The sequence below is a fragment of the Micromonospora sp. NPDC048909 genome, assembly GCF_040649635.1.
In the GTDB taxonomy this organism is placed as follows: domain Bacteria; phylum Actinomycetota; class Actinomycetes; order Mycobacteriales; family Micromonosporaceae; genus Micromonospora.
In genome coordinates this window covers 1-57,671 of the sequence record NZ_JBEZFU010000017.1, presented here as the reverse complement: position 1 = coordinate 57,671, position 57,671 = coordinate 1, and the positions used below count along the sequence as shown (strand labels likewise).

The 57,671-nt window shown below is 72.8% G+C and carries 47 protein-coding genes and 1 pseudogene (1 of these 48 running past the window's edge); 21 read left to right on the top strand and 27 right to left on the bottom strand.

Features of this window, described 5'->3' with window-relative positions; translation table 11 throughout:
* The 10 genes from AB0C04_RS30040 to AB0C04_RS29995 form a co-directional block, all read right to left on the bottom strand.
* On the bottom strand, window positions 1–754 hold the 5' end (the start) of the coding sequence (locus tag AB0C04_RS30040) for an amino acid adenylation domain-containing protein (protein ID WP_357061202.1). Its footprint begins 2,372 nt before the window's first position; 754 of the gene's 3,126 nt are visible here — the first part of the coding sequence; the start codon lies at window positions 752–754; its stop codon lies off the left edge, out of view.
* Window positions 751–939: an MbtH family protein gene (locus AB0C04_RS30035; protein WP_357061199.1), complete on the bottom strand. Its 189-nt coding sequence runs from the start codon at window positions 937–939 to the stop codon at window positions 751–753. Before AB0C04_RS30035 ends, AB0C04_RS30040 begins: the two co-directional genes overlap by 4 nt.
* Entirely contained in the window at window positions 939–1,892 is a 954-nt protein-coding gene (locus AB0C04_RS30030; protein WP_357061197.1) for a TauD/TfdA family dioxygenase, read from the bottom strand. Before AB0C04_RS30030 ends, AB0C04_RS30035 begins: the two co-directional genes overlap by 1 nt.
* 26 nt (window positions 1,893–1,918) lie before the next feature.
* Window positions 1,919–7,396 (bottom strand): SDR family NAD(P)-dependent oxidoreductase, encoded by a 5,478-nt coding sequence (locus tag AB0C04_RS30025; RefSeq protein ID WP_357061194.1) that lies wholly within the window; start codon window positions 7,394–7,396, stop codon window positions 1,919–1,921.
* Between the two features lie 11 nt (window positions 7,397–7,407).
* A complete protein-coding gene (locus AB0C04_RS30020) occupies window positions 7,408–10,923 on the bottom strand; it encodes an amino acid adenylation domain-containing protein (RefSeq protein ID WP_357061191.1) in 3,516 nt (1,171 codons plus the stop codon).
* The gene (locus AB0C04_RS30015) at window positions 10,920–13,229 is read right to left on the bottom strand and encodes a lantibiotic dehydratase (RefSeq protein ID WP_357061189.1); all 2,310 of its coding nucleotides are present in this window, start codon (window positions 13,227–13,229) and stop codon (window positions 10,920–10,922) included. Before AB0C04_RS30015 ends, AB0C04_RS30020 begins: the two co-directional genes overlap by 4 nt.
* Window positions 13,226–16,360: a thioesterase domain-containing protein gene (locus AB0C04_RS30010; RefSeq protein WP_357061186.1), complete on the bottom strand. Its 3,135-nt coding sequence runs from the start codon at window positions 16,358–16,360 to the stop codon at window positions 13,226–13,228. Before AB0C04_RS30010 ends, AB0C04_RS30015 begins: the two co-directional genes overlap by 4 nt.
* Complete coding sequence (locus AB0C04_RS30005; protein ID WP_357061184.1) at window positions 16,357–19,833, bottom strand: AMP-binding protein; 3,477 nt, start codon at window positions 19,831–19,833, stop codon at window positions 16,357–16,359. Before AB0C04_RS30005 ends, AB0C04_RS30010 begins: the two co-directional genes overlap by 4 nt.
* A gap of 327 nt (window positions 19,834–20,160) precedes the next feature.
* The gene (locus AB0C04_RS30000; RefSeq protein ID WP_357061181.1) at window positions 20,161–20,559 is read right to left on the bottom strand and encodes a DUF2267 domain-containing protein; all 399 of its coding nucleotides are present in this window, start codon (window positions 20,557–20,559) and stop codon (window positions 20,161–20,163) included.
* A 158-nt stretch (window positions 20,560–20,717) separates the two neighbouring features.
* Entirely contained in the window at window positions 20,718–21,116 is a 399-nt protein-coding gene (locus AB0C04_RS29995; RefSeq protein ID WP_357061179.1) for an NUDIX domain-containing protein, read from the bottom strand.
* A 111-nt stretch (window positions 21,117–21,227) separates the two neighbouring features.
* Between AB0C04_RS29995 and AB0C04_RS29990 the strand changes: the two genes are divergently transcribed.
* Window positions 21,228–21,620, top strand: a complete 393-nt coding sequence (locus AB0C04_RS29990) for a hypothetical protein (RefSeq protein ID WP_357061177.1) — start codon at window positions 21,228–21,230, stop codon at window positions 21,618–21,620.
* Window positions 21,621–21,855: 235 nt separating this feature from the next.
* On the opposite strand, the gene AB0C04_RS29985 is transcribed toward AB0C04_RS29990, so the two are convergent.
* Genes AB0C04_RS29985 through AB0C04_RS29975 form a run of 3 tightly spaced genes read right to left on the bottom strand, consistent with a single transcriptional unit; the run spans window position 21,856 to window position 25,120 of the window.
* Window positions 21,856–23,268 carry a hypothetical protein gene (locus tag AB0C04_RS29985; RefSeq protein WP_357061174.1) on the bottom strand — a complete coding sequence of 471 codons (1,413 nt, stop codon included), beginning with the start codon at window positions 23,266–23,268 and terminating at the stop codon, window positions 21,856–21,858.
* Complete coding sequence (locus AB0C04_RS29980) at window positions 23,265–24,083, bottom strand: sugar phosphate isomerase/epimerase family protein (RefSeq protein WP_357061171.1); 819 nt, start codon at window positions 24,081–24,083, stop codon at window positions 23,265–23,267. The genes AB0C04_RS29985 and AB0C04_RS29980 overlap by 4 nt, the downstream gene beginning before the upstream one ends.
* Window positions 24,080–25,120, bottom strand: a complete 1,041-nt coding sequence (locus AB0C04_RS29975; protein WP_357061168.1) for a zinc-binding alcohol dehydrogenase — start codon at window positions 25,118–25,120, stop codon at window positions 24,080–24,082. Before AB0C04_RS29975 ends, AB0C04_RS29980 begins: the two co-directional genes overlap by 4 nt.
* 117 nt (window positions 25,121–25,237) lie before the next feature.
* Here AB0C04_RS29975 and AB0C04_RS29970 point away from each other — a divergent pair, with 117 nt between their 5' ends.
* From AB0C04_RS29970 to AB0C04_RS29950, 5 genes are all read left to right on the top strand, one after another.
* Complete coding sequence (locus AB0C04_RS29970; protein ID WP_357061166.1) at window positions 25,238–26,632, top strand: extracellular solute-binding protein; 1,395 nt, start codon at window positions 25,238–25,240, stop codon at window positions 26,630–26,632.
* Window positions 26,629–27,588: a sugar ABC transporter permease gene (locus tag AB0C04_RS29965; RefSeq protein ID WP_357061163.1), complete on the top strand. Its 960-nt coding sequence runs from the start codon at window positions 26,629–26,631 to the stop codon at window positions 27,586–27,588. Before AB0C04_RS29970 ends, AB0C04_RS29965 begins: the two co-directional genes overlap by 4 nt.
* Complete coding sequence (locus tag AB0C04_RS29960; RefSeq protein ID WP_350874662.1) at window positions 27,588–28,454, top strand: carbohydrate ABC transporter permease; 867 nt, start codon at window positions 27,588–27,590, stop codon at window positions 28,452–28,454. Before AB0C04_RS29965 ends, AB0C04_RS29960 begins: the two co-directional genes overlap by 1 nt.
* A 259-nt stretch (window positions 28,455–28,713) precedes the next feature.
* Entirely contained in the window at window positions 28,714–29,328 is a 615-nt protein-coding gene (locus tag AB0C04_RS29955; RefSeq protein ID WP_357061160.1) for a methyltransferase domain-containing protein, read from the top strand.
* 30 nt (window positions 29,329–29,358) lie between these two features.
* The gene (locus AB0C04_RS29950) at window positions 29,359–29,961 is read left to right on the top strand and encodes a class I SAM-dependent methyltransferase (RefSeq protein WP_357061157.1); all 603 of its coding nucleotides are present in this window, start codon (window positions 29,359–29,361) and stop codon (window positions 29,959–29,961) included.
* A 17-nt stretch (window positions 29,962–29,978) separates the two neighbouring features.
* On the opposite strand, the gene eccB is transcribed toward AB0C04_RS29950, so the two are convergent.
* Window positions 29,979–31,367: a type VII secretion protein EccB gene (gene eccB, locus AB0C04_RS29945; protein ID WP_357061155.1), complete on the bottom strand. Its 1,389-nt coding sequence runs from the start codon at window positions 31,365–31,367 to the stop codon at window positions 29,979–29,981.
* A 157-nt stretch (window positions 31,368–31,524) separates the two neighbouring features.
* Between eccB and AB0C04_RS29940 the strand changes: the two genes are divergently transcribed.
* Window positions 31,525–31,887: a hypothetical protein gene (locus AB0C04_RS29940; RefSeq protein ID WP_357061153.1), complete on the top strand. Its 363-nt coding sequence runs from the start codon at window positions 31,525–31,527 to the stop codon at window positions 31,885–31,887.
* An 84-nt stretch (window positions 31,888–31,971) separates the two neighbouring features.
* On the opposite strand, the gene AB0C04_RS29935 is transcribed toward AB0C04_RS29940, so the two are convergent.
* A complete protein-coding gene (locus AB0C04_RS29935) occupies window positions 31,972–32,196 on the bottom strand; it encodes a GntR family transcriptional regulator (RefSeq protein WP_357061150.1) in 225 nt (74 codons plus the stop codon).
* A gap of 238 nt (window positions 32,197–32,434) precedes the next feature.
* On the opposite strand from AB0C04_RS29935, the gene AB0C04_RS29930 reads away from it, so the two are divergent.
* From AB0C04_RS29930 to AB0C04_RS29915, 4 genes are all read left to right on the top strand, one after another.
* Window positions 32,435–32,638 (top strand): hypothetical protein, encoded by a 204-nt coding sequence (locus AB0C04_RS29930; protein WP_357061147.1) that lies wholly within the window; start codon window positions 32,435–32,437, stop codon window positions 32,636–32,638.
* 137 nt (window positions 32,639–32,775) lie between these two features.
* Window positions 32,776–33,492: a spermidine synthase gene (locus tag AB0C04_RS29925; RefSeq protein WP_357061144.1), complete on the top strand. Its 717-nt coding sequence runs from the start codon at window positions 32,776–32,778 to the stop codon at window positions 33,490–33,492.
* A 115-nt stretch (window positions 33,493–33,607) separates the two neighbouring features.
* Window positions 33,608–33,775, top strand: a complete 168-nt coding sequence (locus tag AB0C04_RS29920; protein WP_357061261.1) for a hypothetical protein — start codon at window positions 33,608–33,610, stop codon at window positions 33,773–33,775.
* A gap of 135 nt (window positions 33,776–33,910) precedes the next feature.
* On the top strand, window positions 33,911–34,915 hold the full coding sequence (locus tag AB0C04_RS29915) for a hypothetical protein (protein ID WP_357061142.1): 1,005 nt from the start codon (window positions 33,911–33,913) through the stop codon (window positions 34,913–34,915).
* A gap of 98 nt (window positions 34,916–35,013) precedes the next feature.
* Here AB0C04_RS29915 and AB0C04_RS29910 read toward each other — a convergent pair whose 3' ends face one another.
* The 4 genes from AB0C04_RS29910 to AB0C04_RS29895 all read right to left on the bottom strand — a co-directional run bounded on the left by AB0C04_RS29910 (window position 35,014) and on the right by AB0C04_RS29895 (window position 40,299).
* On the bottom strand, window positions 35,014–36,840 hold the full coding sequence (locus tag AB0C04_RS29910; RefSeq protein WP_357061139.1) for an acyl-CoA dehydrogenase: 1,827 nt from the start codon (window positions 36,838–36,840) through the stop codon (window positions 35,014–35,016).
* Window positions 36,841–36,896: 56 nt separating this feature from the next.
* Entirely contained in the window at window positions 36,897–38,426 is a 1,530-nt protein-coding gene (locus AB0C04_RS29905) for an ATP-binding protein (protein ID WP_357061137.1), read from the bottom strand.
* Window positions 38,427–38,720: 294 nt separating this feature from the next.
* Window positions 38,721–39,473, bottom strand: coding sequence for a dienelactone hydrolase family protein (locus AB0C04_RS29900; RefSeq protein ID WP_357061134.1), 753 nt, complete (start codon window positions 39,471–39,473; stop codon window positions 38,721–38,723).
* A gap of 127 nt (window positions 39,474–39,600) precedes the next feature.
* A complete protein-coding gene (locus AB0C04_RS29895) occupies window positions 39,601–40,299 on the bottom strand; it encodes a helix-turn-helix domain-containing protein (protein ID WP_357061132.1) in 699 nt (232 codons plus the stop codon).
* 58 nt (window positions 40,300–40,357) lie between these two features.
* Between AB0C04_RS29895 and AB0C04_RS29890 the strand changes: the two genes are divergently transcribed.
* Window positions 40,358–41,194 carry an alpha/beta fold hydrolase gene (locus AB0C04_RS29890; RefSeq protein WP_357061128.1) on the top strand — a complete coding sequence of 279 codons (837 nt, stop codon included), beginning with the start codon at window positions 40,358–40,360 and terminating at the stop codon, window positions 41,192–41,194.
* A gap of 18 nt (window positions 41,195–41,212) precedes the next feature.
* On the opposite strand, the gene AB0C04_RS29885 is transcribed toward AB0C04_RS29890, so the two are convergent.
* Window positions 41,213–41,689, bottom strand: coding sequence for an SRPBCC family protein (locus AB0C04_RS29885; RefSeq protein ID WP_357061125.1), 477 nt, complete (start codon window positions 41,687–41,689; stop codon window positions 41,213–41,215).
* A 178-nt stretch (window positions 41,690–41,867) separates the two neighbouring features.
* On the opposite strand from AB0C04_RS29885, the gene AB0C04_RS29880 reads away from it, so the two are divergent.
* The gene (locus AB0C04_RS29880) at window positions 41,868–42,812 is read left to right on the top strand and encodes an ion transporter (protein WP_357061123.1); all 945 of its coding nucleotides are present in this window, start codon (window positions 41,868–41,870) and stop codon (window positions 42,810–42,812) included.
* Window positions 42,813–42,945: 133 nt separating this feature from the next.
* Window positions 42,946–43,308 carry a hypothetical protein gene (locus AB0C04_RS29875; protein ID WP_357061120.1) on the top strand — a complete coding sequence of 121 codons (363 nt, stop codon included), beginning with the start codon at window positions 42,946–42,948 and terminating at the stop codon, window positions 43,306–43,308.
* 64 nt (window positions 43,309–43,372) lie between these two features.
* Here AB0C04_RS29875 and AB0C04_RS29870 read toward each other — a convergent pair whose 3' ends face one another.
* Window positions 43,373–43,900, bottom strand: a complete 528-nt coding sequence (locus tag AB0C04_RS29870; protein ID WP_357061117.1) for a GNAT family N-acetyltransferase — start codon at window positions 43,898–43,900, stop codon at window positions 43,373–43,375.
* A gap of 108 nt (window positions 43,901–44,008) precedes the next feature.
* Between AB0C04_RS29870 and AB0C04_RS29865 the strand changes: the two genes are divergently transcribed.
* Entirely contained in the window at window positions 44,009–44,653 is a 645-nt protein-coding gene (locus AB0C04_RS29865) for a class I SAM-dependent methyltransferase (RefSeq protein ID WP_357061115.1), read from the top strand.
* 82 nt (window positions 44,654–44,735) lie between these two features.
* Here AB0C04_RS29865 and AB0C04_RS29860 read toward each other — a convergent pair whose 3' ends face one another.
* From AB0C04_RS29860 to AB0C04_RS29850, 3 genes are all read right to left on the bottom strand, one after another.
* Complete coding sequence (locus AB0C04_RS29860) at window positions 44,736–45,137, bottom strand: carboxymuconolactone decarboxylase family protein (RefSeq protein ID WP_357061112.1); 402 nt, start codon at window positions 45,135–45,137, stop codon at window positions 44,736–44,738.
* A 186-nt stretch (window positions 45,138–45,323) separates the two neighbouring features.
* On the bottom strand, window positions 45,324–45,581 hold the full coding sequence (locus AB0C04_RS29855) for a hypothetical protein (protein ID WP_357061109.1): 258 nt from the start codon (window positions 45,579–45,581) through the stop codon (window positions 45,324–45,326).
* Between the two features lie 264 nt (window positions 45,582–45,845).
* The gene (locus AB0C04_RS29850) at window positions 45,846–46,544 is read right to left on the bottom strand and encodes an alpha/beta hydrolase (RefSeq protein WP_357061107.1); all 699 of its coding nucleotides are present in this window, start codon (window positions 46,542–46,544) and stop codon (window positions 45,846–45,848) included.
* A gap of 49 nt (window positions 46,545–46,593) precedes the next feature.
* On the opposite strand from AB0C04_RS29850, the gene AB0C04_RS29845 reads away from it, so the two are divergent.
* Window positions 46,594–47,289, top strand: coding sequence for a YafY family protein (locus AB0C04_RS29845; RefSeq protein ID WP_357061105.1), 696 nt, complete (start codon window positions 46,594–46,596; stop codon window positions 47,287–47,289).
* A 60-nt stretch (window positions 47,290–47,349) separates the two neighbouring features.
* On the opposite strand, the gene AB0C04_RS29840 is transcribed toward AB0C04_RS29845, so the two are convergent.
* Window positions 47,350–48,243 (bottom strand): SGNH/GDSL hydrolase family protein, encoded by an 894-nt coding sequence (locus tag AB0C04_RS29840; protein WP_357061102.1) that lies wholly within the window; start codon window positions 48,241–48,243, stop codon window positions 47,350–47,352.
* A gap of 651 nt (window positions 48,244–48,894) precedes the next feature.
* Between AB0C04_RS29840 and AB0C04_RS29835 the strand changes: the two genes are divergently transcribed.
* Entirely contained in the window at window positions 48,895–49,314 is a 420-nt protein-coding gene (locus AB0C04_RS29835; protein WP_357061099.1) for a hypothetical protein, read from the top strand.
* Between the two features lie 95 nt (window positions 49,315–49,409).
* Here AB0C04_RS29835 and AB0C04_RS29830 read toward each other — a convergent pair whose 3' ends face one another.
* Both AB0C04_RS29830 and AB0C04_RS29825 read right to left on the bottom strand, forming a co-directional pair.
* Complete coding sequence (locus AB0C04_RS29830; protein ID WP_357061096.1) at window positions 49,410–49,805, bottom strand: VOC family protein; 396 nt, start codon at window positions 49,803–49,805, stop codon at window positions 49,410–49,412.
* 197 nt (window positions 49,806–50,002) lie between these two features.
* The gene (locus AB0C04_RS29825) at window positions 50,003–50,620 is read right to left on the bottom strand and encodes a TetR/AcrR family transcriptional regulator (RefSeq protein ID WP_357061093.1); all 618 of its coding nucleotides are present in this window, start codon (window positions 50,618–50,620) and stop codon (window positions 50,003–50,005) included.
* A gap of 197 nt (window positions 50,621–50,817) precedes the next feature.
* Here AB0C04_RS29825 and AB0C04_RS29820 point away from each other — a divergent pair, with 197 nt between their 5' ends.
* The 4 genes and pseudogenes from AB0C04_RS29820 to AB0C04_RS29805 form a co-directional block, all read left to right on the top strand.
* Complete coding sequence (locus tag AB0C04_RS29820) at window positions 50,818–51,678, top strand: SDR family NAD(P)-dependent oxidoreductase (protein WP_357061091.1); 861 nt, start codon at window positions 50,818–50,820, stop codon at window positions 51,676–51,678.
* A gap of 40 nt (window positions 51,679–51,718) precedes the next feature.
* Window positions 51,719–53,145: pseudogene (gene rox / locus AB0C04_RS29815) on the top strand (rifampin monooxygenase).
* Window positions 53,146–53,564: 419 nt separating this feature from the next.
* Entirely contained in the window at window positions 53,565–54,329 is a 765-nt protein-coding gene (locus AB0C04_RS29810; RefSeq protein ID WP_357061088.1) for a phosphotransferase, read from the top strand.
* Between the two features lie 580 nt (window positions 54,330–54,909).
* Window positions 54,910–57,671 (top strand): tetratricopeptide repeat protein (locus AB0C04_RS29805; RefSeq protein ID WP_357061085.1); only part of this gene is annotated, 2,762 nt, incomplete at its 3' end.

Here is a 57,671-nt window from a genome sequence, read left to right as displayed (position 1 = left end):
CCGCGTCGGTGGCGAGCTGGCCGACCCGGTCGAGCAGGCCCTCGGGCAGCTCGAAGTGCACCTCGTCGCCGGCGAAGCCGAGCTGGGCCGGGCGGGGCCGGTCCAGCGGCAGGCCGGTCACCGCGGGCGCACCGGCCAGGTGGCCGCGCCAGAAGTCGAGCTGCCGGTCCAGCTCCGCGCCGGCGAGCTGCCCGCGCTGCCAGACCGCGAAGTCGGCGTACTGGATGGGCAGCTCGGGCAGCTCGGCGGGCGCACCGGTCAGCGCCGCCCGGCTGAACGCGGCCAGGTCGGCGGCGAAGAGCACCGCCGAGTGGCTGTCGAACACCGCGTGGTGCACCACGAACATCAACGTGAACCGGTCGTCGGCGAGCCGGGCCAGCCGGGCCCGCCACAGCGGCGGGGCGTCCAGCGGGATCGGCGTGCGGGCCAGCTCGGTCAGCGCCGCGTCGAACCGGCGCGCCTGCTCGGCGGCCGGGCAGTCCCGCAGATCCAGCTCGGTCAGGTCGACCGGCCCGGGCGCGCGCACCACCTGCACCAGCGTCCCGTCGTCGACGCGCAGGAAGGTACGCAGCGCCTCGTGCCGGGCGACCACCCGCTCGAGCACCTCGGTGGCCTGCCCCCGGGTCGTCCCCACCGGGAAGCTCCACGGGTTGGAGACGTTGTAGACCGGCGAGCCGGCGTCGAGCTGGTTGGCGATCCAGACCCGCTCCTGCGCGAACGAGGCAGGGAAGGTCCACTCCTGTGCCGTGGTCATGATGCCGGCTCCCGTACCGAGCGGGGACGCATGTCGGTCCAGACGGTGTCGATGTGCGCCAGGCACTCCTCGCGGCTGCCGGCGAACCCGGCCTCCTGCCAGCCCGGCGGGAGCTCCCGGTCGGCCGACCAGATCGAGTACTGCTCCTCGTCGTTGCGGACGACCAGGAATCGGGATTCGGCCATTACTTCGCTCCGTTGCTCTCGGGGGTGTGCGGCTCGGCCATCGCGACGGCGATCTTCCGGGGGCCGGTGAACGGCTCCCGGCCGTGCGCGGCGGTCATGTTGTCCACCACCAGCACGTCGTCGCGCTGGTAGTCGAAGCGGACGCTCGCGGCCCGGTACGCGGCCCGCAGGTGCTCCATCACGTCGGCGGGGATCTCCGCGCCGTCGCCGTAGTAGGTGTTCGAGGGCAGCCCGTCGGCGCCGAACATCGCCAGCAGCCCCTCCTGGTAGTCCTTCGGCAGGGTGCTCAGGTGGAAGAAGGTGGCGTGGTTGAACCAGCGCGGGACGTCCGAGCCGGGGCGGTGGTGCACCACGTCGCGTACCGCCCGGGTACGCAGCCCGTCTGCGCCGCGCCACTCCAGCTCGATCCGGTTAGCCGCCGCGTACGCCTCGACCTCGGCCCGGTCGTCGGTGTTGAACACGTGCTGCCACGGGGTGCCGAAGTCGGCGTGGAAGTTGCGCACCAGCATCCAGCGGCGCCGGATGAACTCCTCCCGCACCGCCGGGTCGATCTCCTGGTAGACCCGACGCACGTCGGCCAGCGGCGTCGCGCCGAGCGTCTCCGGCGCGGTGATGCAGTAGAAGAAGAGCGTCAACGGCCAGCGGGCCTGGTACGAGTTCTCGTTGTGCAGGAAGATCTCCTCGTCCGGCGGGTAGTCGGTCGAGGTGTAGACCCGGCCCTTGATGGCGTGCCGGGGCGAGGAGCGCTCGGTGTAGGTCAGCGGCTCACCGGAGAGGGCGCGGACCACCCGGTCGAAGCCGTCCACCCCGCCCACGTCGAAGCCGCGGAACAGCAGCCCGCCGTGCTCCGTCAGGGCGGCGCGCAGCTCCGAGCGCCGGTCGGTGATGAGGTCGGTGAGTTCGCGGCCGTCGTTCTCGACGACCACCGGCAGCGTGGCGATCGTGTCGCTCATTGCTCTCTACTCCTGTTGTCTCGTGGTCAGCCGCGGGGCAGCCGCGGGATGGCGGGGATCGCCGCCGGCGCGACCGGCTCGTCGGTGGTGGGCGCGGTCGCCCGCAGTTCCTCGATCCGGGCGGCCAGGCCGGACACGGTGGGCGTCTCGAAGAGGCTGCGCATCGGCAGCCGGACCCCGGTGGCCTTACGCATCGCCGCGATCAGCTGCACCGCCACCAGCGAGTTGCCGCCGAGGGAGAAGAAGTCGTCGTCGACTCCGACCTCGGCCACCCCGAGGGCGTCGCGCCACACCTGGGCGATGGCGATCTCCAACTCGGTGCTGGGCGCCGCCGAGCCGCCGCCGGTCGCGGCCGGCGCGGTGAGCGCCGTCTCCGGCTCGTCGGCCAGGCTCTCCGTGGTCACCCGGCCGGCCCGGTCGCGGATGTCCGCCACCGTGCGGGTGGCGATCACCACCTGGGCGCCGAGGCCGGCGGTGAGGCTGCGGCGGAACGCCTCTGCCCCGTCCACCGGCCGGATGTCCTCGCTCGGCCCGGCCGTTGCGGTCTCGGCCGCCCCGGCCGACGCGGCCGGGGCCAGCCCGCCGGTGACCGCCCCCTGGTCGACCCGCCGCAGCACGAAGTCGCTGATCGCGACCAGTTCCCGGCCGTCGGGGTCGAGCAGGGACAGGTCGGCGGCGACCACCTCGTCGGTGGCGCTGTCGCGGTGCCGCAGGTGGCTGGCGAAGCGCGCCGGCAGCGACCCCCGCACCACGATCCGGCCGTACGACAGCGGCAGGTAGGTGCCGGAGCCCTGGCCGCGGCCGAACGCGGTCGCCACGTCGAGCAGCGCCGGGTGCAGCCCCCACTCGGCCAGGTCGCCGATCGCCTCCGCCGGCGCCTCGATCCGGGCCAGCTCCTCGCCGGCGCCCAGGTGGTGCTCCCGCAGCGAGTTCCAGCGCGGCCCGAAGGTCAGCATGCTGGTCCGGCCCCGGCCGAACGACGCGTCGTCGTCCACCCGGCGGCCCGGGTCGGCGACCTGCCGCTCAGCCGGCGCGGGCTGCACGGTCCAGCCGGCCGCGCCGCGCACGTGGGTACGCTCCTGGCCGCCGGCCAGGCTGCGCACCGCGAAGTCCACCCCGTCCTCGCTGGGGGTCAGCTCGACCCGGTACTGCGCGACGGTGCCGTCCGGCACCGCGAACGGCTCCAGGAAGACCACGTCGCGCAGCTCCACGGCGGCTTCCTGAGCGGGGGCGGGCACGGCGGCGGCCACCGCCGCCCGGACCGACTCCAGGTGTGCGGTGCCCGGCACCACCGGCACCCCACCGATCCGGTGCTCGTCGAGCAGCCAGTGCGTCGCGGCGGAGACCAGGCCGTGCAGCACCGTGCCGTCCGGCCCGGTGACCCGGGTGGTGAGCACCGGGTGGTCGACCGTGGTGGTGACGGTGTCCCGCCCGGCGGCCCGGAAGCCGGCCGGGGCGGCGGTCTCCACGGCCATGCCGACCTCGGCCCAGCCGCCCCAGTTCTGCGACAGCACCGGCGCGGCCCAGCCACGCCCGGCGCGGGCGTGCGCGTCGAGGAAGGCGTTCGCCGCGCAGTAGTCGACCTGGCCGAAGCCGCCGATCACCGCGGTGATGGACGAGCAGAGCACCACGAAGTCCAGCGGCAGGTCACCGAAGACCTGGGCCAGCGCGAGGGTGCCGGCGAGCTTCGGGGCGAGCACCCGCTCCGCCTCCGCCCGCTCCTTGACCTCGGCCATGCCGCCGCCCGGCAGGCCGGCCGCGTGCACGATGCCGTCGATCCCGCCGAAGGCCTCCTCGGCCGCCGCCCGTACCCGGCGCAGGTCGGCGGGGTCGGTGACGTCGGCGGCGAGCACCAGGACCTGTCCACCGGCGGCCTCCATCCGGCGGATCGCCGCGATGGCCCGGCCGGTCCGGTCGTCGCTGCCGTGCACGGCGAGGTGGTCGTCCCACTGCTCGCGCGGGGGCAGGCCGGTGCGGGCCAGCAGCACCAGTCGGGCCCGGGCCCGGCGGGCGAAGTCCTCGGCCAGGGTGATGCCGATACCGCCGACACCGCCGGTGATCAGGTACCGGCCGCCGTCGCGCAGCGCGCCCGGATCCCCCTCGGCGTCGACGGTGACCTGCTCGTAGCCGGCCACCCAGCGGCGGCCGCCGCGCAGCGCCACCTCGGCGTGCTCCGGGTCCGACCCTCGGCGCAGCTCGGCCACGAGGGCCCGCCCGCCGTCGTCGGTCGGGTCGGCGTCGACCAGCCGGACCGCCAGGCCGGGCAGCTCGGCGGGGAGCACCCGGGCCAGTCCCGCGAGGGTGGCGTGCTCGGGGTGGAGCAGGTCGTCGCCGCGGACGTCGCCGACCCCGGCGGTGACCAGGTCGAGGGTGAACCCGCCCGGTTCGGCGGTCAGGCCGGTGCCGGCCAGGGCCTGCACCAGGTGCAGCGCACTGAAGAAGCCCCGCTCCTGGGCCGCCCAGGTGGCCGCGATGTCGGTGCCGGTCGGCGCGCCGTCGAGGGTGAGCGCGTGCACCAGCCGGGTCGGCACCCCGTCGGCGGTGAGCGCGGTGACCAGCGCGTCGTAGTCCTCCCGGACGCCGGGGCGCAGCTGGTAGCCGTCCGCCGTGGCGGCGAAGGCGTCGCCGGGGCGTACCCGCACCGGGTCGGCGCCGGCGGCACGCAGCCCGGCGACCAGCGCCTCGCCGCGTGGGCCGTCGGCGAGGACCAGGCAGCGGCCCAGCGGCTCGGTACGCGTCTGCGGCGCGGCCTGCCGCCAGACCGGAACGGCGAACCACTCCGGCAGCGGTCGCGGCCCGGTCTCCACCGGCGCCGCCGTCTGCTGCTGCGGGTCCGGCTCCACCCAGTAGCGGCGCCGCTCGAACGGGTAGGTGGGCAGCGGCACCCGGCGCGCCTGCGGGTCGGCGCCGAGCCGCACCGGCGCGCCGGTGGACCAGAGCGCCGCCGCCGTGCCGAGCAGGGTGGCCAGGTCGCCGGTGGACTCGCCGGGGCCGGGCAGGCTGCCCAGCGGGGTGAGCTTGCGCTGCTCGGAGGAGGCCTTCGCGACCTGCATCCGGGCCAGGTTGGCCAGCTGCTTGCCGGGGCCGCACTCGACCAGCTGCCAGGTGCCCTCGCTCAGCAGGGTGGCGACGCAGTCGCCGAAGCGCACCGGCTGACGCAGGTGACTCGCCCAGTACGCCGGGTCGGTGGCCTGCTCGTCGGTGATCCAGGTGCCGGTGACGTTGGACAGGAACGGCAGCGCCGGCGGGCGCAGGGTCACCGACGCCATCAGCGCGGTGAACTCACCCAGGATCGGCTCCATCATCGGCGAGTGGAAGGCGTGCGAGGTGCGCAGCGCCTTGCTCTTGCCCTTGAGTAGCTCGGCGAAGGCCGCGACCCGCTCGGACTCGCCGGCCACCACGCAGGTTCCCGGCCCGTTGACGGTGGCGACGGAGATCCCCTCGGGCAGCCGCTGGGCGATCACCGACTCGTCGAGCGAGACGGCGAGCATCGACCCGGCCGGCAGGGACTGCATGAGCCGGCCCCGGGCGGCGACCACCCGCAACGCGTCCGACAGGCTCAGCACGCCGGCCACCGTCGCGGCCACGTACTCGCCGATGGAGTGCCCGATCATCGCCGCCGGCCGGGCCCCGGCGTCCTGCCAGAGCCGGGCCAGCGCGTACTCGACGACGAAGAGCGCGGGCTGGGTGTAGCGGGTCTGGGTGAGCTTCTCCCCCGCCTCCGGGTCCCGGCCGAGGATCAGGTCGCGCAGGTCCAGGCCGAGGTCGGCGCGGAGCAGCTCGGCGCACTCGTCGACGGTGGCGGCGAAGGCCGGTTCCTCGGCGTAGAGCTGCGCGCCCATCCCGGCGTACTGCGCCCCCTGGCCGCTGAACAGGAAGGCCAGCCGAGGCGGTGGCCCCTCGGTCACGCCGCGCTGCACCCGGCGCGGGGTGTTCAGTGCCGCGACCGCGTCGGACACGTCGGTGGCGACCACGGCGGCGCGGTGCGGGTACTCCCGCCGGCCGACCCGCAGGGTGTGTGCCACGTCGGCGAGGTGCTCCGGCCCGGCGTCCACCGCCTCGGCCAGGTGCGCGGCGAGCCGCTGCACCGCGCTGTCCAGCGCGGTGGCGGTCTGCGCCGAGACGTGCAGCAGCTGCGCCGGGCGGACCCGCCGGGTCGACCGGTAGACCGCCGGCGCCTGTTCCAGCACCACGTGCGCGTTGGTGCCGCCGATGCCGAACGAGCTGACCCCGGCCCGCCGCGGCCCGCCGTCGGTGTCCCACTTGGTCAGGGTGTTCGCCACGTAGAACGGGGTCTCGGCGAACTCGATGGCCGGGTTCGCGGTCTCGTAGTTGACGGTCGGCGGGATCAGCCCGTGCTCCATGGCGAGAACCGTCTTGATCACGCTGACGATCCCCGACGGCTGGCTGAGGTGCCCGATGTTGGACTTCACCGAGCCGATGCCGCACCAACCCCGGTCGTCGGTGTCCTTCGTGTAGACCGCGGAGAGGGCGGCCACCTCGATCGGGTCACCCATCGCGGTGCCGGTGCCGTGCGCCTCGACGTAGCTGATGGTCCGCGGGTCGACGCCGGCCATCGCCACCGCCTGCGCGACGGCCTCCATCTGGCCGTCGATGCTCGGTGCGGTGAAGCCGACCTTGCCGGCGCCGTCGTTGTTGATGGCGTTGCCGAGCACCACCGCCCGGATCGGGTCACCGTCGGCGACCGCGTCGGAGAGCCGCTTGAGCAGGGTGACGCCCGCGCCGCTGCCCCAGACCGTGCCGTTCGCGCCGGCGTCGAACGGGCGGCACCGCCCGTCGGGCGAGGTGAAGCCGTCCATGCCGAGGTAGCCGACGTGCGGCAGCTCGATGTTCACCCCGCCGGCGAGAGCCATGTCGCACTCGCCGTTGCGCAGCGCCTCGCAGGCCAGGTGGAAGGCGACCAGCGAGGTGGAGCAGGCGGTGTGCACGGTGAGGCTCGGCCCGCGCAGGTCCAGCCGGTAGGACACGTTGGTGGCCACGTAGTTCGGCGAGTTGCCGGTGGCGAGCGACACCGCGCCGTGCGGGCTGCCGCCGACGCGCTTGTTGCGCAGCACGTAGCGGTGCAGGTAGGTGTTGCCGCCGGTGCCCGCGTAGACCCCGATCGCGCCGTCGTAGCGGGACGGGTCGTAGCCGGCGTCCTCGAGCGCGGTGTGGCAGGACTCCAGGAACAGCCGGTGCTGCGGGTCGGTGATCTCCGCCTCGCGGGCGGTCATGCCGAACAGCCCGGCGTCGAACTCGTCGTACCCGTCGATGAGCGGGGCGCGGCTGACCCAGCCGGGATCGTCCACCTCGTCGGCGGACGCGCCCCGGGCCAGCTGCTCCTCGCGGGTGAGTTCGGTGACCGACTCCACCCCGTCGACCAGGTTGCGCCAGAACGCGTTCACGTCGGCCGCGCCGGGCAGGCGGGCGGCCAGACCGACGATCGCGATCGGCTCGATGCCGTCGCCGTCGCCGGACAGTTCGGTTGCGGTCGAAACGTCCATCACGGTGTCCTTCAGTGCGCGCTGCCGCCGGGGCGGCGGGGTGGGTTACGGCGGGTACGACTGCGGCGGGCGGCGGCCCGCAGGGCGGCGCGGGCCAGCTCCGGCCGGTCGGCGGCGCCGTCCAAGCTGGCGGCGAGCGCCCGGATCGTGGGGTGGCGGAACAGGTCGAGCATCTTGATGGAGCGGCCGGTCGCGGCGGTCAGCCGGGCGTGCACCGCGGCCAGGGCGAGGGAGTGCCCGCCGATGTCGAAGAAGTTGTCGGCGACGCCGACCCGGTCCCGCTCCAGCACCTCCCGCCAGATGCCGGCGATCAGCTCTTCGGTCTCGGTCAGCCCGTCCGGGCCGGCGGGCAGGGCGGTACGCGGCGCTTCGGCGGCGGCCACCGTCATCGCGCCGAGCTGGGCCACCCGGACGGTCGGCCGGGGCAGCTCGACGGCGACGTCGCGGGCCGCCGCGTCCGGGTCGGCGGCGAGCGCGCCGACCAGAGCCGCCAGGTCGTCCAGGAGCGCCTCGATCCGCTCGCCGTCGAACAGGTCGGGGTTGTGCACCACCTCGACGCCGATCCGGCCGGCCCGCTCCACCACGTAGACGGTGATGTCGAAGGGCGAACCGGGCTTCGGCACCGGGACCGGCTCGCCGACCAGCCCGGTCAGCGTCAGTCGGGGCGGCACGAAATTGAGCACGTTGAACAGCACCTGCACGAGGGGCGCGCGGGAGGTGTCCCGGCCGACACCGAGCGCCTCGACGATCCGCTCCAGCGGGGCGCCGGGATGGGTGGTCACCTCGTGCAGCTCTGCCGCGCACCGGTCGACCAGCTCGGTGAAGCTCGCCCCGCCGGTGCGGACCCGCACCGGCACGGTGTCGATGAAGAAGCCCACCACGTCGTCGAAGGCGGCGAGCCGGCGGTCCGCGACGATCGCGCCGAGCACGTGGTCGTCCCCGCCGGTGAGTCGGGCGAGCAGTTCACCGAAGCCTGCCAGCAGCACCGCGGCGACCGTGGTGGCGCGCCGTTCGGCCAGTTCACGCACCGCGCGGTCGGTCGTCTCGGTGAACCGCACCGCCGCCTCGGCACCGGCGTAGGTCTGCTCCGCCGGCCGCGGACGGTCCCGGGGCAGCTCCAGCACGGTGGGCGCGCCCGACAGGTGCCCGGTCCACCAGGCCAGGTCCGCCTCGCCGCGGCGCCGGTCCCGCTCCGCCCGCCACACCGCGTAGTCCGCGTAGGTGGCGCTCAGCGCCGGCAGGGCCGGCACCCGCCCGGCCACCGCCTGGGCGTACGCGGCGGCGAGATCGTCGTAGAGGACCGCCTCGGACCAGCCGTCGAAGACCGCGTGGTGCAGGGTGACCGCCAACACGTGCTCGTCCGGGCCGAGCCGGTAGACGGTCACCTGCCAGGGCGGCCCCGTGGCCAGGTCGAAGGCGTGCCCGGCGCCGGCGGCGAGCATCGCCGCCAGCTCGCCGTCGGCGTCGGCGCGGTCGGTCAGGTCGACCACCGGCACCGCCACGTCGGTCGGCTCCTCGCGGACCGCGTACGGCACGCCGGCGGTCTGCGGGATCCGCCAGCGCAGCACGTCGTGCCGCTCGACCACCGCCCGCAGCGCCGCGCCGAGCGCGGTGGTGTCCAGCGGGCCGTGCAGGCGGTGCGCCACCGCGATGTTGTACGGCGCGCTGGACGGCGCGAGCTGGTCGACGAACCAGAGCCGGCGCTGCGGCGGGGAGAGGGTGGGCGGGTTGCCGGTGCTGAGACCGTCCGCCTCGGTCGGCGCGGCGGCGGCGACCCGGTCGACCAGGTTGGCGAACGTCCGGCCGGTGAAGACGTCCCGGGTGTCGACGTGCCGGCCCAGCTCGGCCCGGAGGGCGGCGACCAGTCGCATCGCCGCGATCGAGTTGCCGCCGGCGGCGAGGAAGTCGGTCTGCGGTTCGGGCGCCGCGCCGAGCAACCGGGCCCAGATCCGGGCCACCGCCCGGTCGACCGGCTCGTCCGCCACCGGGTCCACCGGCGCGTCCGGGGTGGGCCGGTCCGCGGCGTCCAGCGCGCGCAACGCCGGGCGGTCCAGCTTGCCGGTGGTCGGGCTGACCGGCAGCTCGGCGAGGCGCAGCACCCGCGCCGGCAGCATCGCGGTGGTCAGCCGGGGCCCGGCGTACGCCCGCAGCCGCTCGTCGTCGGGCGCGTCGGCCGGGGTGAGGAAGGCGACCAGCTCGGTGCCGGCCGGGCCGGTAACCGCCTCGACGGCGACCCGGTCCACGCCGGGCAGGTCGGCGAGCACCGCCTCCACCTCGCCCAGCTCGATGCGCTGGCCCCGGATCTTCACCTGCCGGTCGGCCCGGCCGAGGTAGACGATCCGCCCGTTCCGGTCCAGCCGGACCAGGTCGCCGGTGCGGTACAGCCGCTCGCCCGGCAGTCCGGAGTACGGGTCCGGGACGAACCGCTCGGCGGTCAGGCCGGGCCGGTTGAGGTAGCCGTCGGCGAGGCCGGGGCCGCCGATCAGCAGTTCGCCGGTCTCCCCCGGCGGCACCGGGCGCAGCGCGTCGTCCACCACGTAGGCCCGGTGGTTCGGCAGCGGCACGCCGATCGGCACCGGGTCGGACTCGGCGGCGGTCAGCGGGCCGCTGACCGCCAGCACGGTGGTCTCGGTCGGCCCGTAGCCGTTGAGAAAGGTGCGTCCGGGCGCCCAGCGGGCGGCCAGCTCGGCGGGCACCGCCTCGCCGCCGCAGAGCACCACCCGCCACTCGGGCAGCTCGGCCGGGTCGAGCATGGCCAGCACGGTGGGGGTGATGAAACCCCAGTTCACCTCGTGCGCGGCGATGAACCGGGCGAGCCGGACCGGGTCGGCCCGGTCGTCCGCGCCGAGCAGCTGCACCGCCCCGCCGAGCAGCAGCGGGACGAAGAGGTCCATGGTGGCCGCGTCGAAGCCGAGCGAGGCGATGCCGAGGCTGCGTACGCCGGCGTCGGCGCCGCTGAGCGCGATCACGCCGTGAACGAACTCGACGGCGTTGCGGTGGGTGGTGAGCACCCCCTTGGGCCGGCCGGTCGACCCGGAGGTGAAGAGCACGTACGCGGGATCGCCGGGGCGGGCCGGGCAGGGCGCGAGCGGCGCCGGTCCGGGCAGGCCGATCGCGGTCACGCCCGGCACGTCGGCGAACTCGGCCTCGGCCGCGTCGCCGACCACCACGGACACGTCCCCGTCCGCGGCGATCTCCCGCAGCCGCCGACGCGGGCCGCCCGGCTCCAGCGGCACGTAGCAGGCCCCGGCGAGCAGCACGCCGAGCACGGTGGCGACCAGCTCGGGCCGGCGGTGTCCGCACACCCCGACGCGGCTCTGCCGCCCGACGCCCCGCGCGCGCAGGGCGGCCGCCACCCCGGCGGCCTGGTCCAGCAGCTCCCGGTAGCTGAGTCGGGCGTCCCACTGGCGCACCGCGACCGCGTCCGGCGTACGGGCGGCCTGCGCGACGATCAGCTCGGCCAGCGTCGCGTCCGGCCAGGGCAGCGGCTCTCCCTGCACCACGCTGATGGACAGGATGTCGGTCACCCGTTCTCTCCCCGGTAGCTCATCGGATCGGTGATCTGCAGGCGCAGCTCGCTGACGTAGCCGCGGCCTTGCGCGTCGGTCACCCAGGCGTCATCCGGCCCGGGCAGCAGCTCGCTGACCACCATGGACACGTCCGGGCCGGTCTTCGAGGCGGCGTCGGCCATGGCGCAGAGCGACTGGGCGTGCAGCGGAGCGGTCAGGTCGAGGTAGCAGGGCTTGACCTCGGTGCCGACCTTCACGAAGACCCGCTCGGGCAGCCCGAGGCGCTGCCGCCAGCGGCGGGCCGCGAGGAACCGCTGGGCGTCGCCGGCGACGCCGGCCAGTCCGCTCTCCCCGACCGTGGTCCGCCAGGTGCGCCGGGCCACCACCAGCCGGTCGATGGTGATCCGCGGCGTGTGCGGGGCCGGCGCGACCAGCTTGAAGCTGTCCAGCAGCAGCGCGCCGAGCAGGTGCGCGAAGATCTCCACCAGCGGCCACCGGCTGCCGTCGGGCAGCACCGCGGCGAGGTCGTCGCCGTCCGGCTCGACCCGCACCTCGGTGGCCGGGACGAGCTTGTCGACGTCGGCGCCGCGGGCGGTGTCGATGCCGAACTGCCGGTCGCCCGGTCGGGTGGACGCGTAGGTGGTCCGGGTGGTGATCCGGGGGAAGCCCGCCGGGTAGAGCACCCGGGCCCGGGCCGGCCCGAGATCGGCGTCGAGTCCGGTGCGCAGCGCCGCCGGGTCGGGGTGGAACGGAACGAAGACCACCCCGTCGAACGGCGCGTACGCCGGGTGCAGCTCACCGAGGACGAGCAGGAACTCCCCCCGGTTGATCGCCGCCACGTCGGTGGCGCTGATCTGCACGTCGGGGCTGTGGATCCGGGCCGACGGCCAGCCGGGGCCGGACGCCGCGAAGAGGGTGGCCGCACGCTCGGCCAGCTCGGCGCTGCGCAGCCGCAGCTCCGGCTGGCCCGGCCCGGCGCTGTCGAGGTCGAACAGCTCGGCCCAGCGGGCGGTGAACTGCGCGCTGGCCGAGGCGAGCGGCCCGTCCGGGGTGACCAGCAGCCCCTGCGCCAGCGACCAGATGTCGGCCAGCCGGACCGGGCTGTCGCCGCGCAGCTCGGCGTGCAGCTCGTCGAGGAGCCGCCGGATCGCGTCGCCGATCTCGGCGGTGAGCCAGCGGGCGGCCTGGAGCACGATCGCCAGCGGCGCGGCGAGCGCGTCCAGCACCGCCGCCCCGACGGTGACCTCCAGGTCCCGCGCGGTCTCCTCGTAGAGCACGGTGCGGCCGACGTACATCTGCCCGCCCTGCCGGGTCGCCGGCCGGCCGGTGACCACCGTGAACTCGGCGTTGAGCGCGGCGAGCGCGACGCCGAGCCGCTGCGGGTCGCCGGCGGCCTCGGCCACCGCGTCGCGGGCCACGCAGAGCCGGTCGAAACCGGCGGTCACCTCGGCGCGGACGGCGGCGTCGCCGATCGCGGCGAGCCGGTCGCGCAGCACCCGCTCGGCGTGTGGGCTGATCGGCAGGGCCGCGTCCCAGGCCAGCAGCGCCCGCTGCACCAGCCGGTCGAGCAGCAGGTAGCCATCGGCCTCGGTGCGCAGCCCGGAGTCGCCGTCGGCGAGGGCCTGCCGCACCACTGTCTCGGCCGGGGTCCGCCCGTCGCAGTGCGACAGCAACCGCGCCTCGGCGACGGTGAGTTCCGTCGGCGGGTGCAGCGGCCGGCGCAGCTGCCGACCCGCGACGCTCAGATGCGGGGGCAGCGCCGGCGCCCACCAGCGGCGCACGGCCGGGTCCTCGGCGAGCCGGTCGGCGTACGCGATCAGCGCCCACGCCTCGAAGTGGACCTCCCGGCGGGCGACCAGGCCACGGCCCGCCCGCAGCCGGGTCTCCGGGTCGTCGGGGTCGAAGCTCGCCCAGCAGACCGGCCCGAAGAAGCCGATGGTCTCCGCCTTGCCGCAGTAGCGCTGCCAGTACCGCAGCAGGGCGGACTCCCGGTTGCGCCGGCGCCAGTTGCGCGCGGCCGGGTCGCTGCGCAGCAGACCGTCCAGGGCGACCAGCATGTCCGGGTTCTGCCAGGTGACCGCCTCGCGCAGCAGCGGATCCGCGGCGATCGTGTCGGCCTGCGCGGAGGTGTCGAGCAGGGCGGCCCGGAACGCCTTGTCGAACAGCTCTCCGCTGCCGTCGCCGGCGAGCAGCGCGTCCGCGGCGGCCGCCGCGTCCGGGGCGGCGAACGCCGCCAACCCTGCGGCCGGGAATCCGGCGGTACGCAGCACGACGTCCCGCCAGACCCACCAGCCGGTGTCACCGAGCGGAATGCGGTGGCTCATCGGGGCGCCACCTCCGGCTCGTCGGCGGCCACGATGTGCAGCCGCAGCTCGCTGAAGTAGCGCCGGCCTGCCGCGTCGGGCACCCAGGCGTCGTCCGGGGTGGGCAGCATCTCGCTGACCACCAGCGAGGCGTCGTCGCCGCCGTCGGTGCGGGCGGCCCGCACCATGGCGCAGAACATGTTGGCGAACGCCGGGCTGCTCAGGTCGACGAAGCACGGCTTGGTCTCGGTGCCGAGCTTGACGTAGACCCACTCGGGCAGGCCGAGCCGGCGACGCCAGGCGCGCACGGCCAGGAACCGCTCCCGCTCCCCGGTCACCGCGCCCAGCCCGCACCCGCCGACCGTGGTACGCCAGGTCTGCCGCGCCACGACCAGCCGGTCCAGGGTGATCCGGGGGGTGTACGGCGCCGCCGCGACCAGCTTGAACCCGTCGACGGCGTGCGCGGCGAGCAGGCCGGCGAAGATCTCGGTCAGCGGCCAGCGCTGCCCGTCCGGCGCGGTCACCAGCAGCCGGCCCGCCTCGTCGGTCACGGTCAGCGCGACCGTGGGCAGCACCCGCCGCGGGTCGGCTCCGGGCGCCGGCGCGAAGGCCAGCTGCTGGTCGGTCGGGCCGATCAGCGCCTCGGCGACCCGGCTGGTGCGCCGTGGCCAGTCGGTGGGGAAGAGCAGCCGGATCCGCCGTTCGCCGAGGTCCTCGGCGAGCGCGGCGCGCAGCCGCTCCACGTCCGGGTGCGACGGGGTGAAGACCTGGCAGTCGAAGGAGGGCCAGGCGGCGTGCAGCTCACCGAGGACGACGGTGTAGTCGCCGCGGGCCAGCGCGTCCGCGTCGGCGGCGCAGATCTGCAGGTCCGGGCTGTGCAGCCGGGCGTTGGTCCAGCCGGGTCGGACGTTGGGGAACGCCTCGGCGGCCCGGGCGGCGAGGTCGTCCACCCGCAGCTGAACCTCGGTCGTCCCGGCGGGCAGGGCGTCCAGCCCGAACAGCCCCGCCCACCGGCCGGCGAAGTCGGCGGCGACCGCGTCCACCGGGCGCTCACCGCCGCCCCAGAACAGCCCCTGCGTCAGGAACCAGAGGTCGGACAGGGCCACCGGGGCGTCGCCGGCCTCGGCGCGCAGCTCGTCGTAGAGCTCCCGGAACACCGCCCCGTACGCCTGCTCGAGCGCGCCGGCCAGCCACTGGGCGGCCTGGAGCAGCACCCCGAGCGGGGCGGCGACGCTCTCCAGCAGTGGCGCGCCGAAGACCACGTCGAGATCGCGGCTGGTGTCCTCGTAGCAGAGCGTCCGCCCCGCGTACATCTGGCCGTCCCGGCGGCGCGGGGGCTGGCCGGTCAGCGCGGTGAACGTCACGTCCAGAGCGTCCAGGGCGGCGCGGAGCCGGTCCGGGTCGCCGGCCGCGGCGGCGACCGCGTCCCGGGCCGCGCAGAGCTGGTCGAAGCCGGCCCGGGCGGCGTCCCGGGCGGCCGGGTCGCCGATGGACCCGATCCGCTCCCGCAGCACCCCCTCGGCGGCGGGGCTGACCGGCAGCGCCGCGTCCCAGGTGATCAGCTCCCGCTCGACCAGCCGGTCGAGCAGCGCGTACCCGTCATCCGGGCGGCGCAGCCCGATCGTCGGGTCGGCCACCAGCTCCCGGGCGGGGCGGTCGCCGTCGGCGGCGGCGAGCAGCGCCGCCTCGACCGGGGAGAGCGGCACCGGCGGCCGGCCAGGCCGGCGCACCTCCCGCTCGACCAGCCACAGCTGCGGGGCGAGCCGCGGCGGCCACCAGCCGCGCACCGCGAGGTCCTGCCCGATCCGATCGGCGTAGGCGGTCAGCGCCCATGACTCGAACCACACCCAACGGCGGCGGGTGAGCGCCGGGCCGGGGCGGATCTCGGCGGTGCCCGGACGGCTCGGGTCGAGGGTGGCCCAGCAGCTGGGGCCGAAGAAGCCGACCGTCTCGTTCTTGCCGCAGTAGCGCTGCCAGTACTTGAGCAGGGCACGTTCCCGGTCGCGGCGGCGCACGTTGCGTGGGGCCTCCGGGCCGCCCCGGCGCAGCCCGTCCAGCGCGACCAGGGCGTTGCGGTTCTGCCAGGTCACCGCCTCGCGCAGAAGCGGGTCGCCGGCCAGCTCGGTCAACCGGCGGCCGGTCGCGGCGACCGCCTCGGCGAACTCCTTGTCGAACTGCTCGACGCCGGCGCCGGTGGCCAGCAGCTCGTCGGCGGCCGCCGAGGCCTGTGGGGCGGAGAGCATGGTGAGCCCGTCGGCGGGGAAGCCGGTGGTACGCAGGATCGCGTCGCGCCAGACCGACCAGCCACTGTCGCCCAGCGGCACCCGGTGCGCGCCGACACTCGCCGCCGCGGTGGCGGGCGGGCCACTGCCGACGGCCACCCCGGTCTCGATGGCCGCACCGCGAGCGGGGCCGTGGCCGGCCAGGGCGGCGGTGAGGTCGGCGCGGATCGCGGTGAGCAGCTCGGGCAGCGCGTCGTCCAGGAAGAAGTGCCCGCCGTCGATCTCGTGCAGGGCGAAGCCGGCCGCGCTGTGCTCCCGCCAGGCCGCGCTCTGCTCGGGGCTCACCGCCCGGTCCCGCCGACCGCTGAACACGACGATCGGCACCGGCAGCGGCTCGCCGGGCACGTAGCGATAGCTGTCCACCCGTCCGAAGTCGGCGCGCAGCAGCGGCAGCAGCAGCTCGACCAGCTCGGGGTGCTCAAGCACCTCGGCGGGGAGCCCGCCTCCGTCGCCGAGGCGGCGCAGCAGCTCGTCGTCGTCCACCGTGGAGAGCCCGTCGAAGAGGCTGGGCGCGGTCACGTGCGGGGCGCGGGCGCCGCCGACGTAGAGCCGCAGCGGCAACGGGTAGCCCTCCCGGCGCAGCTCACGGACCACCTCGAAGCCGAGCCGGCCGCCCATCGAGTGGCCGTAGATGGCGTACCGGCCGGTGGCCCGCTCGGCGATGGCCCGCGCCACGTCGGCCACCCGGAACCGGGGGTCCTCGGTGATCCGGTTCTCCCGGCCGGGCAGCTGCACCGGCAGCACGTCGACGCCCGCGCCGATCCCGTCCTGCCACCGACGGAACGCGCTGGCGCCAGCGCCGGCATACGGCAGGCAGAAGAGCTGGACGGGCGCCGGGTCACGGCCTCCGGCGGAGACGAACCAGTTCACCGCGTGCCTTTCTGAGCAGGGTCGATCCAGTACCGCTGGCGCTGGAAGGGGTAGGTGGGCAGGCTGGTGCGGCGTACCGCGCCGTCGGGGTGCAACGCCGTCCAGTCCACGTCCCGACCGGCCACCCAGGCGGCCGCCAGCTCGCGCAGCTCCGCCGGCTCCCCGGCCACCCGGGCGTCGGTCGCCAGCAGGTCGTCCAGGGCGGTGATCGCCCCGGTCAGGTCCGCGGCGACCACCGCGGCCCGGCAGTCGAACGCCCGCCGGCCGAGCGCCAGCGTCGCGGCCACCTCGGCCAACGCCGGTGCGGCGCCGGCCAGGTGCTGCCGCAGCCGGGTCACCATGTCCCGCAGCGCCGCCGGGGTACGCGCGGAGACCGGCAGCAGGTGCGCGGTGGGTTGCGGACCGTCGACCGGCTCGACCGGGGGCGGCTGCTCGACCACGACGTGCGCGTTGGTGCCGCCCAGCCCGAAGGAGCTGACCCCGGCGACCCGGCGCGGCGCCTCCGGCCAGTCGCGGGCCTTGGTGGGCACGTAGAACGGGCCGCTGGCCAGGTCGATCTCCGGGTGCGCACGGGTGTAGTGCAGGTTCGGCGGGATCACCCCGTGCTGCACGGCGAGCACCGCCTTGATCAGCCCGGCGATGCCGGCGCCGGCGTCCAGGTGCCCGATGTTGGTCTTCACCGAGCCGAGGGCGCAGGTCTCGGCCGGGCCGCCCGCGTAGACCTCGTGCAGGGCGGCCACCTCGATGGCGTCGCCGAGCGGCGTGCCGCTGCCGTGCGCCTCGATGAACCGGACCTCACCGGGGGGCACCTCGGCGGCGGCGAGCGCACCGGCGACCGCGGCGGCCTGGCCGTCCGGGCCGGGCACGGCGAAGCCGGCCCGGTCCGGGCCGTCGTTGGTGACCGCCCAGCCGGGCAGGATCGCGTAGATCCGGTCGCCGTCGGCCTGCGCCTCGGCGAGCCGGCGCAGCGCGACCACGCCGACTCCGGAGCCGAAGCCGGAGCCGTTGGCCGCCTCGTCGAAGGCGCGGCAGCGTCCGTCGGGTGAGGCCAGGCCGCCGGGGGTGTGCCGGTAGCGCGGCCAGGTGACGTTGACGCCGCCGGCGATGGCGATGTCGCACTGGTAGTCGGCCAGGCTCTGCGCGGCGAGGCAGACCGCGACCAGTGAGCTGGAGCAGGCGCTCTGCACGGCCACCGCGGGCCCGGTCAGCCCCAGCCGGTAGGCCACCTGCCCGGGCAGGTGGTCGGTGAACTGCCGGCCGATCAGCCGGGCCTCCCAGTCGTCCGGGTCCACGTCGCCGACCACGGCCGGGTTGTCCATCAGGTGGAAGAGGAAGTAGCGGTTCGCGGAGGTGGCCGAGAAGACCCCGACCAGGCCCGGAAAGCGGGTCGGGTCCTGCCCGGCGTCCTCCAGCGCCTCCCAGGCCGCCTCGAGGAAGAGCCGGTGCTGCGGGTCGGTCCGGGCGGCCTCCTGCTCACCGAAGGCGAAGAACTCCGCGTCGAAGTCGGCAACGTCGTCGAGCCGGCCGGCGGCCCGTACGTGTCGGGGGTCGGCGCGCAGCCCGGGCCCGATGCCCAGCGCGGCCAACTCCGCGTCGGTGTGGTCGTGGATCGCGTCGACGCCGGCACAGAGGTTCCACCAGAAGGTCGCCACGTCGGGCGCGCCCGGGAAGCGTCCGGCGAGGCCGACGACGGCGATCTCGTCGCCGGTGTACTCGCGGGCGGCCACCGAGGGCGCGGGCGGCGCGGCGAGCGCGGGGGCGGGCGCCCGGTCGGTGGCCGACGGTTCGTCGAGCAGCCGGGCCTGCGCGGCCACCGTGGGGTGCCCGAAGAGCCGCAGCATCGGCAGGCGGACCCCGAACCGCTCGGCGAGGCGCTGCTGCACCTGGCCGAGGAGCAGCGACTGGCCGCCGATGTCGAAGAAGTTGTCGGTGCGGGCGACGGCGTCGCGGCCGAGGACCGCGCACCAGATGTCGTGCACGGCCTGCTCGGTCGGGCTCGCCGGCTGGGCCCCGGCCGGCACCGGACGGGTCGGGTCGGGCAACGCCCGCTCGTCGACCTTGCCGCTGACGGTGAGGGGAAACTCGTCGACCGGCACGACGGCGCGCGGCAGGGCGTAGTCGGGCAGCTGCCGGGCGAGGGCGGCGCGCAGGGCGGCCGGGTCGACCGGGTCACCGGCCGGCCGGACGTAGGCCAGCAGTTCGCCGTCGCGGGCGATCGCCCGGACCGCGGCGACCCCCGGCTCGGCGGCGAGCAGCGACTCGATCTCGGTCAGCTCGACCCGGAAGCCGCGCACCTTGACCTGCCGGTCGAGCCGGCCGAGGCAGCGCAGCTCGCCGCCGGGCAGCCGCTCGCCCAGGTCCCCGGTCCGGTACGCGGGCACGCCGTCCGGGTCGACGCCGAACCGGTCGCTGTCCTGGTCGAGGTAGCCGGGGGCGAGGTGCTCGCCGCGTACCACGATCTCGCCGGTCTCGGCCAGGCGCAGCTGGTAGCCGGGGAGCGCGGTGCCGATCGGCAGCGGGCCGGTGGCGGCCGGGTCGGCCTCGGCGAGTGGCAGCGCGTAGCGGGCCGCGAAGGTCATCTCCGTCGCGCCGTAGCCGTTGACCAGCACGCAACCGGGTGCGAACCGACCCCGGCCGCGGGCGGCGTCGGTGTGGGTGGCCTGTTCACCGCCGAGCAGCACCACGCGGACCCGGTCGAGCCGCTCGACGCCCGGGGTGTCCAGTAGGAAGCGGTAGACCGTCGGGGTCGAGTGGTAGACGGTGGCGCCGTGCCGGACGAGCTGCTCGACGGCGTGCGACAGCCCGTGCCGGCGCAGGTCGACCGGGATGACGGCGGCGCCGGTGAGCAGCGCCGGATAGAGGTCGGGGATGGCCGCGTCGAAACTGAACGAGGCGAGCAGGCTGAGCCGGTCGGCGGGGCCGATCTCCAGGGTGTCGATCTGGTTGCGCACCACGTGCAGCAGGTTGCGGTGGGTCTGCCCGACCGCCTTCGGCACGCCGGTGGAGCCGGAGGTGAACAGCACGTAGGCCAACGCGTCGGGGTCGACCGGCACGGGGCGCAGCGGGGCGGGGCGCACCTCGTCGACCGCGACCAGCCGCAGTTCCGGGCGGTCGACGCCGAGGCGCCGGGCCAGCTCCTCGTGCTCCGCCGCGCAGAGGACGGTGCGCACGTCGGCGGCGTTGAGCATGTGCCGCAGTCGGCGCGGCGGGAAACCCGGGTCCAGCGGCACGTAGGCGCACCCGGCGGCGAGCGCGCCGAGGATGGCGGCGATGGTGCGGGCACCGTGCGCGGTCAGTAGCGCGACACGGTCCCCCGGCCGGGCTCCGGCGGACACCAGCGCGTCGGCGTACCCACCGGCCAGGCCGGCCAGCTCGGCGTAGCTGAGCTGCTGGGTCTCGCCGAGGACGGCGGTGTGCTCGGGACAGGCGGCGGCGACATCGCCGAAGCGATGGATCAACGTTTCGTTCGCCATGTCAGGACTCGGACGTCGCTCCACAGAGGACGGACGCGCAACGATGGACAGCCGTGATCATGATCCCCCCCAGGACTACACAATGGAAGCAGCATATGACTCGATGGGTGGGCGCAAAGATCATCAATGAGAGTCCGGCCGAAGAGTCCATCAAGGCTGAGCCGACGGCCGACAGAAAAAGGCCGATCATCCCTCTAGCGGATTGAGGAAACACCGCTTAGACGCGTAGCTGCGGGGAATCCTTCGGCCTCAACGCCATATGACCGGCAAATTTCCGACAACGTGGGGCGATGTCGGACCTTGGACAGGATGGGCGGGCTGCCCGCCTCACCCATCGTACGGTGCGGGAGGCGTGGGCTCGATTCCACCGTCGGCACCGCGCGGCAGCCGAGTCACCATCTGCTGGAACTCGCCCACGGTGACCGTCTCACGCAAGGTGGCGAAGACCGCCGCCGTGCCGGCCCGGGCCGCCACCTCGTCGATCCCGGCCCGCTCCCCCACCCGGCGCAGGAACTCCGCCGGACCGGACGCGGGCTGCGCCGGCCCCGCCCCGGCGCCCAGGTAGCCGTCCAGCTCGTCCGGCAACTGCCCCGCGAGATCGTCCGCTTCGCCCCCGGTGACCCGTTCGGCCATCGTCTGCAGCACGGCACGGGCGACGGTGGCTGCCTGCTCCGGCGCGAGCCCGGACCGCCGGGACACCGCGTCGATGAACCGGGGAAACTGCACGCCGCCCCTCCTTCGTCACCGGCACCGCGCATACCCCCGGCGGGTGGCGGCAAACGACGCCCGGCCGGATGCCGCCGGGCCCAGCGCCCCGGCGGCAAACGACGCCGGGCCACCGGATGCCGCCGGGACCGGCGCCCCCGCGGCCACCCGGGGCGGCGTCAGCGCAGCAGGTCGGCCGCGCGCAGGTGGTCGAAAATGATCTGGTCCACGGCGGAGACGCGGTGCCGGTCGGCGTAGCCCAGCCAGGCCGTCTCGGCAATCTCGGCGGCGGCCGCCAGCTGGCCCCGATATCCGGCGGTGTAGCAGGTCATCCGCACCGTCACGCCCGCGGCGTGCCCGTGCGCCGGCGCACTGAACGTGCCGACGTGCACGGCACTCTCCGCGTCCACCTCGACGCTCAGCTCCTCGGCGATCTCCCGGCGCAGCGTGTCGCGGTCGCTCTCCCCCGGCTCCCGCTTGCCGCCCGGCAGGTACCACACGTCCTTGCCCTGCGAACGGGTGCTCAGGATCCGCCCGTCGGCCAGCAGGATCCAGGCCACCTTGTCGATCTCGGCCATCACGCCCCCCGTTCGGCTGCGGGCGATCACTTTAGACCCCGTGCCGGTTTCCCGACCGCCCGGTCCGGGGCATCCACCTCAAGAGAGCCGACCGGATCGAGAGGAGTCGGCATGGGACGGCTACGCAAGCGCTCCGCTCGGCACGAGCCGCCGCCGCAGGACGTGGCGGAGCGGCTGACCAGCCAGAGCATCTTCCGGGTGAGCAGCAAACACGTTCCGGTGACCGACCGGGAGACTGTCCAACAGTGGTTGCGGGACCTCGACCCGGACCTCGACCAGCAGGTGCATGTGCGCCGGCCGTGGGGCGCCATCGCGGCGGTCACCGACCACCGGCATCCCGTCGGCGTGGTGATGACCGACACCGAGAACCGCAACTGGGCCGCCTACCCGCCGGGCGGCGACGAGCGCGCGGAGCTGACGTCGGAGCAGGTCGAACGGGTGATGCTCAACGCGTTGACCTCCACGCAGCGGCCCGCCTGGCCGGACTGGCGACGACTCGACTAGGCCGGGGGTGTCGATCAGCCGTGTCCACTGTGCGCCACGGCGTCAGGACGACGCGACAGACCACCTGACGCGAGGCCGGAAGTGATCAATGCTCCTTCGCGTACGGCGGTTCGACCTGAAGGAGCCGCCGGGCGGGCGGGAGCACTGGGGGCTACCGCCCGCCCGGTGTCGCCGGCCGGCCCGGGGGGTCAGCCCGGGCCGGCCGGTCCGCGTTCCACGCCGGCCGGTGCGGTCTTCAGCCCGCGCCGGCCGGCTCGCGCGCGTCGGCCAGCAGGTCGAGCAGGAGCGCCGCGGTCCACCCGAACGCGGGCGAGCCGAGCCCGGCGCCGGTGTCCGGGTGGAAGTACTCGTGGCAGCCGGCGGTCGCCACCAGCTCCACCATCGAGCGGCCGAGCCCGGCGGCCAGGGCGTCCCGGCCGTGGGTGAGCAGACCGCGGCGGATCAGCCAGTTGATGTTCATCCAGCTCGGGCCGCGCCAGTAGCGCAGCGGCTCGAAGTCCGGCGCGGTGCGGTCGTAGCTGGGCAGTGGCCGGTCCATCCGGGGCGCCACCCCGAACCGGGCCGAGCGGGCCTCGGCGACGACCGTCTCGATCTGCCGCGCCGGCAGGTCGGGCAGGATCAGCGGCGCCAGCCCGAGCACCGTCCGGGCCGGCACCAGGCGACCGGTCCGCAGGTCACGCGGTTGGAACGTCCCGGCGGCCGGGTCGTAGAGCCGGCGGACCAGCGCCTCGGTGATCCGAGCCGCCCGCTCCCGGTGCGGGCCGGGGTCCGCACCGGCCAGCGGCGCGATCCGGGCCAGCGCGTGCTCGGCGGCGCCCGACGCCGCGTTGAACAACGGGCACTCCACCAGGAACGGATGTCGCCCGGCCAGCCCGCCATCGCGGTAGCCGTCCTCCCGGTAGGACGCGACGATCGCCACGTACCGCGCGTAGTCCAGGTCGGTGGGGCGGTGCGCGGCGTGGGCGTGCGTGGTGTCGTGCCGGCGGTACGCCCGCATCACCGCGACATCGGCCGCGACCGCCGCCATCGGGGTGTCCCAGGCGGGACTGTTGTCCAGCCCGGACTCCCACGGATGCACGATGCAGGCCAGCCCGCCGCCGCCCACGTCCCGCCGGGTGCCGAGATAGTGCTGCTGGGCCACCAACCGGGGATAGAGCCGGCGCAGCGCCGCGCGCGCCGCGTCGGAGGGCGCACGACGGTACGCCAGCCAGGCCGCGAGCGCGTGCACCGGCGGCTGGATGATGCCGGAGGTGGCCGCGGCCGGCGCGCCCTCGGCGCCGGCCGAGCCCCAGAACTCCGGCCCGGGGAAGTACGCGCCGACCGGCAGCCGCGGGTTGAACACGATGTGCGGCACCCGGCCGTCGGTCCACTGGGCGTGGAAGAGGCTCTCCAGCTCCCGCCAGGCGCGCTCCGGCCGGACATGGGCCAGCCCGATGGCGATGAACGCCGAATCCCAGCTCCACTGGTGCGGGTAGAGGGTGCGCGACGGCACCGTGTGGTCGTGTTCCCAGTTGCCGTCCAGGGTGGCCACGGCAAGCCGGTGCAGCCGCTCGGGGCTGCCGCCCGGCCCCTCGGTCGAGCCGGTCACGCCGACGCCGCGCGACGCCACGCTGCTGTGCCTGATGGTCCGCTCGCTGCGCTCGCTCATGCCGCGGCCTGCCGGGGCAGGGCGTGCCGGAGCACGGTGGCGGCCTGCTGCAGGGCCCGGACCGGGTCGCCGCGCAGCCGGCACTCCAGGGCCAACCAGCCCCGATAGTCGATCTCCAGCAGGGTCCGGACCAGGGCCGGCCAGTCGAGGTGGCCGGTGCCCGGCTGGTAGCGGTTGGAGTCGCTGACCTGGACGTGCCCGAGGTACGGCGCGGCCGAGCGCAGCGCGCGGTGCACGTCGTCCTCCTCGATGTTCATGTGGAAGGTGTCGGCGACCACCTTGACCGAGGGCAGCCCCACCGCGGCGCAGAGCGCGACGGCCTCGTCGAGCCGGTTGACCATGTGGTCCTCATACCGGTTCAGTGGTTCCAGGAAGAGGGTGACCCCCTCGGTGCGGGCGTGTTCGCCGAGGGCGCCGAGCGCGTCGACGAGGATCTGCCGGTCGCCGGTCGGGGGGCGGGGCGGCTCGAACGGCGGCAGCCGCCGGGAGAACATGCCCCACGCGGCCGGGGTCATCGCCCCGACCCCGCCCAGCTCGGCGATGACCGAGAGCTGGGAGCGCAGGTTGCGGACCGCGTCGGCGGACCGCGCCGGGTCGAAGTCGCCGATGAAGTGGTCCATCTCGACGCAGACGGTGGGCATCACCACGCCGGCGGCTCGGGCCCGGCGCAGTTCGGGCAGTCGGCGGGCGAACGCCAGGTCGCCGCGGCCGCGCAGCTCGATCGCGTCGAAGCCGAGCGCGGTGGCGAGGGCGTACTTCTGGATCAGGTCGGTGCCGGGCAGCAGTTGCTCCTGGCAGGCGATCGGAATGGTCATCGGAACCTCAGAACCACTTGGAGGACGTCACCGTCACCGCGGTCGAGCAACGCCAGCGCATCGGCCACCGCGCCGGCGTCGACGACGTGACTCACCAGGGGCAACGGGTCCACGGCGCCTTCGGCCACCAGATCCATGAAGGTCTGGGCGACCCGGGCTCCGGTCCACCGGCCGGCCATGCCGGGCGCCGGGGTCGGCCCGGAGACCTGGGCCGCCACCAGCTGGATCCGGTTGTGGTGGAACTCCTCGCCGAGGCCGAGGCCGTCGGCCTGTCCCTGGTAGAAGCCGGCGGCCACGACGCGGCCGGCGTGGGTGGTGGCCCGGATCGCCTCGTGCAGCGCCGGGTACGCCCCGGACAGCTCGAGGCAGACATCGGCGCCCCGGCCACCGGTGGCGCCGCGCAGTACCGCGGCGGCCGACTCGCTGCCCGCGTCGACGGCCGCCCGGGCGCCGTAGCGGGCGGCGTGGGTCAGCCGGCTGGCGACCCGGTCCACGGCCACCACCCGGGCCCCGGAGAGCACCGCCAGTCGGGTGGCGAGCAGCCCGATCACGCCCTGCCCGAAGATCCCGACCCAGTCGCCGAGGTGCAGGTCGCCGGCGAGCACCGCGGTGAGCGCGATGGCGCCGGGGCGGGCAAAGACCGCGGCGAGCGGGTCGAGCCCGGGTGGCAGGGGCTGGATGGCGTCCGCCGGCAGGACCGCCTCGGCGCGGTGGCCCCAGATTCCCCAGACGATCTGCCCGGAATGCCGGTCGGTCACCCCGGGCGCCACCTCGACGACCTCGCCGACCTCCTCGTAGCCGAAGCCGACCAGCGGGTAGGGCACCGGGCTCTGGCGCGGCACGAACATCCGGGCGGCATCGTCCCAGTCCTTGCTGAGCCGCGGGTTGCTGCCTCGGTAGAGGGTGAGCTCGGTGCCGGCGGAGATGCCGGAGTAGCAGGTGCGGACGCGGACCTGGCCCGGACCGAGCGGGTCTGCGGGGCAGGGCTCCAGGCTGATCCGTCGGGGCCCGGCGAGAGAGACAACCCAATTGACCATGAGTCACATCCCGGTAGCGCCGGGTTCCATCGTAGAACAAAAAATCGGCATATGTCTTGTAATTGATCAATCGAAGGGGTTGAATCCCTGATGTACCCTTCGAGAGGAGTGCCGCCGATGTCATTCACTCCGAGGCGGACCCTCGCCGTCGCCCTGATCATGGCACTTGCCGGGTCCACCCTGCTTGCCTGCGGCGACGACGAGCCCGAGAGCGACAGCAAGAAGATCACCGTTTGGAGCCTGGAGGACGTGGCCGACCGGGTCACCGCCACCAAGGCGATCATCGCCGACTTCACCGCGAAGACCGGCGTGCAGGTCGAGCTGGTCACCGTCAACGAGGACCAGTTCCCCGCGCTCATCGCGTCCAGCGCCGCCGCCGGCGAGCTGCCCGACGTGGTCGGCTCGGTCTCGCTGGCCGGCATCCGGACCCTGGCCGGCAACGAGCTGCTGCACCCCGACGCCAACGGCGAGATCGTGGAGCAGCTCGGCCGGCAGACCTTCTCCGCCCGGGCGCTGGAGCTCACCGCCGACGACGGCCGGCAGCTCTCCGTGCCGAGCGACGGGTGGGGCCAGCTGCTCGTCTACCGCAAGGACCTCTTCGACGCGGCGGGCCTGCCCGTCCCCGACACCTACGAGAAGATCGCCGCCGCCGCGGCCCGGCTGAACACCGGCGGGATGGCCGGGATCACCGCGGCGACCGCGCCCGGCGACGTCTTCACCCAGCAGACCTTCGAGCACCTGGCGCTCGCCAACGGCTGCCAGCTCACCGACGACGCGGGCGGGGTGACGCTCGACTCGCCACAGTGCGTCGAGGCGTTCCGGTTCTACGGCGACCTGATGCGCACCTCGTCGGTGCGGGGCGCCCAGGACGTGGACACCACCCGGGCCACCTACTTCGCCGGCAAGGCCGCCATGCTCATCTGGTCGCCGTTCATCCTCGACGAGCTGGCCGGGCTGCGTAACGACGCCAAGCCGACCTGCCCGCAGTGCCAGGCCGACCCGACGTTCCTCGCGAAGAACAGCGGGTTCGTCACCGCGATCAAGGGCCCGAACGGCACCCAGCCGGCCCAGTACGGCGAGATCAGCTCGTGGGCGGTGCTCGACGGCGCCGCGGCCGAGTCGGCGAAGACCTTCGTGGCGTACATGCTCGACGACGGCTACCCGCGCTGGTTCGGCATGTCACCCGAGGGACGCTTCCCGGTCCGCAAGGGCACCACCGGCGATCCGGAGAAGTTCCACACCGCCTGGAACACCAGCCAGGCCGGGGTCGACGCGAAGAAGCCGCTCGCCGACGTCTACGGCGAACCGGTCCTCGACACCCTGCGGACCAGCCCGGACACCTTCCAACGCTGGGGGCTGACCCAGGGGCAGGGCAAGCTCGTCGGCGCCATCCTCGGCGAGCTGCCGGTGCCCAAGGCGCTCGCCGACGTCGTGGCCGGCAAGTCCGACGCCGCGGCGGCCGCCGGTCGGGCGAAGAAGGACGTGGAGGCGATCAAGGCCGGCGTCAATTGACCACCACCGCACCGGGCCCCGGCCGCTCCCCCACCCGGGAGCGGCCGGGCCCGGACCGCCGCCGCCGACCGCTGACCCTGCGCCGGCGCGAGTCCCGGGCCGGGCTCGCGCTGGTCGCGCCGACCCTGCTCGTCGTGCTCGCGGTGATCGGCATCCCGATCGTCTGGACCGTGGTGCTGGCCTTCCAGCGGGTCCGGCTGGCCACGCTGCGCCGCACCGGACTCTTCGGCGAGTTCACCCTGGACAACATCGACCGGGTGCTGCACACCCCCGGCTTCGCCGACTCGCTCTGGACCACGCTGGTCTACAGCGTCGGCAGCACCTTCGGGTCGATCGTGCTCGGCCTGGTCGCGGCGCTGGTCGTACGCCGCCCGTTCCGGGGCCGCACGCTGGTGCGCGCCTCGATGCTGCTGCCCTACGTGGCGCCGGTGGTCGCGATGACCTTCGTCTGGCAGGTGATGCTCGACCCGCAGCTCGGCATCGTCAACCACTGGGGCCAGCGGCTGCTCGGTTGGGACGCCCCGGTGCCGTTCCTCTCCCAGGACTCCACCGCACTCTGGACGGTGATCGCCTTCGAGTCGTGGCGATACTTCCCGTTCGCGTTCCTGTTCCTGCTCGCCCGGCTCCAGGCGGTGCCCGCTGAGCTGGAGGAGGCCGCCCGGGTCGACGGCGCCACCCCCACCCAGCAGTTCCGGCACATCCTGCTGCCCCAGCTGATGCCGGTGATCGCCCTGCTCGGGGTGCTGCGGTTCATCATGACGTTCAACAAGTTCGACGACGTCTACCTGCTCACCGGGGGTGCCGCCGGCACCGAGGTGGTCAGCGTCCGGGTCTACGAGTTCCTCACCGCGCGTACCGACATCGGCGCGGCCGCGGCGCAGGCGGTCGTGCTGGCCGTGGTCCTCATCGTGTTCGTCGTGATCTACCTGCGCTTCTTCGGACGGAGGGTGGACTGATGGACCGCGACCAGGTCGAGACGGTGAGCCTGCGCTGGTTGCGGCGGCTGGTGATCGCCGCGTTCCTGCTGGTCACCGTCTTCCCCTTCTACTACATGCTGGTGCTCTCGGTGCGCCCGATCGAGCGGCTGCTGCTCGACCCGGGCGCGCTGGTGGTCGGCCTCGGCGAGCTGACCGTGGCCACCTACGCCGAGGTGCTGAAGTCCACCGACAACGGCGGCCAGGGTTTCCTAACGTTCATCCGCAACAGCGGGCTGGTAGCCGTCGCGGCCACCCTGCTCACCCTGGTGGTGTCGATTCCCGGCGCGTACGCGGTGTCCCGACTGCGCTTCTTCGGCCGGCGCCAGGTGCACTTCCTCTTCCTGGCGGTATACCTCTTCCCGTCGATCGTGATCGCGATCCCGCTCTTCGTGGTCTTCACCCGGGCCGGGCTGCGCGGCTCGTTGATCGGGCTGGTGCTGGTCTACATCTCGCAGACGCTGCCGGTCTCGGTCTACATGCTGAAGAACTACTTCGAGACCATCCCGGTCAGCCTGGAGGAGTCCGCCGCGATCGACGGCGCCGGCCGGCTCGGCATCATCCGACGGATCAGCCTGCCCCTCGCCGCCCCGTCGATCATGGCGGTCGCCCTCTACGACTTCATGATCGCCTGGAACGAGTTCCTCTTCGCCCTGCTCTTCCTGGTCGACAAGCCGAACCGGTGGACGGTGTCGCTGGGGCTGGCGCAACTCGCCGACGGGGTGGAGGTGCCCAAGACGGTGCTGATGGCCGGCTCGGTGATCCTCACCCTGCCCATCGTGATCCTCTTCTTCGCCAGTGAGCGGCTGCTCACCGAGGGCCTGACCACCGGCGCGGAGAAGGGCTGACCGGCGCGGCGGCGGCCCGGGTGGGGCCGCCGCCGCGCCGGAGCACCACCGCGCGCAGCCGACCGGTGACCAGCGGTGCCTGAAACCGGCGCGATTCCTGTCGAGCCGGTCAGATTCGCCCCGCGCAGGTCGCCCAGGCCGTACCATCGGGGCCAGCCACTTTGCAGCGATAACGGGGGACATAGCCGGTCGGCCGTTCGGGTACGACCGGTCTACACGTGCATAACCCTCCGTACACCAGCAGGCAAAGGAGCCGGCAATGCGTCGGGCAGGCCAGGACGATCCCACCCAGACCGAGGGCGAGGATTACACCCGCCGGTTGCAGCGGCTCGGCGGCGCACGCTGGAAGCAACTACTGGACGTGCAGACGCCCTACCGGTGGAACCTGCGCCGGCTGCATCTCGGCCGGACGTTGGACGTGGGCTCCGGGCTCGGCCGCAACCTCGCCAACCTCGACGGCAACGGGGTAGGGGTGGATCACAACCCGACCTCGGTTGAGCACAGCCGGGCCGCCGGGTTCGAGGCGTACACCATCGAGGAGTTCTTCCGCTCCGAGCACGCCCGACCGGACGCGTTCGACTCGCTGCTCGCCGCGCACCTGCTCGAACACCTGCCGGCCGACGAGGCCGTCAAGGTGGTCGAGTCGTACCTGCCCTTCGTCAAGTCCGGCGGCACGGTGGTGTTGATCACCCCGCAGGAGCGCGGCTATCGCAGCGATGCCTCGCACGTCCGGTTCGTGGGGTTCGCCGAGGCGGCCGAGGCCTGCCACGAGCTCGGTCTGGCCGTCGCGCGGCAGTACTCGTTCCCGTTCCCGCGCGCGTTCGGCAAGCTCTTCACCTACAACGAGTTCGTGACGGTGGCCCGACTGCCCTGACCGCCCGGCCGCCCTGGCTACGGTTGGGGCATGGGCAACCCGACCCGCTGGGCCACCGACACCGGCCCGGCGCACTCGCAGTGGTACATCGACCGGTTCCGGCGACTCGCGGCCGAGGGGGTGGACCTGGCCGGTGAGGCGCGCCTGGTGGACAGCCTGGTGCCCCCGGGCTCACGGATCCTCGACGCCGGCGCGGGCACCGGTCGGGTGGGTGCCGCGCTGGCGGCCCGGGGACACACGGTCGTCGGCGTGGACGCCGACCCGGCGTTGGTCGAGGCGGCCCGCGCCGATCATCCCGGTCCGCGCTGGCTGGTCGGTGACCTGGCCGAGCTGGACCTGTCGGCGCACGGCGAGGCGGAGCCGTTCGACGCGGCCGTGCTGGCCGGCAACGTGCTGGCCTTCGTCGCGGCCGGCACCGAGCCGGAGGTGCTGCGACGGATCGCCGCCCACCTGCGCCCAGACGGGGTGCTGGCGGTCGGCTTCGGCACCGACCGCGGCTACCCGCTGACCGCGTTCGACGCCGACGCGGTCGCCGCCGGGCTGCGTCTGGAGCACCGCTTCGCGACCTGGGACCTGCGCCCCTGGCGGGACGACGCGGACTTCGCCGTCAGCGTGCTGCGCCGCCCGGCATAGCCAGCGGCGGGCCGCGCTCAGCCGGGCGCGGCGACCGCCCGCGCCGCCGCAGGGTCGAGGGTCGCGCCGGCGGGCACCAGGCTGACCAGACCGGCCGGCAACCGGGCCGGTCGTACGTCGCGGTAGCCGATCATGCCGAGCACTCCCCGGTCGGCCAGCACGTACCGGCGGCCGAGGTCGGTGACGACCGAGACCGCGCCGCCGGACGCCCCGGGCGCCGCGACCGCCTCGACGACCGCGCCGCGACCCGGCTCCACCACGACGTGGTCGGCCCGCGGCCCACCGGGCGTCCCGGCGGCGGTGCGCGGCGCGGCGGCCAGGTCCGGCAGGGGTACGCCGAGGTGGACCTCGGCCACCCCGGCGTCGTCGCCCACCCGGGCGCAGAGCCCGCCCGCCTCGACGGTGGCCAGCTTCGGCGGCGCCGCCGGCGGGGCGGTCGGACCGGTCGGGGTCAGGTCGGGCACGGCGGGCAGCGCGGCGAACCGGCCGAGCGTCATCGCCTCCGGCTCCCCCTGACCGGTGCGGGCCAGCAGCAGCCCGGCCTGCAACTCGGTGATGCCGGCCAGCCCCTCCCGGACCACGACCGCGTACTGCCGACCGCCGCCGGAGTTGCGCACCAGGTAGACGTCGCCGACCCGCGCGCCGGGCACCCGCTCGGAGCCGCGGCCCAGGCCGGGCAGCGTGGGCGGCACCAGGTCGGCGCCGGCCGGCAGCGCGTTGAGCAGCGCCGGAGCCACCGGCACGGCCCGGGCGCGGGTGGTGGCCAGCGCGGCCAGCACCCGGGTGGGGTCGCGGATGAGGTAACGGCGCTGGTGCCAGACCAGGTGCAGCCCGCCGTGGGGGTCGCGCAGCAGCAGCGCCTCCTCGCCGAGCGGTCGACCGCGGCCGGCGTCGGCGCCGATCAGCAGCGCTGAACGTGGGCCGGATCGGTCGGCGTCGCTCGGCGGCACCGAGCAGACCGTCCACGGCGCGGTCGACAGTCGGGCCGGGGCGGGCAGCGAATCCGGCGCGTCGGCGATGCCCAGCGGCAACCCGCGTGGCACGCCCTCGATCGACCGGCGGGAGACCAGCACCGTACGCGACTGCTCGGCGCCGACGATCAGCAACGCCGAGGCGTAGTTGAGCACCGGATGCAGCTTCTGCTCCCGGTAGACGTACCGGGCGCCGGACTCCTTCTCCACGATCACCGCGCCGGCGTCGCGCCAGCTGCTGCCGCCACCGGTGAAGAGCCCGTAGAGCGCGAAGCCGCCGAGCCCGATCGCCGCCACCAGGACGCTGGCCAGAGTGGCACCGGCCAGCCGCCGGAACGGCGACTGCACCGGGTCCGTCTCCCGCATGACCAGCGCGGCGACCGCCCGCTGGACGGTGAACTGGTACGAGTGCAGCTGGTCCTGCCGCGACGGCATGGGATCCCTTCCGGTGGGTCGTCCGGCGCACAGGATAAGCGTTCCGTCGATCCCTCGTGGACCCTCCGTGGTGGCCTTCCGACCCGGTCGCGGACGTGGTCTCGACGATCCGGTGCCGGGACAGGGACCGCCTCGGGCGCACCGGTACGGTCGCCTGATGGATTCCGTAGCCGGCGGCCGGCCGTGGCAGCGACCCGACCGGAGCGACCCGGTGCTGCCCGGGCCGGGCCAGGGCCTCGCGACGCTGGCGCTGCTCTGCGCGCTGCTCGCGCCGGCCAGCTGGTTGGCCGTGGCCTGCGCTTTCGCGTTGGCCGTCGATGGTCAGGACGCGACCGGGGGCACGCTCCGCGTCGTGGATCTCCTCGGGCTCGCCGTCACGACGCCGGTCGCGCTGCTGGTCACCGGCGCGCTGCTCGTACTCCTTCGGCGCGAGTCGGGGCTGCGCCGCCCGGTCGGCACGGTGGCGGTGGTGGCGTCGGTCCTGATGGCACCGGCGCTGGCGCTCGCCTGGCCGGGCTGACCCCGCCCCCGGTCACCGGCTGCCGGACGAGGATGGCCGGCACCGAGCGAACGGGCGTCCCACCGGCAGGTTCGAGTGGTCCGGCTACTCGGGCTCGGCGACGAATACGCCTTGCCCCTGCTGGCCGTAGACGAGGTTCCGCTCGTGCAGCTCCTTGACCGCCCGATACGCCGTTGACCTCGCGACGTTGTAGAGCTCGCCGATCTCGGACACGGATGGCAACTGATGACCGGGCGCGTACTCGCCAGAGGTGATCTTCTGCTCGATGTCGTCCGCGACGCGACGGTAGTGCGGTGGTCTCGTTGGCATGATCGGCTCTCCTGGACTTCAGCGGAGATCATGTTTCCAGCCACGACCTGATCGAGACAAGCCGACAACACAGCGGAGTGAAGACAGAGAGAACTTGACTACGGTGAGACAGTGGATACAGTGAGACAGTGGTCGAGGGCTCCTGGACTTCAGCACCCGAGGTGTTCACGATCACCGGAAGGCTTGGCTCAGCCCCTACGTGCGGAGCCAGTCGCGATCGCGCGGGAAGGTGCCGACAATGCCGATCGATGAACCGGTCTCGAAGGCCACCCAATTGTTCATCGCCAAGCGGGTGCTCAATGCTCACTGGACTCGGGCACTCGACCGGCCATGGCGGGTAGGTGGGTGCCTGGAATGCCGAGGTCACCAGAACTGTGCACAGCTTGATTGGGCCCTGGCACTGATGGCGGACGTCGCCTCGGTGATGTTCCAGAAGCCGTGATCGGCGAGTGTTCAGAACCAACGGTGGCATTCGACTCCTGTTGGCCTCCCCCGGGCCGGGCGCGTGGCCGTGTCCGGCGCGGCGGTCGTCGCTCGGTAGCATTCCGGGACGGATCCGGCGGAAAAGAGGGCACCGACGTGGGCGCGCGCTTCGAGGAACTGGCCTGGCGGGAGACCCCGATCGGCGCCATCAGCCTGCGCCGGCGGCGGGATCCCGCCCTTCAGGTCGAGGTGTACGAGGTGAAACTCGACGACGAGTTCCTGATGTCCAGCCTCTTCCCGGTCGCGGAGATCGAGCTGGCCCGACTGGGTCTGGCCCCGTTGCCCGGCGGCGACCTGGGCGTGGTGGTCGGCGGGCTCGGCCTCGGCTACACCGCGCGCACCGCCCTCGCCGACGACCGGGTGGGCTCGCTGCTGGTGGTGGAGGCGATCGAGGACGTCATCGACTGGCACCAGCGGGGTCTGCTGCCGTTCGCGGCCGGGCTGGCCGGCGATTCGCGGACCCGTTTCGTCCACGCCGACTTCTTCGCCGCCGCCGCCGGCGACGGATTCGACCCGGATCGGCCCGGCCGCCGCTTCCACGCCGTGCTGCTCGACGTGGATCACTCGCCGCGCAACCTGCTGAATCCCGGGCACGCCGCCTTCTACACCCCGGACGGGCTGCGCCGGCTCGCCGAGCACCTGCACCCCGGCGGGGTCTTCGCGCTCTGGTCGGACGACCCGCCGGACCCGGACTTCGAGCGGAGCCTCGCCGCGGTGTTCGCCACCTCCCAGGCGCACGTCGTGCCGTTCCCGAACCCACTGACCGGCGGCGAATCGGCCAACACCGTGTACGTCGCGCAGCGCGCCCATTGAGCCGGCAGGCTGGGACGTCCGCCCAGCTCAGGCATGCTGTGAGCCGTACCGGGAAGGCGGCCGGGAAGCCGCCCGTCGCGCGGGCGGCCGGCACGGGAGGTGGAAGATGCGGGCCATGCTCTGGGTCGTCGGCGTGATCGCCGGCGCGCTCATCCTGCTCGGGCTACTCCTCGAAGCGGTCCGCTGGTTGGTGATCATCGGGGCGGTCGCCCTGGTCGTGGTGGTAGTGCTGGGTGTGGTCAAGGCCTGGCAGTTGATGCACCACTCCGCCGGGCGCCGCTGAGTCGCCGCCGGCAAATCCCCTCCGGCGGCAGCCGGTGTCGGCAATCCGACCGGCCGCAACCTTTCCATGGGCTCCACCGTGTTGCGTGCAACATGTGTCCGGATCACCGGGCACAGCCGCACGGGGGAGGAACCCATGACCCACATCGCCCGACGCCGGATGCTCGCCGGCGTCGCCGCCGGTCTGCTCACCGCGTCGCTCGGTGTCGCCACCGGATCCGGAGCCGCATCCGCGGAGTCCGTCCGGCCCTGCTCGGTCAGCCCGCTGCCCTACCCGGCCGACTCGTACCGGGCTTCGGCCGACGCGATCGCCCCCACCGGCCGGTTCATCGCCGGGTCCGGCCTGCGCACCAGCGGCCCGGTGAACGAGCCGCTGCTGCTGCTCTGGGAGGGCTTCCGGCTCACCACCGTGGTGTCGCCGCTCGTCGAGACCGTGGTGGACGTCAACAACGACGGCGTCGTGGTCGGCTTCGGCTGGGTGAACGGCCTCAGCCAGCCGTGGCGTTACCGCGACGGGCAGGTGCAGCCGCTGCCGGTGCCGCCCGGCTCCAAGGGCACCGTCGTCACGGCGATCAACACCGGCGGGGACATCGTCGGGCACAGCAACCTCGCGGCGACCGGCGAATTCATCTCGGTGATCTGGCCGGCGGCACGGCCGGGCACGGTCGAGGTGCTCGACGCACCCGCCGGGGCAATGGCGGTTGGCATCATCGACGACGGCACCATCGTCGGCACCGCCGGCGACCTTGGTGCGTCGACCGGCTGGATCCGTCACCCGGACGGCCGGCTCGCCGAACTGACCATGTCCGACTCCCGGAGCACCACGGTCAACGGCGCCGGCGGTCACTGGGCGATCGGACACGTCGACCAGGGCGGCACCAACTCCACGAAGGTCCGGTGGGACCTGCGGACCGGTGTCGGGACGGCCCTCGACCCGCGGCTGCCCTGGGTCAACGACGTGAACGCCGCAGGCGTGGTCGTCGGCGGTGACCGGCTCACCCGGGGCGGCGGCTCGGTGCTGCTGCCGGGCGCAGGTGACCGCATCGGCGTCGGTGCCCAGGCGATCGCCGACAACGGCGTGGTGGTCGGCTTCCGCAACAACGCCGGCGACGTCCGCCCGATCCGCTGGATCGGCTGCTGATCGAGCGCCGTTGACCTGCCGCATCGCACGTCAACAGCAGCGGTAGTGGCCGCCGGCCGTCCCCCGGGACGGCCGGCGGCGACCGTTCGCCCCCGCTGTCAGAACCAGTCGTCGCGCATCTCCAGCGTGGTCCGGTCGAGGCTGGCCAGCAGGTCGAACTGCGGGCCGGTGCGGGGCAGCTCGTACCGGAAGAAGTAGCGGGCGGCCTGGCGCTTTCCGGCGTGCAGGTCGGCGTCCGCCGCCGCGGCGTCTCCCCCGGCGCCGGCCGCCGCCTCGACGGCGAGCAGCTGCTCCAGCCACATCCAGGCGATCACCACGTGACCGACCGCCTCCAGATAGAGGCTGGCGTTGGCGAGCGCGACCTCCGGGTCGCCGCCGGCCCACAGCCTGCGGGTAACCGCGGTGGCACGGTCCACCGCGGCGCCCAACTGCCCGGCAAGCTGCGCGGCCTCCCCCGCGACCGTCCCGGCCCGGCGCACCGTCGCGCCGATCGTCTCGACCAGCAGCGCCAGGCCCGCACCGTCGGCCATGGTGACCTTGCGGCCGAGCAGGTCCAGCGCCTGGATGCCGTGGGTGCCCTCGTGGATCGGGTTGAGCCGATTGTCCCGCCAGTGCTGCTCCACGTCGTGGTCGCGGGTGTATCCGGCGCCGCCGTGCACCTGGATCGCCAGGTCGTTGGCGGCCAGGCACCACTGCGCCGGCCAGCTCTTGGTGATCGGGGTGAGTACGTCCAGCAGCAGGCGGGCCCGGTCGCGCTCCGCCGGCCGCGGCGCGGTCTTCTGCTCGTCCAGCAGCCGTCCGCAGTAGAGCACCAGTGCCAGCGCGCCCTCCACATAGCTCTTCTGCGCCAGCAGCATCCGCCGTACGTCCGGGTGGCCGATGATCGGCATCTGCGGCACGCCCGGGTCCTTTCCGGCGAGCGGACGGCCCTGCGGCCGCTGCCGGGCGTACTCCAGCGACTTCAGGTAGCCGGTGTAGCCGAGCGCGGCGGCGCCGGCGCCGACCCCGATCCGCGCCTCGTTCATCATGTGGAACATCTGCGCGAGCCCCTGGTGCGGCTCGCCGACCAGGTGACCGACCGCGCCCGGGCGCCCGTGCGGGCGGTGTGCGCCGTCGCCGAAGCTGAGCAGCGTGTTGGTGGTGCCGCGGTAGCCCATCTTGTGGTTGAGCCCGACCAGTGCGACGTCGTTGCGCGCGCCGAGCGCGCCGTCCGGGCCGACCAGCACCTTCGGCACGACGAAGAGCGAGATGCCCTTCACCCCGGGCGGGCCGCCGGGGATCTTGGCCAGCACCAGGTGGACGATGTTCTCGGCCAGCTCGTGGTCCCCGCCGGAGATCCACATCTTGCTCCCGTACAGCCGGTACGTGCCGTCGTCCTGCAGCTCGGCGCGGGTGGTGATGTCGGCCAGCGAGCTGCCCGCCTGCGGCTCGGAGAGGCACATGGTGCCGAAGAACCGGCCCTGCACCATCGGACGCACCCAGGTGTCGATCTGCTCCGCGCTGCCGTGCGCGAGCAGCAGGTTGGCGTTGCCGAGGGTGAGGAACGGATACGCCGAGGTGCCCACATTGGCCGCCTGGAGCCAGGCGAAGCAGGCCGCCGCGACGGTGTGCGGCAGCTGCATCCCGCCGACCGACTCGTCCAGGCTGGATGCGAGCAGCCCGGTCTCGGCGAACACGTCCAGCGCCGCCTTCACCTCGGGGATGAGCTGCACCCGGCGGCCGTCGAAGGTGGGCTCGGCGAGGTCCGCCGCGCGGTTGTGCGGCGCGAAGTGCTCGGTGGCCACCCGTTCGGCCAGCTCCAGCACCGCGTCGAAGGTCTCCCGGGAGTGCTCGGCGTAGCGTGGCCGCTCGGTCAGCCGGGTGACGTCCAGCCAGTCGTGCAGCAGGAACCGCAGGTCACGACGGCAGAGCAGGGTGGACGACACGGGTCTCCTCTCGAGCGTCCCCGGCGATCGGAAGTCGCCGCGGCCGGGCGGGCGGCTCAGCCGCGACGCAGTCCGGCGATCGCCTCCCGCAGGTCATCCTGGCTGATCGGCCCGACCGGCGCAGCACCCGTCGCCTCACCCATCGCCTTGGCCAGCTGGACCCGCCGGAGCACCTCGCGGAGGTCCGCGCCGGTCAGCCCGGGGCTGACCGCGGCCAGCCCGGCCGGGTCGATGTCGTCGGCGAACATCCGGAACCCGGACGACTCGTGCCGGTCGACCAGGTCCCGAATCATCCTGGTGATGATCGCGGCACGACCGGCCTCGTCGGGCGGCGGGATCGACAGCTTCACGTCGAAGCGGCCGGAGCGGATCAGCGAGGCGTCCACCCGCTGGGGGAAGTTGGTGGTGGCCACCACGATCACGTTCGGGTTCTCCTCGATCAGGGTGTTCATCTCCTGCTTGAAGATTCCCGCCACCGCGTTGACGGCCTGGCTCGCGGCGTCGCCACCGGCCCCGGCGTAGCTGATGATGCTGTCGAACTCGTCGAAGAGCAGCACCGTCGGCTCGCGGTAGCGGCGCGCCTCGCGGAAGATCTGCTTGATGTTCCGCTCGGAGCCACCGAGCCACTTGTCCAGGATCTCCGGCGTGCGGATCTCCCGGAACTCCGCGCCGATCTCGTTGGCCAGCGCCCGGGCCAGCATCGTCTTGCCGGTGCCCGGCGGGCCGTACAGCAGGATCCCCTGCGGCCGGCGGGCGCCCCAGCGCGCCATCACCTGCGGATGCCGGAACGAGATGGCGATCTCCCGGAACCGGGCGACCACCTCGTCCAGGCCGCCGACCTGATCGAGGCTCACCGCCTCGCTGCGCGGAACCGGCCGCACCCGGGTCGGTGCGGGCGGCCGGGCGAGCACGTACGTCCCGCCGCGCAGCACCCGCGGCTCCGGGTCGTCGCCGACGATCTCCCGGACCACCTGCAGCACCACGGTGACCAGCGCCCGCAGGTGCGCCGGGGTGACCGCCGCGGCGACCGCGGCGGCGCGTACGGTGACCAGCCGGCCGCCGCCGACCGCCGGCTCGTCGCTGATCTCCGGATCCAGCCCCAGCTCCGCCGCCGCGCGCAGCACCGCGACTCCGGCCGGGTCACCGACCGGCGGACGCTCGGCCACCGCGGCCGGCGCCGGCCGGTCCAGGCCGAGGCGCCGGGAGGCCTCGACTGCCATCCGGCCGGCCCGGACGGCCAGCGGCCCGACCGGGGCGCCGGTCGCGGCCAGGCGCCGCACGAGCAGCATGCCGGCCGGGCCGGCGGCGCCGACGGCGAGCCAGCGCAGCGGATGCTCGGGCCTGATGGGCGGGGCGGTACGGATGGTGGCGGCCATCCGGCACCTCTGTACGCCGTCGACGATGGTCGGAGCCAGCGTGCACCCGACCTGGTCGACCGGAGCCGGGAACGGGCCCTCCAGGCGCAGCTCGACCGGCCCGGTGCGGGCCGCCGCGAGCAGGGCGTCGGGGTCGACGATGGTGACCTCGCAGCCGAACAGCTCCACGATGTCGGCGCCCGGTCGCAGGCCGTGATCCGGTTCCGGCATGGCATCCCCGTTTCTCGAACGGCGCTGACCAGCGAAGTCTGACACCTGCCCACGGCACTCGCCACCGGACGACCGCCGCGGCCCCGGCGCTCGGGCGAACGGCCCGCGGCCCGCCCGGGTGCGGCCCGGGCGCGGCGCGGACGCCGGACGCCGGTGCTGGCTACGCGCCGAGCGCGCGCCGTCTCTTCCCGGGCGACCTGGCCGATGCCGTCCTGCACGAGCCGCATCGGCCGCAACCCTGAACCCCGCGTCGGTAAGGGGGTCGGGGACGTCGAGCGCGACGCGGGCCCGGGGTCAGCGGCGGAAGGTGCGTTCGAGCAGGTCGAACATCGCGTCCCAGTGCCGCTCGGTGGCCCGCTCGTCGTACTGCGCGGTGTCGGCCATGGTGAAGCCGTGGCTCGCGCCCGGGTACACCTCGGAGCGGTACCGCGTTCCGGCGGCGTCCAAGGTCCGCTCCAGCTCCGCGATCTGCTCGGCGGTCATCGACCCGTCCTGGTCGGCGTGCGCGAAGTACAGCTCGCCGGTGACCGCGCCGACGCCGCGGTGCGGGCTGTCGGGCGCGTCGGTGACCACCCGGCCGGCGTGGAAGCTGGCCAGCGCGGCGATCCGGTCCGGGTACGCCTCGATGGCCCGCAGCGCGTTCATCCCGCCCATGCAGTAGCCGACGGCGGCGGCCGGCCCCTGCGCCACGTCGTCGTGCGCGGCGAGGAAGTCCAGGTACGCCCCGGTGTCGCGGTTGACCACCTCGGGAGTCAACGCAGTGATGTACGGCATGATCTTGCCGAACAGGGCGCTCCGGTGCTCCGGCTCGGCGAGCCGGGACAGGTCGAACAGCGGCGTCCGGCCGGCCCGGTAGAACAGGTTGGGTACCAGCACGAGGTAGCCCCGCGCGGCGATCCGTTCGGCCATCTCGGCCAGCCGGGGCCGCAGCCCGAACGCGTCCATGAAGACCAGCACGGCCGGGAAAGGGCCGTCGCCGTCCGGCCGGACGAGGTACGCGTCCGCGACCCCGTCTGCGGTCTTCACGTCCACCGTCGTCGTCTGCACCCGCAGCCCCTTTGTCCGGAAACCGTCGTCCCGCCGAACGCTACCCCCCGCTGTTTGCCCGCTTCGACGGGCCCCGGAAGCCTTCGTACGGCTGGTCGCGGCGCCGTCCCCGGCGGTGCGGACGGGCTCAGGACCGGTTCGACGGGTCGGTGCCGAGCAGGCCGGTCAGCAGGCCGCGCAGCGTCCGCTCGAAGAGGTCCGTCGCGGGTGCGGACGCCGGTGGTTGGCGGAACGCCGCCACCAGGTGCGGGTACGCCGCGAGGTCGAAGCCGGCGAAGGTGAACGGCGGGGCGGCGGCCTCGTTGCGGGCGAAGAGGCTGACCACACCGGTCATCATCGCGATCGCCTCGAACTTCGCGGCGACGGAAGCGCGCGAGGGGGCCATGACCCGCAGGCAGTTGTCGAACCAGGCCAGCGCCTCCGGCCCGATGCCGGAGGGCCGGTGGATGACGTCGACGAGCCATCGGTGGCGCTGGAACAGGGCCAGTTGCCGGCGGGCCAGCAGCAGCATGTCGTCCAACCAGTCACCGTCGGTCTCCGGATACGGCCGCAACTCCCCCACCACCCGGTCGGTCATCAGGTCCAGCAGGTCGTCCCGGGACGAGAGGTACCGGTAGAGCGAGCCGGCGCCCGTGCCGAGCGCGGCGGCGACCGCCCGCATCGAGACCGCGGCGAGTCCGTCGGTGTCGGCCAGGGCGATGGCGGCGGCCACGATCGCGTCGCGGCTGTGCGCCGGGGCGGGGCCGCGACTGCCGCGTTCGGCTCGGGTCCAGATCGGCTGCCGCCCGGAGTCACCGTCGGCGGGAGAGGTGGATGCGTCGCTCACCGATTCACTGTAAACTGCAAACGACGTTCGCAGTTTAGGTTGCAGGAGGTGGCGGGTCATGGCGCGGATCACGGCACGGGACGGCGCGAGCATCGTGCTGCACACGACGGGCACCGGTCCGGGGATCGTGGTGGTGCACGGCGGAGGCGTCACCGTCGACGTCTATCGCCGACTGGCGGCGGCGCTGGCCGACCGGTTCACGGTGCACCTCTACAACCGGCGCGGACGGGCGGACGCCCCGCCCAGGTCGGAGCCCTACCACTTCGAGCAGGACATCGACGACCTCGCCGTGGTGCTGGAGCAGACCGGCGCCCGCAACGTCATAGGGCACAGCTCCGGCGGTTTCATCGCGATGCGGGCCGCGCTGCGCCTGCCGATCGACCGGCTCGCGCTCTACGACGCGGCGATCTCCATCGACGGCGGGTTCCCCGCCGACTGGTTGGACGCCGCGGTCGAGGCGCTGCGCGCCGGCGACACCGCCCGGGGCATGGCCATCACCGCGGGCGGCATCAACACCCAATCGGCGTCGGCGAAGCTCCCGCTCGGCGTGCAGACCGCGATGTGCCGGCTGTTCCTGCGTACCCCGATCGGGCGGACCATGGGCGAGCTGCTGCCGATGACCCTGGACGAGTCGCGCCTGATCCACGAGTACGACGGCCCCGCCGACCAGTACGCCGGAATCACCGCCGAGGTGCTGCTGGCGTGCGGCGCCGACGGGCCGCCGTACTACCCGCAACTCAACCAGGCGCTTGCCCGGGTGCTGCCGCGCGCCCGGACCCTGGTCGTTCCCCGCAGCGGCCACGACGCCATCAACCGGGCACGCCCGAGACTCGTCGACCCCTTCGCCGCGTTCTTCGCCGCCCCGGTCGCGCCGGAACGGGCCACTCACCTCTGACGGTCACGCTGACGCCGGTCACCCGGGGCGGCCACGTCCCGCCCCGACGTGACCGGCGAGGAACGCGTTGCGCCGCGCGATGAGTCGGCGCAGATACGGCCGCAGGACAAGGCTGGCCACGATGGCGCCGACGGGCCCCATCGGAGCGCTGAACTCGATGACGTCCCGCATGAGGGTGATCGAGGGGTCGACCGGGTCCGGTGTGAAGACGTGCTGGTGGTGCCATCGCCGGAACGGGCCGCGGACCTGCTCGTCGGTGAAGCGGTCCGGCCGCTGACAGTCGGTGATCCGAACTGTCATGCGCCAAGGGATGCCGAAGTGCCGCGCTTCCCAGGTAACGACATCGCCCGCCGTCAGCCGGCCGCTCGTGACGCCGCCGATCGCACGCTCGACACTGGCGCCCATCGACTCGGTGTGCAGACCGACGTCCAAACAAGCGTCGAACGCGGCCTGCGGCGCCGCCCTCACCGTCGTGGTCAGCTCGATGCGCGGCACGCCGTTCACCCTAGGCGGGTAGCCCGCTCACCCTGGCGCGGCCTCCGCTGGCGCCTCGACTCGGCAACGACCTTGGCTAGTCTGTCGGCATGCCCGTACGCCGCCCGCACCGCGACGACGCCGGCCAGAGGCGGGCCGGGACGGCGGCACCGACGCGTACGACGGGACTGGCGGCCCGGTGAGTGGACCGTCCGCGCCTGCCCAGCGGGGCAAGCCGGCTGCGCCCGTCCGCCGCCCGGGGCTGGCCGCCGCCTGCGATCGACTCGCCCGGTCCCGTCCCTTCGAGATCGGCATCGTCGTCGTCATCCTCGCCAACGGGGTGGTCCTCGGCCTGGAAACCTATCCGGACCTGGTGGCGGCGGGCGCGGCGCTGCACGGGCTGGAGCTGTTCTTCCGCGCTGTCTTCGTCGTCGAGATCGCCATCCGGCTGGTGGCCTACGGGCGTCGACCGCAGGACTTCTTCCGGCACGGCTGGAACGTCTTCGACTTCGCGGTGATCACGGCGATCTTCATACCGGGCCTGCACGGCGACCCGGCCCTGCTGCGCGTGGTGCGGGTGGCCCGGATGGTCAGGTTGGTGCGGTTCTCTCCGGGGCTGCGCACCATCGTCTCCGCACTGTGGCGCAGCCTGCCGGGCGTCGGCGGTTTCCTCGCCCTGGCCGTGGTGACCCTCTACGTGTACGGCATGGCCGGCTGGCTCATCTTCGGCAGCACCTATCCGGAGCAGTACGGCGACATCGGCCGGTCCCTGCTGACGCTGTTCGTGCTGCTGTCCCTGGAGACGCTGCCGGACCTGATCGAGCAGGGCATGGCGATCTCGCCGTGGACCCTGCTCTACTACGTCAGCTACGTCGTGATCACCGTAAACCTGCTGCTCAACATCCTCATCGCGGTCATCGTCAACTCGATGGAGGAGGCGCGCCGGTTGGAGATGACCGAGCGGCTCGCCCCCGGGTACGACGAGGACGGTGACGGCGTACCGGACGAGGTGGACCGCATCGCGCTGACCCAGCGCCTCGACGACCTGCGGGCGGTCATCGCCGAACTGGAGCGGGAACTGCGGATCGACCGCGACGACGGGCACGGCCGGGCGCACCGTCAGGACGCCACCGCCCGTCGTTGAGCAGATCGTCGAGCGCGCTGCACCCCACCCGAGGCGGCCCGCGCCCCGCCCGACGACGCCGGGGCCCACGCCTCGCGCGGAATGACGACCAACCGACGCTCTCGCGCGCCGGCCTCCATAGCAGATAATCTCGGTGACCCGCCGGATCTGCCGGCTGGCGATGCAGGACGAGCGCCGTCACGTGGTGTTCGGCATGGCGCACCTCGAACATCAGGCCGCCGTGGACCCTTCGCTGCGTGACCGGTTGCGTGCGGCCATCCACCGCCGCCACGACGCGCTGGTGGACACCGCGGGCCTCAACGCGGACGTCTTCGACGCTCTCGTGGTGCTCGCGGCCGGCGGCTGGAACCCCGACGACGTGGCTGCCGGCTACGACCGGGTGCAGGAGCTGCAGAACGCGATGGACCAGGGTCGCCAACGCCGGCTCGTCCGGCTGGGCTTTCGGAGCGACGAGGCAGCCGCGCTCTCGGCCCTGCACACCCGCAACTTCATGTAGCCCGTTGGCCGGCCTCGGTTGTCTCTGCCAGGAAGCCCTTCTCCGGGTCTCGTCGGCGCGTGGGTCAGAGCTTCACCCAGTAGCGCCGCACGGCGCCGAGCTCGGTGTCCCGGACATCCTCGAGGACACCCCCGTGGCGCTCGATCGTCTTCGCCGAGGCGACGTTGTCGGTCGCGCAGCAGATCAGCACACGCTCCAGGCCGAGCCCCCGCGCCTCCTCGAGCATCCGCCCCAGCGCCCAGCTGGCCAGTCCGCGCCGCCGGGCCGACGGCCGGATGCCGTAGCCGATGTGGCCGGCGATCCGCTGCAGGAAGTCGTTGGCGAGCTCGTGCCGCAGCGCGATCCCGCCGAGCACCTGGCCGTCCTCCACGATCCATCGGTACGTGCAGTGCGCCCGGCCCGCCTCCAGCGGCGTCGCCGGGTCCGACTGCGCGGTCAGCCGGGCCACCCAGGCCGCGAACCCGGCCGGCGAGTCCACCTCGTCGGACGGCCGCAGCCCGAACCCGTCCTCGTGGACGCCGGGACCCCAGTCGTCGCGGGCCTCGAGCCAGGCGGTGTGCAGGCTGACGGTGGGCGCGATCAGTTCGGGCACTCGGTGACGATAGCCGCCCGACCGGGCTGGCCCGGGCGCGACTGTTCCGCTCGCCCTGGCAGCGGCGGCGACCCCCTGACGCCCCGTTGGGTCGCTACCCTCTCCGGGATGGGCGATCAAGCTTGGTTGGCGGACACCCGGGCCTCCTACGACAATGTCGCGGTCAGCTACGCCGACCAGGTGCGCGACGCTCTCGCCGCCGAGCCTTATCTACGCGGGAGCCTGGCGATGTTCGCCGACCTACTGCGCGACGCCGGCGGCGGGCCGGTTGCGGACGTGGGCTGCGGACCGGGACACGTCACCGCCCACCTGCGCGAGCTGGGCGTCGACGCCTTCGGCATCGACCTCTCCCCCGCGATGGTCGACGTGGCCCGGCGCGACCACCCCGGCCTGCGGTTCGAGGTGGGCTCGATGACGGACCTGGACCTCGCCGACGCCTCGGTCGCCGGCCTGCTCGCCTGGTGGTCGCTGATCCACGTCCCCGACGACGCGGTCGGCACGGTGTTCGGCCAGTTCCGGCGGGCGTTGCGTCCCGGTGGGCTGCTGCTGCTCGGCTTCCACGTCGGCGAACAGTCGCGGCTGAAGACCCAGGGCTACGGCGGCCACCCGATGAAGGTCCACGTCCACCGCCGTCAGCCCGACCAGGTGACAACCTGGCTCCTCGACGCCGGATTCACCGTCGAGGCCCAACTGCTGATCGACCTGGACGAGAGAGTTCCCGGGGCCGTCCTCTACGCCCGCCGCCAGCCCTAGCTCGGGTACGGCCTGGGTGCCGTCGAAGGCCGTGGCCGCCGCGCGTCGTGCACACGGATCGCCGTGCGGGCAGGCTGACCAGTCATCCCTCCGCGAAGACCTGGGTCGCGACCTGGTAGCCGTCGAACGCGCGCGCCACGCCGGCGTAGACCGCGATCTGCACGAAGGCCTCGACGATCTCTTCCTTGGTGACACCGGCCTTGAGCGCGATGCGGAGCTGACCGCGCAGCGGCTCCAGGACGCCGAGGGTCGCCGCGATGGTCACGGACACCAGCGCCCGGGACCGGGTATCCAGGTGCTCGGTGCGGGGCCAGGCGTCGCCGAAGGCGTGCACCGTCGCGATCCGCTTGAAGTCCGCGCCGTTGGCCGGTTCACCGGGGCTGGCACCGAGAAAGCGCTCCAACCGGAAGCCCAGCAGGCGCTCAGCCGTGTCCAGCGCAGCGGCGTACTCCGGGTCGGTCGCCGCGGGCTCGTTCGTCGTCACGACGCCCACTCTGTCATTCGGCATGGCGAAGCGGGCGAGTCCGCGTATTTCGGCGGGGCCCACGGCCACCGAGATCCATCAAGGCATCGCCTGGTTCGCACTACCCTCGCCGCTGGCACTGGAGACAAGACGTGATTCCCGGCGACAGCGGCGAGGGAGGCGAATCGGCCGCTGCGGGCGGCGCGCTCAGAAGTTGACGCTGACTCCGGCGGCCCTGCAGGCCGCGGTGATGTCCGCCCCGGCCTTCTCGAAGGCGGGGTTGTCGGCGGCGCCTACCGGGTCCGCGGCGGCTGCCGCCTTTGATGCCTGCGCACCGAACCGCGACATGGCGGTGGCCACCCCGCTGTCGCCCCCGGCGGACGCGAACGTCGCCATCTGTTCGCCCATCTCGGTCAGGATCTTCTTGAAATCCGCCGGCGACGGTTCGCCGGACTGCATCGCCACGATGAGCGCCGCCTTCTGGTCATCTCCGACCTTCTTCGCGGACTCGCAGAGCTCCTTGTCGCTCCTGCCGCCTGCCGCAGGCGACGACGGCGCCGAGGAGGGGGAGGCATCGACGGGCGCACGTTAGCCGAACCACCTACGTTGATCAACTTAGCCGACGAGCCGCCACGGCAGCACCCGTGTACGCCACCGGCCGCTGACACCCGGCCGGCCGATGCGACTGCTGTGCAGGGTCGCTTCTCACCGAGGATTCCTGCGCTTAGGTCAATCGGTGTCACGGCGTGAATCGATGAATCGCGTGATGGAAGCCGCCACGGCGTGGTGGTCTTCGAGCATCGGCAGGTGCCCGGCATCCAGCTCGTTCTGCCAGGCGGCGCCGAGGCGCTGGGCGCATCGTCTCTGCAGAGCGATCGGCAACTCACGATCGCCGCTGGTGTGCAGGTAACCGCGCCACCCGTTCCACTCCCGGTGGGCGGTCCCGTCTCGATAGAGGCCAGGTGACTCGGGGGTGAAGTCGGCGATGAGGTTGTCGGCGACCTGCTCGTCCAGGCCGTGGGCGAGGCCGCGTCTGATCGCCGAGTCCGGTGGCCGGGTCCCGGCGAAGCGCATGACGGCGCTGAGCACCCATCGGTTCGGCACCGGCATCGCCGAGATGAACGATCCTCCCGGCCGCGGGATCACGGCACTGATCGCCAGGAAGGCGCTGACACGCTCGGGTACGAGTCGGAGGACTTCGGAGCCGATCACGCCGCCGGCCGAGTGCGCGACGATCACGAATCTGCCCGTTGGCGCGGAGTCGATGGCTGCCTGGGCGTAGTCACGGAGTCGCGCCTGGCCGTTCTCAGGTCGGGAAGCGACCCGGGTCTCCCGCTCCTCGCCGAGACTGCGGCGGACGTCGTCCCAGATCCAGTCAGGAAGTCCGGCGCCGCTGAGAAACAGGATCGGATCGTGTGAGGTGCTCATGACAGCATCGTCACTCAGCCGGATGTCACCGGCATGTCACTATTTAGAAGTGAGCCGCACCGATCGTCTCTACGCCCTTCGTGAGGAACTGCGACGGGCGGGGCCCGCCGGGCGCACCGCGGAACGGCTCGCCGAGGTCTTCGAAGTCAGCGTCCGCACGATCAAACGCGACATCTCGGCCCTGCAACACAGCGGCTTCCCGGTCTGGGCGCGACCCGGTCCCGGTGGCGGTTATGTCGTCGACGCGGCCGCGACGCTCCCGCCGGTGAACTTCACCGACGCCGAGGTCTCCGGCCTCGCCGCCGCCGTGGCCGCCCACCGCGGACAACCCTTCGACAGCCACGCCCGCGCCGCCCTCGTCAAGGTCCTCGGTGTGATGGACACCCGCGCACGAGAACACGCGACCGCGTTGAACGAACGCGTTTGGATCGACCACACCGACGCGCCCGGCGATGCTCGGACCCGACGTGCGATCGAGCAGGCACTTCACGAACAACGCGTGCTCGTCGTGCACTACCGCGACCGGCACGGCACGCACACCACTCGCCACCTCGACCCCGTGCTCCTGGCCCGGACCCAGGGACACTGGTACCTCGTCGGGCACTGCCGCACTCGTCAAGGGATCCGTTGGTTCCGCCTCGATCGTGTATGCGCCGCGCACCTGACCACCCAGCCCGCCGCCCGCATCCCCGTCGAGGCTGTTGGCGCACCGCCCACTACCGCTGAAACCATCGCCGAGCTGTGACGCCAAGCCGGGTCCCGACGCTGTGCGGCGGGGCCCGGCTCAACCATTCGCCCCGCCCGATCAGCTGTTCAGCCTCGCGAGAAGGGCGTTGGCCATGCCCTGCTCGCCCCGGGCGTTCGGGTGGAACGGGGCAGCCGAGTTCTGTGGCACCAGCCCCTCGACCCACCGGGTGCTGCTGCTCTTGCACGCGTCGCGCCCGATCGACGGGGTGTAGACGTCCGCGTAGATCGCGCCGTTCGCGGTCGCGGTGCTGGCCAGCATCGCGTTGAGCGACTTTTCGATTCCGCGCAGGTACGGCACGTCCTGGTAGGCGATCGGGACCACTGGCCAGCAGCCGTATCCGGTGTCCGGCAGGATCGCCGGGTACCCGAGCACCGCGACCCGCGCGCCCGGCGCGGCTTGGCGTACGGCCTGCAGCACGGCGGTCACCTTCGGCGCGGCGGCGGCGATCCTGGCCTGCAGTTGGTCGGTGCCTCCGGCGGTGTACCGGTCCTTGCACGGCGATCCGAGCGGGCTGCTGAGACTCGCCTCCGCGCAGTCGCTGATGATGCCGGAGAAGCCGATGTCGTTGCCGCCGATCTGCACCGTCACCAGCGCCGTGTTCGACGTGACCGCGCTGAGCTGTGGTGGCACGGTGATACCCAACTGGCCGCTGCCACCGTAGAGGATGTCGTCGGTGGTGGCGCCGGAGCAGCTCACGTCGGCGAAGGACGACGAGCCGGCGGACGCGGCCGTCAGCGAAGGGAAGTTGCGGTTGGACCGCAGGCAGTTCAGGTCGACCTGGGTGGGGATCAGCGGACCGGCGGTGTACGAGTCGCCCAACGCGACGTAGCGCCCGGCGGGCACGGCGGCGCTGGCAGGTGTCGCGACGGTCAGCAGCACGCCGGCGGTGGCCGCAGCGAGTGCGGCCAACCGGGTGGCTGCCCGCAGGAGCGGCAGGCGGGGACGGGTCATGGCGCCTCCCAGGGGAGTCACGGTGGTGGTGCCGAGATCCTGTCGCCACTAATGACGTACGTCAATATTGATAAGTCTCATTAATTGCTGTGCCGAAGTGTGGGCTCGCGGGGTACAAGAAACCGAAGGCACTGTCGTGGTCGGTCGGGGCAGACTGCCTGCCGATGAGTGGTGACACCGAAGACTCCGACCCCGACTGGTATTACGCGAGCCCACGTACCCTGCCGGGGTCGCTGCAGCGCGGCCTCGGCCGCGGCGCGCACCGCGTCATGTCCGATCCCGCCGCCCCCGACCTGATCATCGACTGCCTGCGCCGGGACTACCGCTGGTCCTGGCAGGTGGACGAGCGGGAGGTCTACCTGGCCAGACTGGTGCGTGACCTGCGGCTGCCGGTTCAGCCGATCGCGGGGCGCCTGTGGGCAGCCGCCGCCGAGGAATCGGACGACGACAACGAGTTCAGCAACACGCTGGGGGTGCTGGAGGTTCTCGGCCGGGCCGGGAGCGGCGAGGTGGTGGCGGAGGTGCGCCGCTACATCAGAAGCGGTGAGCGATGGCTCGAAGCCCTGGAAACCGTGGCCCGATCCTGGCCGATCCGCTGGTGGGACGACCTGTACCCGGCCGTCGCCGACCGGCTCGACTCTCGCCGCCGCGATGGGACAGCTCGGCACACTCGCCCTGGCGGCGGCGAGGACATGGGTGACCACACCACCGCACCCGTTGTTCTGGACCGGGTTGCGACTGTTGGCGGCACACGGCGGGCAGGCCGACGTGCCAGCGCTCGTCGCCGGACTCGACTGGCTGGACAGCCGCCCCAACGACCTGTGCGGGTACGACGAGCTGGTGAAAGGGCTGGCCCGGATCGGCGGCCCACGGGCAACGGAAGAGCTACCTCGGTTGCGCCGGCTGTGGTTCAGCCCGCACTCGTACGAGAGGGCCGGCTACCTGAGGGCGCGGATGGCTTTGGACCCCGACGGAGCCTCCGGCTGTCTGTCCGAAGGGCTGTGGGACTGTGAATCGGCGGTGCGCCTGCTGGCCGCTCGACAGGTGACCCTTGAGCGATCGATCCCGTGAACGCCTGCGCCACCTGCGTGACGATCCGATCGAAGCTGCCGACGTCCGTGCCGCCGCAGCAGCACGCCTGCCCTGACCAGCCGCAGATCGGCGGCCTAGTCCTGCGGCGCCAGGGTGCGTAGGACGTCGAACTCGTTGCCCTCCGGGTCTGCCATGACCACCCAGTTTCGGTCTGATCCCTGGCCCACATCCGTCCTGGTGGCGCCGAGGCCGAGCAATCTGGTCACCTCGTCCTCGGTGCTGCCGTCGATCGGGCTGACGTCGAGGTGAAGCCGGTTCTTCACGGTCTTGCCCTCGGGCACCTGAATGAACAGCAGGGTGGGCGCCATCTGGCGGGCCCGAACGTCCTCGACTGTCGGCACCCAGGAGCCGATCTCGACCTTGCCCTCGCTTCGGTCGATCACCTGGAAGTCCAGGACTTCACACCAGAAGGCCGCGAGCCTCTCCGGATCGTGGCAGTCAACGACCAACTCAGTGAACCTACTTGTCATGACTTCTCCCAGGTAGTGCGGGCGGGCTCAGAGAATGCCGACAGTCCGACAGGCCCCGGTTCTTCCCGACCAGGACTCAGAAGGCTTGACGCGGCATCAGTTACGCGACAAGCCCCGGCAGGTACAGGTCTGCGATGAACAGGTTCGGCGGCCGTGGAGGTCACTGCCAGGCTTGAATTTCACGCTCTGGTCGCAGATCAGGTCGTCGGTGGCGCCTTGGTTTCGAAGCCGTGCGCGGGTTGACCGAGTGCGCGGAGGGCGTGTGCCACGAGCGTGTGCAGCTGTTCCTGGTCGGGCATGCCGAGATGAAAGACGAGCCGGTGATAGAGGGGCCCGTAGACCAGGTCGACGGCCACGTCCAGATCGGCGTCGGCGGCGAGCTGCCCGTCGAGCTGAGCTTGGTGCATGCGCTTGTGGAATGCGCTGATGCGTGGCCGGATCAGCCGCTCTCGTAGATCCTGTGCCAGCTCGTCGTCGTGCAGGGCTTCGGCAATGAGGCCGACGACGGCGGACGTGTTCGAGGGCGTGAGTAGAGCGATGACTGCTGTGAGCTGGGTGCGTAGGTCAACGGCGAGGTCGCCGGTGTAGGGGTGGTCAGCGACCGTGGTCGCCACGCCGTTGACGGCCTCCAGGACGACGGCTCCCCTGGAAGGCCACCACCGGTAGATCGTCTTCTTGCTGACGCCGGCGCGGGCGGCAATGGCCTCGATCGTGAGCCGTCCGTAGCCAAGCTCGGCGCACAGCTGCAGCGACGCGTCCAGGATTGCCCGGCGACTGGCCTCGTTGCGGCGCAGCGGGTTCGGCGATGTGGGCACGGTATCCACCGTACCAGGAAACGACACGTGCCGTGTTGCCACCTTGGCTGCGCGATACGTAGCGTGTCGCCATCGAAGGCCATCCAAGAGGTATCGGAGTGATGGCCGCGGTGGGCGCGCCGGGAGTTGCTGCGTAGTTCGGCGAGCGAACGGCAGCGAGAAGACTCAGTCACGATGCGTGAAGGGAACTCGTGGAAATGGCAGGCAGCACGGATTCGCGGGTCTGGTTCATCACCGGGGCCAGTCGTGGCCTCGGCCGCGCCTTCACCGAGGCCGCGCTCGCCGCCGGCGACCGGGTGGTCGGGGCGGCCCGCGACACGTCACCACTGGACGACCTCTGCACCGAACACCCGGGTCGACTGTTCACACTGCGGCTCGACGTCACGGACCGTTCGGCGGTCTTCGACGTGGTCGACCGGGCCGTCGCGCACTTCGGCCGGCTCGACGTCGTCGTGAACAACGCCGGGGCGTTGTTCACCGGGATGGTTGAGGAGTTCGCCGAGGCCGAGGCCCGCGCTCAACTCGAGCTCAACTTCTTCGGCGCGCTGTGGGTCAGCCAGGCCGTCCTGCCCCGGCTGAGGGAACAGGGCAGTGGGCACATCGTGCAGATCTCCAGCATCGGCGCGCTGGGTGGTTTCCCCAGCACCGGGCTGTACAGCGCGAGCAAGTTCGCGCTCGAAGGCCTGAGCGAGGCACTGGCCGCCGAGGCCGCCGGGTTCGGTGTCAAGGTCACCATCGTCCAGCCGGGTGGCTACTGGACCGACCTCTACACCAGCAGCCGGGCAACCGCGCCGAACCCGGCGTACGACGCGCTGCGCGCGAAGTTGGCCGAGCAGTGGGCGGAGGGGTCGATCGACAGCGAACCCCGGCTGGCGGCCGACGCGCTGATGACGCTGGTCGCCAGCGACGAGCCGCCACTGCGGCTGCTGCTGGGCAGCATGGTCTACGACCTGGCCTTCGACATCTCGAGGCGACGCATGGACACCTGGGCCGGCTGGGAAACGGTGAGCCGCGCCGCCGAGAAGGCCGTCCCGGCCCCGGACACCGCGCCGGCCTGACCGCCACGCGGCATGAGAACGCTTACCGATTGGACGGTTCATGTTCGACGTGATCGTTGCAGGCGGCGGCCCGACCGGCTTGATGCTGGCCAACGAATTACGGCTGCACGGCGTACGCGTGGTCGTGGTGGAGCAGGAGGCGGAGCCGACCCGGCAGGTTCGCGCGCTCGGTCTGCACTGCGCAGCATTGAGGTGATGGACCAGCGCGGCCTGCTGGAGCGATTCCTCGCGCACGGCCGGCAGTACCCGGTCGGTGGCCTGTTCGCCGGCATTGCCAAGCCGTCGCCCGATCTGCCGGACACCGCACACGCGTACATCCTCGGCATTCCACAAACCACGATCGATCGTCTGCTCGCTGAGCGCGCCGGCGAGCTCGGCGCCGAGATCCGGCGCGGGTGCGAACTTGTCGGGCTCAGCCAGGACGAACGCGGCCTGGCCGCCGAGCTGGCCGACGGCACGCGGCTGCGCTCGCGCTACCTGGTTGGTTGCGACGGCGGCCGCAGCACGGTACGCAAGCTGCTCGGGGTCGGCTTCCCCGGCGAACCCGCGCGGGTCGAGACGCTGCCGGGCCACATGGAGGTGGCCGTGCCGGCGGAGACGGTGGCCGCCGTGGTGGCCGACGTCCGCAAGACCCACACGCGGTTCGGCGTCACGCCCTTCGGCGAAGGGGTGTACCGCGTTGTCGTGCCCGCCGAGGGGGTGGTCGACGACCGTACGGTTGCGCCAACCCTCGACGACGTCAGGCAGCGGCTGCGGGCGTTGGCCGGCACCGACTTCGGCGTGCGCTCACCGCGCTGGTTGTCCCGGTTCGGTGACGCCACCCGGCTCGCCGAGCACTACCGGGTAGGCCGGGTGCTGCTGGCAGGCGACGCGGCGCACATCCACCCGCCGACCGGTGGGCAGGGCCTCAACCTCGGCGTCCAGGACGCGTTCAACCTCGGCTGGAAACTGGCCGCCGAGGTCGACGGCTGGGCGCCGGAGGGGCTGCTGGACAGCTACCACACCGAACGACACCCGGTGGCCGCCGCCGTGCTGGACAACCCCCGCGCCCAGATCCAGCTTATGTCCACCGAGCCGGGACCCCAGGCGGTGCGCCGCCTGCTGACGGAGCTGATGGACTTCGAGGAGGTGAACCGCCACCTACTTTCGATGGTCACAGCGATCGGGGTTCGCTACGACTTCGGTGACGGCCACGACCTGCTCGGCCGACGGCTGCGGGACGTGCGGCTCAAGCGCGGGCGCCTCTACGAGCTGATGCACTCCGGCCGCGGGCTGCTGCTCGACCAGACCGGGCAGTTGTCGGTGGCTGGGTGGACGGGTCGGGTCGACCATGTCGTCGACGTCAGCGAGGAGTTGGATATCCCGGCCGTGCTGCTGCGCCCGGACGGCCACGTGGCCTGGGTCGGCGACGACCAGCTGGACCTGCTCAAACACCTACCGCGGTGGTTAGACCCCGCCGCCGACTGAGATCGAAGACCGAGTTTCGCAGGTGCGGGCCTGGAAGGGCGGCGTGACGCGGTCGGTGCGGTACTGCATCGACCGCGTTGCGGACCTCCGCCCATGCATGGCCCGACGGAACGCCCCGGTCACCGCGTCAAGATCAGGTGACGTTGGAGTACTAGCAGAAAGTCAAAGCCCTGACCGCGTTTCCGCTGGCCTGGGCTTCCCAATTTGTCGGGACGGCTGGATTCGAACCGACAACACCTTGTTACTAACCGTAGCCACCGTGAGATTGTCGTCGCTTGCCGTAAGTGGTCAAGCTGGTCGGCGACCTGCTCACCAGACCGCCGGCTCCGCCCCGCGCCGACGCTGCCGGCCGCCCCCTCCGCTACACCCCCACGACTTCAGGCGCATGCGCAGTCGCACGCGATAATCCCGTGACGTCGGTGGCCATCCCCGCGAAAATGGCCGACGTGGAGGAGGTCGAGGTCGTCGTCGCCCATAACGAACGCGCGACCCTGCGCCTCGGCGACGTGTTCCTGAAGATCGACGCTGATCAGACGCGCACCGACGTCGAGGTCGAGGCGATGGCGATGGCACCGATCCCGACTCCGGAGGTCCTGTGGCGGAAGCCGCCCGTGCTCGCGCTCGCCGCCCTCCCAGGGACGGCACTCGGCCGCCTCGGCGAGCCGTCGACCGCGTCGCCGGCGGCCTGGGCCGCGGCGGGTGCCGCGGCACGCATGCTGCACGACGCGCCGCTGCCGCCATGGCCCGGTCGAAGCCTCGACGAGTTGGCATCGCGCCTCGACGACGAATGCGAGTGGCTCATCACGAGCGGCGTCCTTCCCACCGACCTGGTCACGCGCAACCGCCGGGTCGCCGAGGCTGCGCTCCGGCCGTGGACGCCGGTGTTCACCCACGGCGACCTGCAGATCACCCACGTGTTCGTCGACGATGACAAGATTACCGGCGTGATCGACTGGTCCGAGGCCGCCCAGGGCGATGCCCTGTACGACCTCGCCGTCTTGACGCTCGGCCACGAGGAGCACCTTGACGACGTGGTCGGCGGCTACGGCACCGACGTCGACCTCGACGTGATCCGCGCATGGTGGTCGTTGCGAAGCCTGCTGGCGATCCGCTGGCTGGCCGAGCACGGCTTCGACCCGTCCGCGCCAGGCTGCGAGGTCGACGTGCTGAAAGCTCGGCTGTGAGCCCGCACGAGCCCGACGGCCACGAGTGCCCGTTCTACCGCACCGAGTGGGCCAACTCTCAAAGCGCGTCGTCTTCCGGACGCTCCTTGGCAACCACGTGGACAGCGACCATCTCCAAAGATCATATCCATTGAGCTGCTTCTTTAGGAAGAGGCCGAGATCCTGTCACGAAGATTGGAGCCGGCTACTGCGGCGGACAAGCGCGCATCTACGCTATGCCAGCGGTCGAGACTTACGCCTCGACCTCGCTTCCGCCGGCGACTGCTGTCCTGGCAGCGCGACCGCAGGATGGCAAAGCCACAACGCCCAAACACATACCGCCGGTCGCGGGTCGGCCAAAAAAACCGTGCATAATCTGCCCAGAGACCGGCACAACGCTCCGAGACGAGGCACTTTCGGCGCGAACGCCCGTCCCCCGAAAAGTGGATGGACGGCTGGGCTCGGTCGATGCGACGGTCGTAGTCGGGAGAACACGAAACGTCCATCTGTCGATCTCGCCGACGGCGCCTATCCGACAGTCTCGCAATGCTACCGACCTGGCACGACAACGGAACTCCGGCCCTGAGGGAGGAGAAGCGGAGTGACGACGTCCTTCCTCGCCCGCACCGACGAGCAGGACCGGTTCCGCGCACTCTTACGCAGCTGCCTGCGCGACGATGACCAGCCGGACCACGGCTACTTCGTCCTGGTGCACGGCCACGGCGGTATCGGCAAGTCCGAACTCCTCCGCCGGTACCGCGAGATCGCCGCCGGCACGATAGCCGGCGACGAGGAGTTTTCGGGTCGCTTCCAGGTCTCCGAGGTCGATTGCGAGAGAGTACGCGACCAGTATCCGGACGATCACGCCCGACCGACCGGACCGCCGCTGTGGCGAATTCTTGACGCGGTGTACGAGGCTGTCGAGGACGGCCTCGCACACCTTCCCGACGGTGCGAACCCGCTCGAAGAAGGCTTCGCGGAATACCGGCAGGAGATTGCCCAGTACCTCGCCCGGCCGGATCCGGCGTCGCCGTTCCCGGCCCCACCAACACCCGACGCCGGGTCGCCGCTGGGCGCTGCTCTCGGGGTGCTCGCCCAAGTCGGTGCCTTGTTCCAACCGACCGCGGAGCATCAGGCGACGCCGGGCCTCCGACCCCCGCTCGAGGTCTCCGTCCCGGCCGTCGACCGCAAGCAGTACCTGCGGATGACCCAACCCTTGGGCGCGATCATCCGCGCCTTCGCCAAAGGCGTCCGACGCGTCGCCGCCGCCGTCGGACCGCTGGTCGTCACCGTCGACACGGCGGAGATCCTGGGTGATCTCCATGAGTCCTTGCGCGAGGTTGCTCGGCGCAGCGGCTCCCGAATCGTCTGGGTCTTCGGAATGCGCATGGAGGATGAGGCGGACAGCGACCCGATCAAAGGTGAGCTAGTCCGGATTAACCGCGCGATCCCGGAGAATCGCCGCCGCATCGTCGCGCTGTCCAGGTTCGACGACAGCACGGTCGCGAAGTACCTGGCTGGCGCGTTTGGAGACGAACTGCCTCGCGGCGTGACCGTCGACGCGGTGGCCCGGTTGACCCGCGGCATTCCGCTAGCGCTGCAGTTGATCGTCGACCTCCTGCGGACGGCGCGGCTGCCGGCCGAAATCGCACTGGCGGAGGTGTCCCCCGCTGGGGAGGTGTCGGAGGTCATCGCCGGGCTGGCCACGCGGTACCTCGTCCATGCCGAGCGCCCGGAACTGCGGGAGGACTTGGAACTGATCTTCGGTTTGGCGCTCATCGGTAACGACACCGACCGCAACGACGCGCAGCTCCTCGCCTCGCTGTGGAACGTGGACCGGGCCGCTGTCGACGCCCGCCGCGAGGCGCTCGCCCGTCGGCACGACTACGTGCAGAGCCGTGACAAGCGCCTGCACCAAGACGTCCGCGCCGCCATCCGGCTGTATCTGCTGGACCCGGTCCGCCGGGGACGAGTCGCGGACCTCAACCGCCGGGTGGTGGACCTCCTGCGCCAACGGCTGACCGACCTGGCGTGCACCGGCGCGGTCGACCAACTCGCCGACGACGGCTGGTGCCGTACCACCTCCCAGCTGGTCTGGCATACGTTCTGGCTGGACCCCGAGGAGGGACTGAAGCTGCTCGCCCACGTGCTGCCTGCCGCCCAGGTTCTCCGGCCGCCGTTTGCCGCGACCCTGCTGAACACAAGCGAGACGTTCGAGCCGTTCCTGCCGGAGGAGCAGCGCCGCGTCCTCGCCACCATGCGGGTGCTCGCACCGGCCTCGCCGTTCCTTCGAAGGCTGCACACCCTGTTCGCGCACGGCGACGCCGCCCGTCACCCCCCGGACCGCTCACAGCTGCGCCGGACGATCGCCTTCCTGAAGGCGTGCTGTGCCTATCCCGGAGGCATCCTGGTCAACGACGTGCCCATGCGCACATGGCTCGACGCCTTCCGGGTGCTCCACCCAGAGAGCTTCGGCCTCGATATCGCGGCGCAGGCGGCGACGCTGATCAAGGTAATGCTGCAAATCCCGGAACGTTTGGCGGAGCCTACCGAGCTGGATCGGCGTCTGGCCGCCAAGGCGGACGAAGTGGCACAGTTGCTTATCTTCACCGGGCCCCATAAGAACGCCAAGGCGTCCCCACCCGGTCTGCGGCTCGGGCTGCTCGGCACAAGCCGCGACCCGACCAACGCCAACGTCTGGCGGACGCTCGGCATCGCCCGCCGCGAGGCGGGCGACAGCGACGGTGCGCTCGCCGCGTTCGACCAGGCCATCCGGCTCAACCCGAAGCTCCCCAACATTCACGTGTCGCGGGCCTTCGCGCTCATGCAAGCCGGACGGTACGAGGAGGCACTCGCCGCGTACGACGATGCGTTCCGGCTCGACCCCGACAACCCTGACCGGCACGCCGCCCGCGGCGCGACACTGGGCAACCTCGGGCGCCACGACGAAGCCCTCACCGCCTACGACCACGCCCTTCGGTTCGGCCCCGACGACCCGTTTACCCACCACAACCGCGGCGTGGCCCTGGAACGGCTCGGCCGTCGCGACGACGCGCTCGCCGCGTACGACCACGCACTCCAGCTCGACCCGGACAACCCTGACCGGCACGCCGCGCGCGGCGCCGCACTGGCCAACCTCGGGCGTCCCGACGACGCACTCGCCGCGTACGACCACGCACTCCAGCTCGACCCGGACAACCCTGACCGGCACGCCGCGCGCGGCGCCGCACTGGCCGACCTCGGGCGTCTCGACGACGCACTCGCCGCGTACGACCACGCACTCCAGCTCGACCCCGACAACCCGATCACCCACCACAACCGGGGCGTGGCCCTGGAACGGCTCGGCCGTCGCGACGACGCGCT

What these genes read in the sequence shown, in the direction of transcription:
- AB0C04_RS30035 (WP_357061199.1), bottom strand. Translation starts at nt 939, where the DNA reads ATGGCCGAATCCCGATTCCTGGTCGTCCGCAACGACGAGGAGCAGTAC.
- AB0C04_RS30030 (WP_357061197.1), bottom strand. Translation starts at nt 1,892, where the DNA reads ATGAGCGACACGATCGCCACGCTGCCGGTGGTCGTCGAGAACGACGGC.
- AB0C04_RS30025 (WP_357061194.1), bottom strand. Translation starts at nt 7,396, where the DNA reads ATGGACGTTTCGACCGCAACCGAACTGTCCGGCGACGGCGACGGCATC.
- AB0C04_RS30015 (WP_357061189.1), bottom strand. Translation starts at nt 13,229, where the DNA reads ATGAGCCACCGCATTCCGCTCGGTGACACCGGCTGGTGGGTCTGGCGG.
- AB0C04_RS30005 (WP_357061184.1), bottom strand. Translation starts at nt 19,833, where the DNA reads ATGGCGAACGAAACGTTGATCCATCGCTTCGGCGATGTCGCCGCCGCC.
- AB0C04_RS29995 (WP_357061179.1), bottom strand. Translation starts at nt 21,116, where the DNA reads ATGGCCGAGATCGACAAGGTGGCCTGGATCCTGCTGGCCGACGGGCGG.
- AB0C04_RS29990 (WP_357061177.1), top strand. Translation starts at nt 21,228, where the DNA reads ATGGGACGGCTACGCAAGCGCTCCGCTCGGCACGAGCCGCCGCCGCAG.
- AB0C04_RS29985 (WP_357061174.1), bottom strand. Translation starts at nt 23,268, where the DNA reads ATGAGCGAGCGCAGCGAGCGGACCATCAGGCACAGCAGCGTGGCGTCG.
- AB0C04_RS29980 (WP_357061171.1), bottom strand. Translation starts at nt 24,083, where the DNA reads ATGACCATTCCGATCGCCTGCCAGGAGCAACTGCTGCCCGGCACCGAC.
- AB0C04_RS29975 (WP_357061168.1), bottom strand. Translation starts at nt 25,120, where the DNA reads ATGGTCAATTGGGTTGTCTCTCTCGCCGGGCCCCGACGGATCAGCCTG.
- AB0C04_RS29970 (WP_357061166.1), top strand. Translation starts at nt 25,238, where the DNA reads ATGTCATTCACTCCGAGGCGGACCCTCGCCGTCGCCCTGATCATGGCA.
- AB0C04_RS29960 (WP_350874662.1), top strand. Translation starts at nt 27,588, where the DNA reads ATGGACCGCGACCAGGTCGAGACGGTGAGCCTGCGCTGGTTGCGGCGG.
- AB0C04_RS29955 (WP_357061160.1), top strand. Translation starts at nt 28,714, where the DNA reads ATGCGTCGGGCAGGCCAGGACGATCCCACCCAGACCGAGGGCGAGGAT.
- AB0C04_RS29950 (WP_357061157.1), top strand. Translation starts at nt 29,359, where the DNA reads ATGGGCAACCCGACCCGCTGGGCCACCGACACCGGCCCGGCGCACTCG.
- eccB (WP_357061155.1), bottom strand. Translation starts at nt 31,367, where the DNA reads ATGCCGTCGCGGCAGGACCAGCTGCACTCGTACCAGTTCACCGTCCAG.
- AB0C04_RS29940 (WP_357061153.1), top strand. Translation starts at nt 31,525, where the DNA reads ATGGATTCCGTAGCCGGCGGCCGGCCGTGGCAGCGACCCGACCGGAGC.
- AB0C04_RS29935 (WP_357061150.1), bottom strand. Translation starts at nt 32,196, where the DNA reads ATGCCAACGAGACCACCGCACTACCGTCGCGTCGCGGACGACATCGAG.
- AB0C04_RS29930 (WP_357061147.1), top strand. Translation starts at nt 32,435, where the DNA reads ATGCCGATCGATGAACCGGTCTCGAAGGCCACCCAATTGTTCATCGCC.
- AB0C04_RS29920 (WP_357061261.1), top strand. Translation starts at nt 33,608, where the DNA reads ATGCTCTGGGTCGTCGGCGTGATCGCCGGCGCGCTCATCCTGCTCGGG.
- AB0C04_RS29915 (WP_357061142.1), top strand. Translation starts at nt 33,911, where the DNA reads ATGACCCACATCGCCCGACGCCGGATGCTCGCCGGCGTCGCCGCCGGT.
- AB0C04_RS29905 (WP_357061137.1), bottom strand. Translation starts at nt 38,426, where the DNA reads ATGCCGGAACCGGATCACGGCCTGCGACCGGGCGCCGACATCGTGGAG.
- AB0C04_RS29890 (WP_357061128.1), top strand. Translation starts at nt 40,358, where the DNA reads ATGGCGCGGATCACGGCACGGGACGGCGCGAGCATCGTGCTGCACACG.
- AB0C04_RS29865 (WP_357061115.1), top strand. Translation starts at nt 44,009, where the DNA reads ATGGGCGATCAAGCTTGGTTGGCGGACACCCGGGCCTCCTACGACAAT.
- AB0C04_RS29850 (WP_357061107.1), bottom strand. Translation starts at nt 46,544, where the DNA reads ATGAGCACCTCACACGATCCGATCCTGTTTCTCAGCGGCGCCGGACTT.
- AB0C04_RS29840 (WP_357061102.1), bottom strand. Translation starts at nt 48,243, where the DNA reads ATGACCCGTCCCCGCCTGCCGCTCCTGCGGGCAGCCACCCGGTTGGCC.
- AB0C04_RS29835 (WP_357061099.1), top strand. Translation starts at nt 48,895, where the DNA reads ATGGGACAGCTCGGCACACTCGCCCTGGCGGCGGCGAGGACATGGGTG.
- AB0C04_RS29830 (WP_357061096.1), bottom strand. Translation starts at nt 49,805, where the DNA reads ATGACAAGTAGGTTCACTGAGTTGGTCGTTGACTGCCACGATCCGGAG.
- AB0C04_RS29820 (WP_357061091.1), top strand. Translation starts at nt 50,818, where the DNA reads ATGGCAGGCAGCACGGATTCGCGGGTCTGGTTCATCACCGGGGCCAGT.